At 34.8% G+C, this 57,671-nt stretch carries 30 protein-coding genes (1 of these 30 running past the window's edge); 22 read left to right on the top strand and 8 right to left on the bottom strand.

From position 1 onward, the window contains the following. From ABEG11_RS17280 to porU, 5 genes are all read right to left on the bottom strand, one after another. Positions 1-1,321 carry the 5' portion of a dihydrolipoamide acetyltransferase family protein gene (locus ABEG11_RS17280; protein ID WP_348825435.1) on the bottom strand. The gene continues 302 nt to the left of window position 1, outside the view, so only the first 1,321 of its 1,623 coding nucleotides appear in the window; its start codon is at positions 1,319-1,321; the stop codon falls past the left edge of the window. Positions 1,322-1,327: 6 nt separating this feature from the next. Further along, the gene (pdhA, locus tag ABEG11_RS17275; protein ID WP_348825434.1) at positions 1,328-2,326 is read right to left on the bottom strand and encodes a pyruvate dehydrogenase (acetyl-transferring) E1 component subunit alpha; all 999 of its coding nucleotides are present in this window, start codon (positions 2,324-2,326) and stop codon (positions 1,328-1,330) included. A gap of 162 nt (positions 2,327-2,488) precedes the next feature. Next, on the bottom strand, positions 2,489-2,971 hold the full coding sequence (gene cdd, locus ABEG11_RS17270) for a cytidine deaminase (RefSeq protein ID WP_348825433.1): 483 nt from the start codon (positions 2,969-2,971) through the stop codon (positions 2,489-2,491). Between the two features lie 118 nt (positions 2,972-3,089). Beyond that, positions 3,090-4,283, bottom strand: coding sequence for a type IX secretion system outer membrane channel protein PorV (gene porV / locus ABEG11_RS17265; RefSeq protein ID WP_348825432.1), 1,194 nt, complete (start codon positions 4,281-4,283; stop codon positions 3,090-3,092). A 41-nt stretch (positions 4,284-4,324) separates the two neighbouring features. Continuing rightward, positions 4,325-8,152, bottom strand: a complete 3,828-nt coding sequence (porU, locus tag ABEG11_RS17260) for a type IX secretion system sortase PorU (RefSeq protein ID WP_348825431.1) — start codon at positions 8,150-8,152, stop codon at positions 4,325-4,327. A 215-nt stretch (positions 8,153-8,367) separates the two neighbouring features. Here porU and gldJ point away from each other — a divergent pair, with 215 nt between their 5' ends. Together gldJ and ABEG11_RS17250 are read left to right on the top strand one after the other, a co-directional pair. Continuing rightward, on the top strand, positions 8,368-10,068 hold the full coding sequence (gene gldJ / locus ABEG11_RS17255) for a gliding motility lipoprotein GldJ (protein WP_348825430.1): 1,701 nt from the start codon (positions 8,368-8,370) through the stop codon (positions 10,066-10,068). Between the two features lie 66 nt (positions 10,069-10,134). Then, the gene (locus ABEG11_RS17250) at positions 10,135-11,418 is read left to right on the top strand and encodes a UDP-N-acetylmuramoyl-tripeptide--D-alanyl-D-alanine ligase (RefSeq protein ID WP_348825429.1); all 1,284 of its coding nucleotides are present in this window, start codon (positions 10,135-10,137) and stop codon (positions 11,416-11,418) included. Between the two features lie 40 nt (positions 11,419-11,458). Here the strand turns inward: ABEG11_RS17250 and ABEG11_RS17245 are convergent, their stop codons facing one another. Further along, positions 11,459-14,353, bottom strand: a complete 2,895-nt coding sequence (locus ABEG11_RS17245; RefSeq protein WP_348825428.1) for a helix-turn-helix and ligand-binding sensor domain-containing protein — start codon at positions 14,351-14,353, stop codon at positions 11,459-11,461. Between the two features lie 312 nt (positions 14,354-14,665). On the opposite strand from ABEG11_RS17245, the gene ABEG11_RS17240 reads away from it, so the two are divergent. From ABEG11_RS17240 to ABEG11_RS17205, 8 genes are all read left to right on the top strand, one after another. Next, positions 14,666-17,899 carry a SusC/RagA family TonB-linked outer membrane protein gene (locus ABEG11_RS17240; protein WP_348825427.1) on the top strand — a complete coding sequence of 1,078 codons (3,234 nt, stop codon included), beginning with the start codon at positions 14,666-14,668 and terminating at the stop codon, positions 17,897-17,899. Between the two features lie 18 nt (positions 17,900-17,917). Further along, the gene (locus ABEG11_RS17235; protein ID WP_348825426.1) at positions 17,918-19,624 is read left to right on the top strand and encodes a RagB/SusD family nutrient uptake outer membrane protein; all 1,707 of its coding nucleotides are present in this window, start codon (positions 17,918-17,920) and stop codon (positions 19,622-19,624) included. Positions 19,625-19,692: 68 nt separating this feature from the next. Next, the gene (locus ABEG11_RS17230) at positions 19,693-20,460 is read left to right on the top strand and encodes a hypothetical protein (RefSeq protein WP_348825425.1); all 768 of its coding nucleotides are present in this window, start codon (positions 19,693-19,695) and stop codon (positions 20,458-20,460) included. Between the two features lie 1,961 nt (positions 20,461-22,421). Then, positions 22,422-25,508: a SusC/RagA family TonB-linked outer membrane protein gene (locus ABEG11_RS17225; protein WP_348825424.1), complete on the top strand. Its 3,087-nt coding sequence runs from the start codon at positions 22,422-22,424 to the stop codon at positions 25,506-25,508. A 30-nt stretch (positions 25,509-25,538) separates the two neighbouring features. Next, on the top strand, positions 25,539-27,077 hold the full coding sequence (locus ABEG11_RS17220; RefSeq protein ID WP_348825423.1) for a RagB/SusD family nutrient uptake outer membrane protein: 1,539 nt from the start codon (positions 25,539-25,541) through the stop codon (positions 27,075-27,077). A gap of 297 nt (positions 27,078-27,374) precedes the next feature. Then, the gene (locus tag ABEG11_RS17215; protein WP_348825422.1) at positions 27,375-28,841 is read left to right on the top strand and encodes a glycoside hydrolase family 30 protein; all 1,467 of its coding nucleotides are present in this window, start codon (positions 27,375-27,377) and stop codon (positions 28,839-28,841) included. 45 nt (positions 28,842-28,886) lie between these two features. Further along, positions 28,887-31,154: a glycoside hydrolase family 3 N-terminal domain-containing protein gene (locus ABEG11_RS17210; protein WP_348825421.1), complete on the top strand. Its 2,268-nt coding sequence runs from the start codon at positions 28,887-28,889 to the stop codon at positions 31,152-31,154. A gap of 175 nt (positions 31,155-31,329) precedes the next feature. Continuing rightward, positions 31,330-32,172 (top strand): endonuclease/exonuclease/phosphatase family protein, encoded by an 843-nt coding sequence (locus ABEG11_RS17205; protein ID WP_348825420.1) that lies wholly within the window; start codon positions 31,330-31,332, stop codon positions 32,170-32,172. A 212-nt stretch (positions 32,173-32,384) separates the two neighbouring features. Here the strand turns inward: ABEG11_RS17205 and ABEG11_RS17200 are convergent, their stop codons facing one another. Next, positions 32,385-35,258: a helix-turn-helix and ligand-binding sensor domain-containing protein gene (locus ABEG11_RS17200; protein WP_348825419.1), complete on the bottom strand. Its 2,874-nt coding sequence runs from the start codon at positions 35,256-35,258 to the stop codon at positions 32,385-32,387. Positions 35,259-35,582: 324 nt separating this feature from the next. Here ABEG11_RS17200 and ABEG11_RS17195 point away from each other — a divergent pair, with 324 nt between their 5' ends. From ABEG11_RS17195 to ABEG11_RS17145, 11 genes are all read left to right on the top strand, one after another. Then, a complete protein-coding gene (locus ABEG11_RS17195; RefSeq protein WP_348825418.1) occupies positions 35,583-38,702 on the top strand; it encodes a SusC/RagA family TonB-linked outer membrane protein in 3,120 nt (1,039 codons plus the stop codon). 13 nt (positions 38,703-38,715) lie between these two features. Continuing rightward, positions 38,716-40,224: a RagB/SusD family nutrient uptake outer membrane protein gene (locus ABEG11_RS17190; protein WP_348825417.1), complete on the top strand. Its 1,509-nt coding sequence runs from the start codon at positions 38,716-38,718 to the stop codon at positions 40,222-40,224. A gap of 56 nt (positions 40,225-40,280) precedes the next feature. Further along, positions 40,281-41,147, top strand: coding sequence for a hypothetical protein (locus ABEG11_RS17185; protein WP_348825416.1), 867 nt, complete (start codon positions 40,281-40,283; stop codon positions 41,145-41,147). A gap of 116 nt (positions 41,148-41,263) precedes the next feature. Further along, complete coding sequence (locus ABEG11_RS17180; RefSeq protein WP_348825415.1) at positions 41,264-42,331, top strand: glycoside hydrolase family 16 protein; 1,068 nt, start codon at positions 41,264-41,266, stop codon at positions 42,329-42,331. A 164-nt stretch (positions 42,332-42,495) separates the two neighbouring features. Beyond that, on the top strand, positions 42,496-43,950 hold the full coding sequence (locus ABEG11_RS17175; RefSeq protein ID WP_348825414.1) for a glycoside hydrolase family 30 protein: 1,455 nt from the start codon (positions 42,496-42,498) through the stop codon (positions 43,948-43,950). Between the two features lie 39 nt (positions 43,951-43,989). Further along, positions 43,990-45,447, top strand: coding sequence for a glycoside hydrolase family 30 protein (locus tag ABEG11_RS17170; protein WP_348825413.1), 1,458 nt, complete (start codon positions 43,990-43,992; stop codon positions 45,445-45,447). A gap of 206 nt (positions 45,448-45,653) precedes the next feature. Beyond that, entirely contained in the window at positions 45,654-47,567 is a 1,914-nt protein-coding gene (locus ABEG11_RS17165) for a cellulase family glycosylhydrolase (protein ID WP_348825412.1), read from the top strand. Positions 47,568-47,569: 2 nt separating this feature from the next. Beyond that, the gene (locus tag ABEG11_RS17160) at positions 47,570-49,303 is read left to right on the top strand and encodes a cellulase family glycosylhydrolase (protein ID WP_348825411.1); all 1,734 of its coding nucleotides are present in this window, start codon (positions 47,570-47,572) and stop codon (positions 49,301-49,303) included. 69 nt (positions 49,304-49,372) lie between these two features. Next, a complete protein-coding gene (locus ABEG11_RS17155) occupies positions 49,373-50,737 on the top strand; it encodes an ADP-ribosylglycohydrolase family protein (protein WP_348825410.1) in 1,365 nt (454 codons plus the stop codon). Positions 50,738-50,747: 10 nt separating this feature from the next. Continuing rightward, positions 50,748-52,967 carry a glycoside hydrolase family 3 N-terminal domain-containing protein gene (locus tag ABEG11_RS17150; protein ID WP_348825409.1) on the top strand — a complete coding sequence of 740 codons (2,220 nt, stop codon included), beginning with the start codon at positions 50,748-50,750 and terminating at the stop codon, positions 52,965-52,967. Positions 52,968-52,971: 4 nt separating this feature from the next. Next, on the top strand, positions 52,972-53,889 hold the full coding sequence (locus tag ABEG11_RS17145; RefSeq protein ID WP_348825408.1) for a sialate O-acetylesterase: 918 nt from the start codon (positions 52,972-52,974) through the stop codon (positions 53,887-53,889). 285 nt (positions 53,890-54,174) lie between these two features. Here ABEG11_RS17145 and ABEG11_RS17140 read toward each other — a convergent pair whose 3' ends face one another. Next, positions 54,175-56,505, bottom strand: coding sequence for a glycoside hydrolase family 3 C-terminal domain-containing protein (locus ABEG11_RS17140; protein ID WP_348825407.1), 2,331 nt, complete (start codon positions 56,503-56,505; stop codon positions 54,175-54,177). 268 nt (positions 56,506-56,773) lie between these two features. On the opposite strand from ABEG11_RS17140, the gene ABEG11_RS17135 reads away from it, so the two are divergent. Further along, positions 56,774-57,559 carry an NUDIX hydrolase gene (locus ABEG11_RS17135; RefSeq protein WP_348825406.1) on the top strand — a complete coding sequence of 262 codons (786 nt, stop codon included), beginning with the start codon at positions 56,774-56,776 and terminating at the stop codon, positions 57,557-57,559. Positions 57,560-57,671 lie beyond the last annotated feature (112 nt).

Raw genomic sequence — 57,671 nt, 5'->3', positions numbered from 1 at the left:
CTGCAAGATCTCTAACACTAGCGCCAATCTGAGAAAGGCTCATAGCGTCTGTAAATTTTAACACAGGAACTACTAATCCATCTTCAACAGCAACAGCTACACCAATATTTACATGGTGATTGATAATAATAGCATCTTCTTTCCATTGTGAGTTGATTTTTGGGTGCTTTTTCAATGCTAATGCACAAGCTTTGATTACCATATCATTGAAAGATACTTTGGTGTCTGGAACTGAATTGATGACAGTCCTTGATTGCATAGCATCGTCCATTGTAACTTCTATCACAAGATTGTAATGAGGTGCGGTAAACAAAGATTCAGACAAACGTTTAGCAATAATCTTGCGCATTTGCGAATTTTTGATTTCTTCGGTAAAAACATCTCCTGCTGGTACAAATACTTTTGGAGCTTCTGCTTTAGTAGTTTCCGCAGGTTTTGTTGTGCTTGAATTAGACGTTGCAGCTGCTGGAGTGAAGTTTTCGATATCACTTTTTACAATACGTCCATTTTCACCAGATCCCTTTACTTGTGTTAATTGAATTCCTTTGTCACTTGCTATTTTTTTAGCTAATGGTGATGCTAGAATTCTTTTTCCATCGGTAGCTGTTTCAGCAATCGGTGCTGCAGCTTCAGTAACAGCGGCTTTTGTTTCTTCTTTTGCTGCAGGTGCTGGAGCAGTGCCACCAGTTTTATAATTTTCTGCAATACCGCTGATATCTGTTCCTGCAGGTCCAATAATAGCTAAAAGACTATCTACTGGAGCTGTATTTCCTTCTTGTATACCAATGTATAATAAAGTTCCTTCGTTGAAAGACTCAAATTCCATTGTAGCTTTATCAGTTTCAATTTCAGCAAGTATATCACCTTCCGCAACAGAGTCTCCTACTTTTTTAAGCCAAGAAGCTACTGTTCCTTCAGTCATTGTATCACTCAAACGAGGCATTGTTACTACGATTACCCCTTTTGGCAATACAGCTGCAGGAGCAGATGCCACTTCGGGTGCTTTTGTTTCATCCGCAACTGGTGCAGATTCGGCTGGAGCAGGTGCTGAACCTCCTGCAATTAGAGCAGATACGTCTTCGCCTTCTTTTCCGATAATTGCCAGCAAAGAGTCTACTGGTGCAGTTTCTCCTTCTGGTATTCCGATATATAAAAGAGTTCCTTCGTTGAAGGATTCAAATTCCATTGTTGCTTTGTCGGTTTCAATTTCTGCTAAGATATCTCCTTCGCTTATTTTGTCTCCTACTTTTTTAAGCCAAGCTGCTACCGTTCCTTCAGTCATAGTATCGCTCAAGCGGGGCATTGTTACAATTGTTGCCATAATTGATTATAGTTTATGAGGTGTGAATGGATAGTTTTCTTGGTCGTATACTACATCGTATAACTGTTGAATGTCTGGATAAGGAGACTCTTCAGCAAATTGAACACATTCTTCAACTTTATCTTTTACTCTTTGATCAATTACCTCGACTTCTTCTTCAGTAGCATATTTCTGATCCAAAATCACATCTAAAACCTGAGTGATCGGGTCTATTTTTTTGTACTCTTCAACCTCTTCTTTAGAGCGGTATAATTGAGCATCTGACATTGAGTGTCCTCTATATCGGTATGTTTTCATTTCCAAAAATGTTGGGCCATCACCTCGTCTAGCTCTTTCGATGGCTTCGGTCATTGCTTCGGCAACTTTTACAGGATTCATGCCATCAACTGGTCCACATGGCATTTCGTATCCTAAACCTAATTTCCAGATATCAGTATGATTTGCTGTTCTTTCAACAGAAGTTCCCATTGCATATCCATTGTTTTCAACAATAAATACTACAGGAAGTTTCCATAACATTGCCATATTGAATGCTTCGTGTAATGAACCTTGACGCGCTGCTCCATCACCAAAATATGTCATAGTAACTCCGCCAGTTCCATTATATTTGTCTCCAAAAGCTAAACCAGCTCCCAATGGAATCTGACCGCCTACAATTCCATGTCCACCATAAAAACGGTGTTCTTTAGAAAAAATATGCATTGACCCACCCATTCCTTTGGATGTTCCAGTTGCTTTACCTAAAAGTTCGGCCATAACGCGTTTTGGGTCAACGCCCATACCGATTGGCTGAACGTGATTTCTGTAGGCAGTAATCATTTTGTCTTTAGTCAAGTCCATAGCATGCAAAGCACCTGCTAAAACGGCCTCTTGACCATTATATAAGTGAAGAAAACCTCTAACTTTTTGCTGAATGTATAATGCTGCAAGTTTGTCTTCAAACCTTCTCCAAAAGAGCATGTCTTCATACCACTTTAAATAAACTTCTTTTGTAACTTCTTTCATCTGAAATAATTCTTTTGCTTAAGTGTTGTTGTTTTATCAATCATGACCTAGTAACGCAAAATAGTTTCCTCACCACAAATTTGCGCCCCAAAGGGGTCGGGATGCAAAAATAAGACATTCCTAGTAAGAACTAAAATTTAAAAGCTAATTTTTAGTTCTTTTTTAAAGTAATTTGTTATCAAACATAAATGGGAGCAAATTTTTTAATGAATCTGATTGATGGATTTCGCCCGTTTCGCCCATGTAATAAATTTTTATTGGACTGTTCTGGCGTATTTCATATTCAGATATTGATTGTCTGCAGGCACCGCATGGTGGAACAGGAACTGATGTTGGATTGTTATCTGATGATGCAGTAATTGCTATTTTTAATATGGCTGAGTGAGGGTAAAGTGCTCCAGCTTGAAATATGGCAACTCTTTCTGCGCAAAGTCCAGATGGATATGCTGCGTTTTCCTGATTTGAACCAATAATTATTTCTCCGTTATCTAATAAAACTGCAGCTCCGACCTTGAATTTAGAATAGGGAGCATAAGCACTTTTTCTTACTTCAATAGCTTTTTTAATTAAATTTTGCTCCAATTGAGACAGTTCTTCAATAGATTCAAAAACATTAATTTTTGAGGTAATTTCTATTTCTTTCATTTGAGTACAGTTATTGATTTACCATTTTGCTGAAGTTAACTAATAATGTGTATAAAACCAAAAAAATCCAAATTTCAATATCGAAACTGGATTTTCCTGAGTTTTAATAATTTGATTTCTAATAGTTTTCGTATTTCTCACCAAAATTAAATGATAAAGAGAAACGCAAAGTGTTTTCCAGTGGGTTTTGCACTTTGGATGTTGAGAACAAATATGAAACATCTACTTTGACAGAGCTGTATTTAAAACCTGCCCCCAGTGAGAAAAATTCTCTTGCTCCCTTATCAGGGTTTTCATGAAAATATCCAGCTCGGAACGAGAACGAATCTTGATAAATATATTCCGACCCTAAAGAGTATGTAAATTCTTTTAACTCTTCACTAAATCCTCCTGGAGCATCTGTAAATGATTGAAACATACCTGCAAACCATCCAATGTTTTCATATTCTTCATTAGCTAAACTGTAATCAGTACTGTCAACTATTCCGTCATTGTTCATGTCTTCACCTTCATAAATACCTTTGCTAGTATTATATACCTGTGGAGTAGGGACTAATAATTTACTGAATTCAAGATTTACAGCCACTTTGTTGTATTCGTCTAAAATGAAATCGAAACCGCCTCCAAGCTTCATATTGGCCGGCAGAAAATTCCTGTTTATATCATCGTTGTCATAACTCATTTTAGGTCCCATATTCTGGAAATTAAATCCCGCTCTCCATCTTCCATTAAAATCACTGTATGCAATCTCTTTTGATTGGAAAAAACCTGAAACATCTACAGCAAAGCTGCTGGAAGATGATGAGTCATTATTGGCCGTAGCTACTTTTAGATTAGAATTTATAAAACGGCCAGCTACTGCCATAGAAAATTTTTCGCTCAATTTTAGAGAATATGATAAATCAAAAGCAAATTCATTTGGCGAAACTGTTAGTCCTTCATCATCATAATCCTTTCTTAATATTATGTCACCCAATCCAAAATACCTGAAACTAGCTCCAAAGGCACTTTTGTCGCTATATTTATTGAAGTAGTTTAATTGTGCTAAAGAAATATCATTAACTAATTCGGTTAAATAAGGGGTGTAACTTACAGAAAAACCATGCTGATCTTCAGCAAAAGCATACTTGGAAGGATTCCACTGCTGTGAAAAACCGTCAGGTGAGGTTGCTACTCCATTATCTGCCATACCAGCCGCTCGTGCATCGGCAGCTACAAGAAGAAAAGGTACTGCAGTTGTAATATTATTTTCTTGGGCTAGAATAAAATTAAAGGAATATAATAAGGTAACTAAAAAAAGGATTTTTTTCATTGTTTTATAAAAAATTAATTTGGCATAAATATACTATATTATTAAAGAATGACAAGTTTTTCAATCTTTTCTGCTCTTTTATTAGATAATGTTGCCTTTACGATAAGCTTATAAACATATACTCCTTTACCGATTCTATTTCCAAAATCATCTCTAGTGTCCCATGTTATTTCTCTAGATAAAAAACCAGAGGTAGTAATAGTCTGATTTTTTGTCCAGACTACTTTTCCTGTAATTGTCAATACCTGTACTTGTACTTCTAGCGGTTCATTTGGCTTGTTGTGAGTGAACCAGAATTCTGTATAATTTACGCATGGATTAGGATAATTTAAGACATTTGTCAATGTTACAGTCTCGTTCCCGACCACTAAAAATTGTATCTCAGATGTTGATGGGTTATTATATACATCCCAAACAGTAAATGAAATTGTATGAAGCCCTGTTTTTAAATTTCTAAGAGGAAAATGTAAATTTCCTTTTGAATAACTATCAAGCTCTGTTTGATAATAATCATTTAATACAATTGGGTTACTTACATCTCCATCTAATACTGCAACTATATCATGGCCTATTCCTCCTGCTGTATTTATACCATTTTCATCTTCCATGTAGGCAATAAAAACAGGCGATTCATTAGTTATTCCTCCAGAGACAAAAGTTTCATCATTCATATATAACTTTACTTTTGGACTATTATTGTCTGTCGCAGCATTTTCATTTATTCCTCCTATTTTTATTGTAGTGTCATATCCTGTAAAATCTGTTAATGCTTGGTTTTGTTGGGCATAAAAACTCATTCTGCCATTATCTACCGGAATGCGAATATCTTTAGGAATTATAAAACTGCACTCGAATTGCCCATTGGTTACTGATGCATTTCCTCTAAAAATCGCTTCGCCCAATGTAGTAAAGTTTATGGCTGGACTGTTCCCATCATTATTTAAAGTGCTCTTTGTTATCGATTTATCAAATAAAATGGCGGAAACGACACCGCTGTAATTTGTAATCGGAATGTTATTTTCATCTGTTACTTCTCCAGAAATTTTCATTTTTGCTAATGATTGAAAATCTGGAATTGGCTGACTGATTGGAATATCGTTAACTTTGGTTAACACAACTTTTGGTTTTGGAATAGCGAGAAAAAGAGCGGGATCACCTAAGTAAAGAACCACATTTGTTGCAGCATTTGAGTTCTCATTTTTCGAAACCCTTAAGGCTTCAGCAATAGAAACGTATTGATTAGAACCGTAAGAAAAAAGGTGTTTTGCAAAAACATCGTTAAAGTTTTCTGCACTATATTGCCCAATTTCTCGAATTGTCGAAATTAATGAGATTGCTCCTCCTTTTGCATTCCAATAAATATATTCTCCGGCAGTAGGCCTTGCAGGATTATCAAATCGCGAAAATTCGCAAGTTATAGTTATGAATAATGGATACTTATATTGATTATTCAAACTTTGGCTATCGGCTTTGTCCCAAATTCTTTCACTTGCTAAGCCATCTTCTCCGCCATGCCCTAAATAATTAAAAACTAATGCCCCTTTTGTAAATTCATTGTAGAATTCAGATTTGGCTTTAGGATATCTTTCGCCCCCAGCAGAGGCTTCTTGCGTGTAAGAATCTAAAAATATTTTGGATGTGTTTAAAAAAGGTTTCTGAACCTTGATTTCATCAGCAAGCGTATTCTGTCTAGATTGTAAAGTGGCGTCACTAGATTTGTCAGAGTCATCGGCTATTGTTACATAATTATTTCTCCAGGATCCATAAGCTTTTTTGTCATAATATTCGAAGACCTTATTAGCCATTTCATCTGCTTGATTGTTATTGCTGACCAGCATTCTTCCAACAGCTATATCAATACCTCCGTAATTGTTGGTTATGTTTCCTTCGTTATCATCCATTAATCCATAAAAATCGTCAGATGCAAAAGAAGCTTCTCCTATAGTGTTGCTGATCAGTGCTTCATAAATAGGGACGATGTTATTATTGTTTAAAATTCTATTTTTGTAATCAAAAGAAGCATCTCCGAAAAGATTTATGTATCTCACTTTTTTATCATCAGAAGAAGCATTATCATAAATATATTTAATACAGTTTCTAATTGCAGCAATATCTTGCTTTCCTGAAGAAAATTCCTGATAAATGGATTCTAATGTAAGCACTTTTACATTTAGGCTAGAATTTACTCGATGAAATGAAGCTAGCCTTTCAGCTTGACTTCTCAAAAAATCAGGAGTGATAATTACATAATCAATATCTTGAAATTGCCCTTGTGCATTTTTAAATACTGTACCTTTTATATTATGGTTGGCAATTTTGGATTTGCTTTCTTTTAAAGGTGTGTAGTAGTCATTTACATCAAGAGCAATGTATTTTTGGACTTCTCCTAAATTTGCTTTGAATGAAAATGTGTTTTGATTACTGTTTTCGGCTTTTGTAACATTATAAATATCAGTTATGTTCCAAATTTGCGAAATAGAAGAAGCATTAGTAAAATTATATGAAACTACGCCTAGGCTTGAATTAGCTAAGTCATACTGAAACTGAAACTGTTTTCCGCGTCCTTGCAGTTTGCTCTTTGCTTTTAATTGAATAAAATCTAAAAAACCTTTAGATCCAGGAACTCCATTATTGTTGTAGGTTAATTGGATTTTTATGTTTGATGAACCTGTAAAAGCCGTATTGGATAATCTTTTATTATTGTATTGTATTTCTGAACCTGAAATTAACGATGAGAATGAAACCGTACCTACATCAATTCCGTTAGCAGCGATTTTAAAAGAAGTAGGAGTATATGCAGCAGATGCCAATGCAGCATTTAAATTGACAGGGACAGAAGCATCAATAGCAGGAAAGTCAAATGAGAATTCTTGGTTTTCATTAATTTCAAATGATTCTCCCACCCACTGACGGCCAACTTGTGCAATATTTGTGCGGTCAACTTCGTGAAATTGATAATCATCATATACTGTTAGATCTGTCGTGCTCAGTTCAGCCGGCTGAGCAATATTTAATATTCTTTTTCCATCATTGCCTTGAACATTTATGTAATAATAAGACTTTGTGTCGTATAAATTAATATGGGTTTGACTTTCTTCATTCCAATTTGAAGTTCCTTCACCATAAAACAGAATATAATCTCCTGAGTCGAAAACTCCATCGCTTTCTCCTTGGATTTGAATAGCATTTTCGGTTAAATCGGCTGGATAATATTCACTATTGGCCAAAGGTAGCATTCTGCCTCCATTGCCATAGATTTTTATTTTTTTTGGATCAATCCCATTGAGGTTTATTCCCAGCTGTTGAAGAAAATCTTTTGAAATTTTATAAACTCCCGATTTTTCAACATAAAAACGATACCAGTCACCTGTAGATAAAACCGAATTGATGATGCTTGCACTTTTTTTATTTGAATTAATTTTTTTTGAAAGTCCATTATTGGCCGTGTACGAAAAGGATTTTATTCTTTTGTAGCCTGAGTTATCTTTGATTATGGGAGAAATTCTCAAGAAATTTTGAATAATATTTCTTGATTTTGTGCTATAAAGATTCATTTTTATTGCAGAAGGTATATTTGAAGGGTTTAAATCCCCAATGAAAGATGCTGTTATGGATTCGTAGACTATATTGGTAATCTGAATACTTTTTGCATCTAAATCAGCATTGATCTGGAGATTTAAATTATAATATAACGCTTGGTTATATGAGTCGTAAAAATAAGTATCTCCCTTAAAAACAGGTACTTGATTTTTAGTTTTAACAGAAGCTGATGAGTTGTTCGTTATCCAATCAATAATAGCGTCACCTTTAATTTGGCTGAAAGCCATAATTGGTAAAAGCATGATAAAATAAAGGACTAGATTTTTCATTAAACTAAAGCAATTTTGAATATAAAGAATGGTTAAAAGTAAAGAAAAAATATTAAAAGTCTTTTTTGTTGTTTTGTGTAATAAAAAATATATTTTTGCGTTTTAAAATACATCTAAAAAAACGTTAAAAATTAAATTAAAAAGGGTTTTGCAGTTTAATTTTAATTATTACATTGCACTACCTAAATTTTAATAATTACCTACCAGAAGAAACTATGAGAGTAAATAAGACTATTCCGTTAAAAATAATGCTGTCCTGCGCATTAATATTAGGATTAGCTAGTTGTAGCAAAAAATCTAAATCCGACAGTGCATCAAGAGGTACAGGATGGAATGTAAGCAGTTCTAAAGGAGGTTTTGCTAAAGGAACAGCTGGTAAGCCACAAGAAACAGGCCCAGGTTTAGTTTTTATAGAAGGCGGAACTTTTACAAAAGGATTAGTTCAAGATGATGTAATGCATGATTGGAATAATGTGCCAAGCCAGCAGCATGTTATGTCATTTTATATGGACGAAACTGAGGTTACTAACCTGATGTATCTTGAATACCTTGAATGGTTGAAAAAAGTGTATCCTCCAACAGAAGAAAACTATAAAAACATATATGAAGGTGCTTCACCAGACACACTTGTCTGGAGAAATAGATTGGGATATAATGAAACTATGACCAATAACTATTTAAGACATCCTGCTTATGCTAATTATCCTGTCGTAGGGGTAAATTGGGTTCAGGCTGTTGAATTCAGTAAATGGAGAACAGATCGTGTAAACGAAGCTGTACTTGAAAAAAATGGTTATTTGAAAAAAAATGCTAAAACATTAGATGTTTCAGCAGAAAGCAATTTTAATACTGAAACGTATTTAGCTGCACCAACAATGACTTACGGTGGTAACGAAGAAATTCTTTTAAAAGGCAGAGGAGCTTCTAAAAAAGCACCAAGACCAGATAAAAACGGAAATGTTACCGAAGAGAAAAATGTATATGCTCAAAGATCTTCAGGGATTTTATTGCCAGAATACAGATTGCCAACAGAATCGGAGTGGGAATATGCCGCTGCTGCTGATGTAGGCCAAAGAGAATATAATATTTATAAAGGTCAAAAGAAATATCCTTGGTCTGGAAGCTACACCCGTTCTGGAAAAAGATCTAATAAAGGATTCCAATTGGCTAACTTTAAGCAAGGTAATGGTGATTACGGTGGAATAGCAGGCTGGTCTGATGATGGGGCTGATATTACAAATGAAGTTAAAAAATATCCAGCTAACGATTTTGGATTGTATGATATGGCTGGAAACGTTGCCGAATGGGTTGCTGATGTTTACAGACCTATAGTTGATGTTGAAACGAATGATTTCAATTATTTTAGAGGAAATGTCTATACTAAGAATAAAATTGGTAAAGATGGGAAAATCGAAATCATTACTAATAAAGATATTGTTTATGACACATTAAGCAATGGAAAATTAGTTCCTAAACATTTACCTGGTGAAATCGCTCAAGTGCCTGTTGATGATAATGAAACTTATTTGAGACAGAATTTCAGTACTAGTGATAATATCAATTACAGAGACGGAGATAAACAATCTAGTAAGTTTTACAAATTTGGTGGAGCAACTGCCGAAAATGCAAAGACTTCTGATAAAGAGAATATGTATAATTCGCCTAAACAAAATGTGAAAATTGATAGTTTGGGGAATATGGAAAGAAAATATGATAAGTCTAACAAAAGAACAACTTTGATTAACGATGCAGTTCGTGTATACAAAGGTGGTTCATGGAGAGACAGAGCATATTGGCTAGATCCAGCGCAAAGAAGATTTTTTCCACAAGATATGGCGACTGACTATATCGGTTTCAGATGTGCTATGTCTAGAGTAGGTTCTAAATCAAATACAAAAAAAACACCAAGAAATTAATTTTTTTTAAATAAATACAAACAAAGCCCTTTTATTAGGGCTTTTGTTTTTTAAACTATAATCAATATGGATATTATTGACATTCATAATTTGTTTTTAAAATGCACTTCAGTTTCAATCGATACTCGTAAAATAGGGGTGAATTCTTTTTTTGTTGCTATTAAAGGTGATAATTTTAATGCTAATACTTTTGCAAGAGAAGCTTTAGATAAAGGTGCTTCATATGTGTTGATTGATGATGAGGATTATTTCATTGATGAAAGAACTATTTTAGTTAATAATTCTCTGGCTACATTGCAACAATTAGCCAAATTTCATAGAAATTATTTAAAATTGCCAATAATTGCTCTTACAGGCAGCAATGGCAAAACAACTACCAAAGAATTGATAAACGCTGTTCTTTCTAAAAAATTTAAAACCAAAGCAACAGTAGGGAATTTAAATAATCACATTGGTGTTCCTCTCACGTTATTGTCATTTGATGCGCAAACTGAAATCGGAATTGTTGAAATGGGTGCTAATCATAAAAAAGAGATAGAATTTTTGTGCGAAATCGCGCAGCCGGATTATGGGTATATAACTAATTTTGGGAAAGCTCATCTCGAAGGTTTTGGAGGAGTTGAAGGTGTTATTCAGGGTAAAAGTGAAATGTATCATTATCTTTCAAAATATGATAAGCTTGCTTTTGTGAACTTTGAGGATGATATACAAGTCGAAAAGACAAGCAAAATCAAGGCGTTCTCTTTTGGAATAAATAATAAAATTGCTGATGTAAATATTGACCATGTTGAAGCTGATCCTTTTGTAACGGTATCTTATCTGCAAAACAAAATTACAACGCATTTAATTGGCTTGTATAATGCGAATAATGTCAACGCAGCTATTGCGATAGGAATTTATTTTGGAGTTAAAAATGAAGCTATCAAGCAGGCGCTGGAGGCTTATATTCCAGAAAACAACAGGTCACAATTAATTACTCGCGGTACAAATGAAATTATTCTGGATGCTTACAATGCCAATCCGAGCAGTATGAAAGTAGCAATCGAAAATTTTATTCTTCTAAAAAAAGTGGACAAAATACTTTTTTTAGGTGATATGTTTGAGTTAGGAGAAGAAAGTATTATTGAACATAAGGGAGTGTTGGATTTGTTGATAAATCAAGATACTATTAAGTGTTATTTTATAGGTAAAGATTTTTATAAAAACAGGATATCGAAAACAAATTTTTTCTTCTTCGATAATTTTGAGAATTTTGCTGAAGCAATTAAAGATAAAAAATTCGAAAATAATATAATTCTTATCAAGGGTTCAAGAGGAATGGCTCTTGAGCGGACTTTGGAACTTATTTAAAAAAAATGAGCCAGCGTTTAAATTCGCTGGCTCATTTTTTTTAAATACTCATCAAAAAGCCGATCAGGTTTTCCTTTTTATTCAATCCCAATTTTTTTCTCAATCTATATCGGGCTAATTCTACACCGCCAATTGAGATATTCATTATTTCGGCTATCTCTTTTGTTGACATGTTCATCAGCAAGTAGGTAGATAAGTCCAATTCTCGTGGTGATATTGTTGGATATTTTTCTTTAAGTCGTTTCAAAAAATCAAAATGAACATTTTTAATATGTTTTTCTAAATCTTTCCAGCTTTTATCGTTATTTACTTCTTTTAAAATACTCTTGTTTAATTTAGTGACCTGGAACTTAGTTGGTTCGTCTAAATCTTTGATGTCAATTTCTTTTACTTTTTGCAAAATTCCATTAAGGACTTTATTTTTTTTTACAACCTGTAATGAATTCGTTACAAGTTCTTTGTCTTTAGCAAGAATTTGGATTTGAAGATTGTCATTTTTCAATTTTTCAATTTCTTTTTCTAATTCATGTTGTCCTTGACGTATTTTCGATTCTTTTTCTAGATAAAGCCTACGCTGTTCAATGGTTTCGTAATATTTGTTTTTTCGAATCTTTTGTTTGACTCTATTGTAACCAGCATAAACCATTGCAGCAGCTAGTATTATATATAGTAAATAGGCTAATATGTGTCTGTACCACGGCGGAGAAATTGTAAAGTATAATTTAGCTGGCTCAGATTCTACTCCATAGCTGTTTTTAACTTTCACTTTCATAATGTAATCGCCTTCTCTCAAATTAGTGTATTCTTTCATTGTACTAGGAGACCAAGCGGTCCAATTGTCTTCAAAAGGCTCTAGTTTATAAGAATACGTTGTGCTTTGTGAATTTTCGTAAATGGGGGACGAAAAAGTAAATTTGACATGATTGGAACTGTAGGCCAAATTGTAATTTTCGAAATTATTGACAAGGTTTCCTGTTGTAATGGTGTCTTGTAATGAGCTGAAACTTTCAATAAATACTTTTGGCTGTGTTATGAAACTGTTTGAAATGCTAAAGTCATAATGTGCAAGTCCTTCTGTTAGTCCAATGAAAACATTATTAGGGTTTACTGCATTAATCGAGATGTAATTATTGACTAAATTCCCAGATAAATTTGAAAATGGAATTTGTTTTTTAATATAATTCCCGTTTTTATTTTTTTGTAACACGCCCAATGTTTCATTGTAACAATACCATATATTTTCGTTTTTATCTTCAATTACGGTATTTAGAGTCGGCATGTTCTTGAATAATAAAGATATTTTTTTATCTTCAAAAAAAATTTCCTGCTCATTTGAGTAACGGTAAAAATGGTTGTTTGTTTGAAAATATATTTTGTTTTTTAATTTCTGAATACTTCCAATGCCTCTATGCAGATCACTTATTTTTGAATGAATTTTTATTTCTTTAAATTTTTTTAAATCATCTGATAATTTCATTTGATAGAGGTTTTCATTTTTTTTAAGCCAAAGAAAATTTTCATCAATAAGTGTTTCAAACGTGTTTGTTGTTTCTTCAAAACCTGCTACCGAGTTCTTAAACGATAGCCTATTGCCTTGTTTTTCGAATATTGAAAAACCATTATAGCTTTCGCCTATAATGCTGTTAGGATAACCTGGTACTTCTAAAAAGCCAAAGTATCCCTTATGGTCAAGTATTTTTGTTACTTTATTATTTTCAATAAGCAATGCTCCATTGTTGCTGGCGCAAAGGAGCTGGCCATTAATTAATTGAATGTTCCATGCCTGTGCAATGGTGCCTTCAACTCTTTTAAATGGTTCATCAAGAAATATGTCATTCCAATTATGGTAAAATAACCCTTGGTTAGTAGCTACATATAATGTGTTTTTGTAAACTAATGAGGCGTAAACCGTACTCATATTGTAGCTGTAGTCAAAATAGGTAAAAGGAGAATTCTCGGTTATGAAAGTAATCCCGTTATCCAATCCTAGCCAAAGATTGTTTTTTTGATCCTCAAAAGATTTCAATATAGTATTATTTTGAAGTCCCTTCTGGCGGTTTAAGTGCTGCATTATTTTTCCGTTAAAATCGGTAATTATAATACCGTTTAGAACGGTGTTAAAAACAAGTAATTTGTTCTTAATCATGCATCCGCCTAGTGATGAATTCTTCTTAATGTAATCATTTGCCTCAGTTTGCCATGGTTTTATTGTGTTGTTCTCATAGACAAACAATCCATTTTCTAAAGTTGCTAATATTAATTTATTGCCAGGATTTGGAAAAATAGCCCATATTTCGGAATTGTTAATAGCTGTGGTTCCTTTTAAAGGAGTGAATTTACCTTTTGAGTAATTCAATAGACCCATTTTTTTATCTTGAAAGTATAGCTTGTTGTTGACTAAAAAGGAAAATTGAAATTTATTTTTTGCCTCCATATAACTGAGTTTGTTCTTTTTTAAAAAGAAAACTTTACTGAAGGACTGAAATATTACTTCCCCTTGAAAGCAATGGATTTTCCAAATTATATTAATGTTTTTGGTGATTTTTGTATTTTTATTAAATAATTGAGATAATGAATGATAGATTAAATTCCCTTTTTGATCGCTTAAAAAATACCCGAATTCATTGTTTCCCCCCACATATATTCGACCGGAGTCATCAATTTTCAGACTCCTGATAGCAGAATTATCTGGTAATGAATATTTGTGCCAGCTAGTGCCGTTAAATTTTAAGAGCCCGCTATTATTTGCAAAATATAGATTGCCGTTTTTATCCTGATCAATATCCCAATTTTGTGTACCGCCTTTATATTCATTTCTTTTATAGTTTTTGATGTCTGGTATTCCCTGTCTCTTTACTTGTGCATGCGTTGCTGTTGTTAAGATTGTAGTAATTATAAGTAATAATTTGTAAAATATTGATGTGTTAATATTCATTTGAATTTATGTTTATTTACTGTAATTATTGAGAATGTATAAAATGCTGGTGTTTTTTTTTTTTTATATAATATATGATGTCTTTTGTATTGTAAATGTAGGGTAAAAATTTTAATTAACATATTAATAACAAATTAATTTAATTAATAAAGTTTTGAAAATTAAATGTTTATAATTAATTTGATGTATTTTTGTAGTACCGTATTTTTACTTATTGATGGGTTTTTGTAATGTTTTTTTATTATATATTTCATTTTTTTTAACTTATTATTGTATCAAATTACTAATTAATTAACCAAAATTTTTAGAAAAATGAAATTAACAAAAGTACTTGTTTTTTGTATTTCGTCTTTGCTTTTCACAATGGGGCTACAGGCTCAAGACACAACAATTGGAGGGAAAGTAAATGATGAAAAGGGCATGCCTATTCCAGGGGCGACAATTTTACTGAAGGGGACGACAACTGCTACGTCCTCAGATTTTGATGGCAAATTTGAAATTAAGGCTCCCTCAAATGGAGTCTTGACAATCAGCTTTGTCGGTTACACAACTTCAACTGTACAGATTAGTGGAAGGTCACAAATTACTGTTCAATTAAATCCAGAATCCCAGAGCCTAAACGAAGTTGTAGTTATTGGTTATGGTACTCAAAAGAAAGGGTTGCTTACTGGAGCCAGTTCTAACTTTAAGGGAGAAGATCTTGCATCATTAAATACAGGATCGGCAATGGAAGCCCTTCAAGGTATTGCTGCTGGTGTGAATATTACTAAGAATAGTGGCTCTCCTGGAGCTGGGACTAGAGTAACAATTCGTGGATTAGGTACTATTGGTAATTCAAATCCATTGTATGTTGTTGATGGAGTATCGGTAGGTAACATTGATTATCTAAATCCATCCGATATTGAATCTATCGATGTTTTGAAAGATGCGGCATCAGCTGCAATTTATGGTTCACGAGCTGCAAATGGAGTTGTATTAGTTACGACAGTTAAAGGGCGTAAAGGTAAACCGGCAAAAATAAGTTATGATTATTATTATGGTATTCAAAACACATATAAAAATCTAGATCCATTAAATGCGCAAGAGTATATGTATATAATGGACGAGGGTAGAGTTAATGATGGTTTGGCTCCTCATGACTGGAATGCAATTGTCCACGACAATGCTTGGCTTGAGAGTGCTTATCCTGGAGCGGGAAAGCAATTAGGGGACGACGTATGGAACCAATTGCAAAACGGTTGGGAAGGTACCAATTGGATTAATGAAATGTCAAAAAAAGACGCACCAGTAGTAAGTCACTCACTAAATATTACCGGTGGGAGTGAAGATATCACTTATTCAGCGGGTTTGTCTTATTTTGATCAAGACGGTATCATTGGCGGAAATATCGTTGATGCTGGATTTAAAAGGCTTACAGCAAGGTTAAATACTCAAATGGTATTAAAAAAGAATGATAAGCACAATATAATTACAGTTGGAGAAAATTTCACCTATTCTAACAGGCAAAATAGATCTGTAGCAACAGGTAATATATATTGGAATGATTTGCATAATGCATTAATACAAAATCCTTTGCAGCCTGCATATTGGCAGACTTCTAAGGATAGGTATATCAATGAGTTCGGATATACACCTACTTTAGATGGTTTAAACACTGGACAGACTAATCCATTGGCGGTAATGTTTTACCGACACAATTTCAATTATGGAAAAGGAAATAGTATTAATGGAAATGCCTTTGTTGAAATTGAGCCAGTTTTAAATTTAAAGTTCAAATCGGTTTATGGAATTGATTCTTGGTTTGGAAATGGAAGATCAATGAATCCAACTTATCATTTGGGTGTATTATATAAAGATGATGTTAATGGAGCCTCACAAAATTCATATTTTGGTGCTACCTCTACATGGACGAATACACTTTCTTATGATACAAAATTAAGAGAACATAGAATTAGTGGGGTAATTGGAACAGAGTTAATCCGAAATCAAATTAATAATAACATTAACGCCTCTAGGAATGGATTATTGTTTCCTGGTAATCCTGATTATGCCTATTTAAACAATACGAAAAATCCAGCCTCGATAAATGATATCAGTGCCAGCGGTGCTGATTGGGCTGCAAATGGTGGTGGAACTCAATCTTTTTTTGCTAGAGCGCAGTATGATTATAAAGAAAAATACATGTTTTCTGCAACAATGAGAGCTGATGGATCTTCTATTTTTGCTGAAGAAAACTACTGGGGTTATTTTCCTTCTGTATCGGCGGGCTGGGTAATTACAAAAGAAGATTTTATGGAAAAGACTTCGGGAGTGCTTAATTTTGCAAAATTAAGAGCAAGCTGGGGACAAAATGGAAATCAAGCAGTTGATGCTTTTCAATATCAATCTAATATTACATATTCTTTTCCTGGGTACTTTTTTGGAGACACAAAACCAGTTTCTGGTGAAACAGCGGTACTTGCAAATGTGCCAAATCCTGACATACAATGGGAAACATCAGAGCAGTTAAATTTGGGTATAGATGCTAGACTATTTGATTCAAGATTAGGATTGACTTTCGATTGGTATAAAAAAACAACTAAGGACTGGTTAGTTAAGGCTCCAGGTCTTGGAACTTTAGGGGCTCCACCTCCATTTATAAACGGAGGTGATGTTGAAAATTCAGGAGTTGAATATTCTGTCAACTGGAACGATAAAGTTGCTGGTTTTAAATATGGTATTACTGTAAGTGGTGCTCATAATAAAAATGAAGTTACTAGAATTGCCAACGCAGACGGAATAATACACGGGCCAAGCAATGTATTATCTCAAGGAACTGGTGAAGTTTCCAGAGTGCAAGTTGGGATGCCTATTGGATACTTCTATGGTTATAAGACCGATGGTATTTTACAAAATCAAGATGAAGTAGATGCTTATGTAAGACCAGACGGAACTCCATATTTTAATGATCAGCGTCCAGGAGACGTACGTTTTGTTGATCAAAATAAAGATGGTCTTATTGATGAAAAGGATAAAGTTTATTTAGGAAATCCTAATCCAGATTTCGAATTGGGTATTCAATTGAATTTTGAATATAAAGGGGTTTATTTAAATTCGACAATGGCTGGAAAATTTGGAATGCAGGTAATGCAGTCATATAGATCATTTGCTGATTCTCCTAAGCAAAATTATACTTCTGATATATTTAATCGTTGGCATGGAGAAGGTACCTCTAACAGATTACCTAGAATGTCTGCCGTATCAAACAGAAACACTCAATATGTATCAGATATCTATATGCACGATGCTGACTTTTTAAGAGTGAATAACTTAACGATTGGCTATAATTTTAATGAAGTGCTCTCAAATATTAAATTTATGTCAAACCTAAAAGTGTATGTATCTGTAAATAATCTGTATACATTTACGGATTATGATGGAATGGATCCAGAGGTTCGTTTTTCTGGAGCTGATGATTCTGGTGAAGGCAAATGGGCTTCAGGGATAGATTTGGGGCTGTATCCTCAGGCGAGAACAGTGATGTTTGGATTGAGCGCTGATTTTTAATATAAATACACATTTAAAATGAAAAAAATAATATATATAATAGCAATTTCGGCGATATTTACTGCTACAGGTTGCTCAGACTATTTAGATACTGAAAATAGATTTGGGAAGACTTCCGAGAATTTTTATCAGACGCCTACAGATATTAATGAAGCAATTGCAGGTGTTTATAATGCAATTTATATTCCAAGCCCACTTAGTGAGGAGCAGCTTGCTGCCAATTTATTAGATAATATAATGCTTGGAGGCGGTGGTCCAGATGATAAAGCAGCCAAATGGGTTGATAATTTTGAAGATCCACTTGAGGACACCTATCGCGATTTATGGATCCAATCATATTTCGGAATTACTAGAGCAAATGCGATTATTGAAAAAACACAGAAAGCGGATTTTGGACAATATTTTAAAACCGTGGAGGAAGCAAATAATTTTAAAGCACAAGCTATTGGTGAAGCGATGTTTATGAGAGCCTTTTTTTACTTTAGGTTGGCTAAATTTTTCGGTGGAGTTCCATTAATTGTCGAACTCGCTGGCGACAGATATGTTGGCAGAGCTACTTACAGTGCAACTTTTGCTCAAATTGCAAGTGATTTAAAAGGTGCAATCGCATTAATGCCGGCGACCCCATTTCCGAGCATTCCAACTGCTAATTATGGTCACGCCACTAAATGGGTTGCCGAGGCTTATTTAGCGCGTGTATATTTGTTTTACACAGGATATATGACCAATATTGAGAAACAAGCGACAACAAATTTACCATTGGTTGAAGGAGGAGTAATAACTGCTGATGATGTTACATCTTACTTGAATGACTGTATCAATAATAGTGGTCATGCCCTAGCTTCTGATTTTAGAAACTTATGGCCTTACTCGTATGTTAATATTAGTGCTGGAAAAACAGTACTGCCATGGGCAGCAACTGAGGATTTGTCTTGGGTTGGACAAGATGGTACTACACCTACTTTTGGTACTGGAAATTATGAGACTATGTTTGTACAACGATTCTCTTTTGGAGATTGGAATTGGACAAATGGACCAAGCTATACTAACAGGCTTGCTTTATTTACAGGAATGCGTGATAACTCATTGGTGCCTTTCGGACAAGGTTGGGGAATGGGTACTGTTAATCCAAAATTATGGAACGAATGGTCAGACGCTGATCCTAGAAAAGTTGGTTCGATAATCCAAGTTGGGAAGGCAGAACAAGGTACTGGCGGATATGTTGGTGATAAAGGGGATCATGAAACAGGATTTTTTAATAAAAAATATACTGCGATCCAGCATCCAAATGCTGCAGGAAGTAATGTTGGTATGTTTGTTCAAATGTACAATTGGTCTAATGCAGATATGCAATTAATGCATGCACAAGATTTTATTTACATGCGTTTTGCCGATGTATTGTTAATGCATTCAGAGATTACTAAAACAAATACTGGTATGAATGCTGTAAGAGACAGAGCTGGATTACCAGCAATTGGATACTCATTGGATGCAATAAAACAAGAACGCTTACATGAATTTGCATTTGAAGCCTTGCATTGGTTTGATTTAGTTCGTTGGGGTGATGTTAATACCGCTTTTAATGGTACTTTCCCAGTTAGAAATTCTGGTAAGGATGCTAATTATAGTGTGAAATACAGATCAGAAACAAAAGGACTAATGCCAATTCCAGAGACGGAAATAAGATTGTCAAACGGAGTTTATACACAAAACCCTGGCTGGTAAAATTGAAAACGATAAAATATATACTTATGAAAATTAATAAAATAACATATTTCACTATTGCTTCGTTAATGCTTGTTTTTTCTGCTTGCGAACCAATTGTTGATGAGACGCCATTAGAAAACAGTACTGATGTACAGGGTGTTCAGTTGGTTGCTACGCAAAGTACGCCAGGCGGAAATGAAATAACTATTAACATGACTACACCTGGAATTACGGGGTATTGGGATTATAATTTAGGAAAAGCTTTGACTAATAAGATTAAATTTATTTATCCGATACCTGGGAAAGCAACATTTACTTATGTAGGCAGTTTAGGTGCAGAATTTTTCACAAAAACGATTGAAGTTCAGGTTGATAAACTGGATCATGAATTGGATCAAGATTGGTATGATTTAGTGGGTACAGATACTGAAAAAGGTAAGACTTGGGTCTTTTACAGGGACAATCCTGATGTAAATGGCGATGGACCATTGTGGTGGTATATGTCTCCTGCTGATGACCCTAGTACCGCTGGTACCGCTTGGTGGAATGCGGGGATATGCTGTGGGCCTAGTGATGCTAGTGGAAAAATGCACTTTGACCTCAAAGGAGCTGCTAATTATACTCATTATGAAACACCTTCAGCAACTGGTGCGAAAGGTGGATTTGTTTTGGATGTAACAGGAAAAAGATTGATTATTAATGGTGGGGTTGAATTATTAGGTGGAACCCAGGCAGGTGATGGAACTGGTGTATATAAAATAGTTTCACTTACTAGTGATAAAATGGTTCTTTGGGTAAATAAAGGTAAAATGAATGCAGGTACAGGTTGGACTTTTATTTTTAGACCAGAATAAATTTGAGTTAGTTTTTTTCGAAAAAGGAAGATGTATATGCTTCCTTTTTCGATTTAAAATTTAAAAAAAAAACATTAAACAAGTCTTGCTAATGATTTAGAACAAATATTTTAGCTTCTTCAAGTTACGAATTGATTATTTTTTAGGGTATAATTAATGTTTAGTTAAGTTAGTAGTTTGAGTTGTTCTTCAGTAAAGGTTTTTATTTGGTTAGTTAATAAAAACCTTTTCGAAGAATAAATAAGAAGCAAAAGAAAAATTTAGTTTTTTATTTTGGCATAATGATAGAAAATAAAGGGTTTTATTCCTTTCTTTATTAATCTAAAAATGATTTAAGAGGTTATTTCACAAGTTGGAATAACCTCTTTTTTTATCTCCACGTTTCTAAGTATTGGGCATTTATTTCTTGGTATTTATTGTTATCCCAAGATTTTATTTTATGAGAAATATTTTTTATAGTTTTTGTTTTAAAGCGGTTAATTTAAAATATATGGAAAACTTTTACGATTTTTTTGGGATATTAAAATTTTTCTAGATAATTCATTTTAGTGCTAGTTAATTTGTCCAGTTGCACATATTATTTTAGAAAAAAAATATATCGTTTATTGTTGCTATTCTCTTCTTGCTTTGAGTTTCAATTTTCTTTTGTTTCGATATGTCATTTTTTGCGTTTTATTCATCTTGAATTTTTTACGGCAAATGTTTTTATTTAATGAAATACCTTCATTTCCTAAATCCGATTATAATTGTCATTAAAAATTTTGCGCCTGTGTAACTATGAAAAACTCATTTAATTGCTGATTTCTATAAATATTTTGCCAAGCTGTGGCTTATACCTATTTATTTTTAACTATTCTCAAACTTCATAGGGGGCTAAAGTTTATAGAAAAACAAATTATTCTGTTTATCTAAGCTTCATAAGAGCGAAATATATTATTAATTGAGTTCGGTTTCATGATAATTGTATTACTCTTTCCAAATAATACTCTTTCTGTTGAATTTGACGATATTTTTCTTAAGGCATGCATTGCTGATTTTTTCAGATGCAAAATGTAATCTATTGTAATGCCTTTAATATCGTTATTAGGTCTTTAAATCTATAAATAATTTCTAGTAGTGATACATAGCCTCCTTTATTTTATGCTTATTGATTTATAGTTGTTTTTAAAGATGTTAAATGCTGTATGGAAACCAAATAAGCTTTAATAAAGAAATATTTGGAATGAAATTATATTGTTTCGTAGATTTTTGTGCAGATAAGCTGCTATATAAACCATAATGAATAATTGCTGTTAAGGAGTTTTGGTTGAAGATAAAAGTTTTTCTTTTAAAATCTTTAAAGCTTAGTATTGAAAAAAATATTCGGATGGCTAAATGAAATAGAAGAACCATCTTAAAGATGTGGTAAACAAATTGGTTTCTATATCAGAAATCAAGACGTATTTAATATCATTTATCTTAAAGATTAGTAATGTGAAATAGAATACCGCTTTTTGAGGTCTTTTTTGATTGATATAAATATTTAATTGTGACTTATAATATTTCATAATTGCTTCATTATAGATTTTATATATGCAATAATGATAAGTAATATTATTTTGACGTATGTTATTGAATTTAATGATTTATTGTCATTTGGCAGTAATAAATGAATAAAATGCAATATGAGTATTGGTTTTAACTTAATTAACTGTAATTTTTCATATTATTTATCTTATAAATAATGTTGTGTGGTTTTTTTTGAATTTGTAGGGGTGTTCTATAAAATAACACTTTAATAATAAGTTTAATTTTTATGTAATTATTTGTTTTTTAATATTTTATAATTTTTTTGATGTGTTTTACAATGTGTTTTTTCTTATTTTGATGTGTTTTTGTAAAGTTTTTTGATTGATAAAGTGATTTTTTTTGTCTTATTATTGCTTCAAATTATTAATTATTTAACCAAAATTTTAAGAAAAATGAAATTAACAAAATTGTTTATTTTTTGTGTTTCTTCATTGCTTTTTACAGTTATCATGCAAGCGCAAGACATAACTATAAATGGAAAAGTGAATGATGAAAAAGGAATGCCAATTCCTGGAGCTTCTATTTTAATTAAGGGGACAACGACAGCTACTTCCTCGGATTTTGATGGCAAGTTTGAAATTAAAGCGCCGTCAGATGGCATTTTAACTATTAGTTTTGTTGGATATGGAACGTCAAATGTGCAGATTGATGGCAGAACTCAAATTACAGCTCAACTAAAATCAGAATCACAGAACTTGAATGAGGTAGTAGTTGTGGGATATGGGACTCAGAAAAAGAGTGTTGTAACAGGAGCTATTTCTTCAATTAAGGCAGATCAGATGGCTCATTTATCTGTTGGTAATACAGCACAAGCATTGCAGGGTCAAACTGCAGGAGTTACAGTTTTGCCTCAATCGGGGGCACCAGGAGCAGGTACTAAAATTCGTATTCGTGGTGCGGGGTCAAACGGTAACTCTGATCCAATCTATGTTGTAGACGGAATGCGTGCCAGTAATATAGATTACTTAGATCCAAACGACATTGAAAAAATTGAGATTTTAAAAGATGCGGCTTCAGCAGCTATTTATGGTGCTGATGGAGGTAATGGGGTTGTAATGGTTACTACTAAAAAAGGTAAAGCTGGCTCTATTAATGTGTCATTTAGTACACAATTTGGTTTTCAATCGCTGAGAACTAAATTAGATATGATGGATGCTAATGAATATGTTCATTGGATTAACGAAACTAACCCATCTGGAGCCCACCCGAGTGTTAAAGAATGGTCTGGTAAAAAAGGGACTAATTGGGTAGATGAAGCTGCTGAAGATGCAGCGCCTATGTCGCATACTTCTCTTCAGATTTCTGGCGGGAATGAGGTATCGACTTTTATGCTTTCTGGTAACTTTTTTACACAAGATGGGCTTTTTGGAGGGGATAAAACAAACTTCAATCGTACTACTGTGAGATTTAACTCTAATCACAAAATTAGTAAGTATCTTGAAGCAGGTGAAAATTTCTCTTACTCTGTAAACAAACGTAAGGCTTTCACAGAAGATGACAGTTTTAATGGAATTATGAATCATGCTATGCTGTTGGATCCTACGACTCCTGTTTATTATCCAAATGGAAGTACGTTGCCTGCACATGTACAGAATTATATAGGAGAAAATCGTCCTCTAATAAAGAATGGAAATGGTGAATATTATGGTCTTTCTCAGTATGTTCAGGGCGAAATAGCTAATCCAGTTGGTCAGATTGCTATTGATAATGGTCAAACTGTTGAGACTAAAATTATTGGGAATGTTTATGCCAATATCAAACCTTTTGCCGGTTTTGTTTTTACAACTCGTTATGGTATAGAGCAGCGTTTTACAAATTTTGAGGATTGGAATCCAAAATACTGGTGGAATTCACAAAAACAAACCGATACAAACACGAAGACATTTAACCATTCTGAGTTTAAAACCTGGCTTTGGGAAAATTTTGCAACTTACAGCAAAACAATTGATAAACATGAATTTTCAGGAATGTTGGGGTTATCTGCTCAAGAAAGTGAATCTTCTTATTTGAATACGACTACTACTGGTATGATTAAAGAAGGTGATGATTGGGCACAAGTTGGTGAAACTCCTGTAAAAGGAACTGTTGCTGGAAACAAATATCCAACTGCAATGAATTCTTATTTTGGACGTGTCACTTATTCTTATGATAATAGATATTTGTTTCAGGCTTCTTTGAGAAATGATAATTCTTCACTTTTTGCTCCAGATAAGCGTGCAGGTTATTTTCCAGCGGTATCTGCAGGATGGGTGATTTCAAATGAATCCTTTTGGAAGATTGAAGCTGTAAATCAGTTAAAGTTTAGAGCTTCTTGGGGACAAAATGGTTCAACATCTAATATTAGTGCTGGTCAATGGAACGCACTTGTTACAAAAGATGGTTTAAAATATCCTGATGCACTTGGGAACTATCTTACTGTTGGAGAGTTAAAAGTTTTGCCTAATGAAAATATTACATGGGAAACAACTGAGCAGACGGATTTTGGGTTTGATTTAAGAGCTTTAGATAATAGACTAACATTTGGTTTTGATTATTATAACAAAGTGACTAAAGATTTATTAACACCTTCATCGCCTCCTCCATCTATAGGTTACTTACCTCCATATGCAAATGCTGGAGATGTAACAAATAAAGGAATTGAAATAGAATTAGGATGGAGAGAACAAAAGAAAGATTTCGGTTATGGTATAAACTTTAATTTGACTACTATGAAAAATGAAGTTACCTATTTGAACCCTTTACTTGATAGAGTTAATGGAGCAGATCTTCCAACATTAGGAACTGTTACTGTTTTCGAGTTAGGTCAGCCAGTTTGGTATTTTAGAGGATATAAAACTAATGGTATTTACCAAAATCAAGCACAAGTTGATGCTTATAAAGCAAGTTTAGGACATGTTACAACTTACAGCCCTGCACCTGGAGATCCAATTGTAGTTGATGCAAATGGTGATGGAGATATCAATTCCAGTGACAAAACATACATTGGATCGCCTCATCCAGATTTTATGATTGCCTCTACAATTGATTTAGACTATAAAGGTTTTGATTTTAAATTGTTTTTGCAAGGTGCATTTGGAGGTGAAAACTTTATGGCTTTATCTAGAACTGACCTTTCATACACCAATCGACCATCATTCTTTTACAATGACAGATGGACTGGAGAAGGAAGCACTAATAGTTTTCCTAAAGCTTCTACATCAAATCCGTATACTTATGCAAGTGATTTAATGGTTCAAGATGCTTCGTATGTAAAAATTAAACAAATTCAATTAGGATATAATTTTAAAAGTGATTTGATCAAACAGTTAGGAATGACAAGTTTAAGATTTTATTTATCGTTAGACGATTGGTTTACATTTACTAAGTACAAGGGAATTGACCCAGAGGTTGGAAGTTTCAATAACAACTCTCAAGGGATCGACAGAGGATTGTATCCTACAGCTAGCCGTTTTATGACAGGCCTATCAGCAACATTTTAATTTTACGACAATTACTATAATTACATAACAATGAAAAGAATAATTTATAAATTATCAGTTATTGCAGGCTTAGCTTTGATGTTAACGGCTTGTGACAAAGATTTCTTAGACAAACCAGCTTATGGTCTCATAGATGCAGATGATTATTTTAAAACGGATCAAGATTTAGAGGAAGGTGTTTTTGCCTGTTATGATGCTTTGCAATGGGCTTATGGTACAGACTGGAATTCAATGTTTGTTGTAAGAGCATTTCCTTCTGATGAAACACATGCAGGAGGTGGGGACCAAGCCGATCAGCCTCCATATCAGGAATTGGATAATTTCTCTTATACAGCAGAAAACAAACCAATTGAACATTCATTTCAAGGGATGTATTTTGGCATAATGAGGGCTAATGCGATTATTAATGTTGCAGTGGGCGATACTCCGGTAAGAAAGCATTTGATAGCAGAAGCTAAGGCTTTGAGAGCCTACTGTTATTTTGAATTGGTTTCAATGTGGGGCGGTGTGCCAATAAGATTGAAGCAAACTACAGGAAGTGATTTTGCAATGGCAAAATCAACTCCAGAGGAAGTTTATGCACAAATACATAAGGATTTAGATGAGGCAATTCCAAACCTGCCTAAAAAGAGTGAGTACTCTGCTGCAATGCGCTTTAGAATGTCACAAGGTACGGCTTGGGCACTGAAAGGAAAAGCGTTTTTATATCAAAAAAAGTATGCAGAATCTGCTAAGGCTTTTGATGAAGTAATTAAATCAGCAGAATACGCACTAGTACCAGATTACTCAAAGATATTCTTAAAAGGACAGGAATTTGGTGTAGAATCCTTATTTGAAATTGGTTATAGTGAAACTGGCGGGTATGATTGGGGTAATTTCCAATGGGGTGGAAGCCGTGCTATGGAAAATCAAATTAACTGGCAATTGATGGGACCAAGAGATACTAAATTTGATGGCGGGGAAACTGGACTAGCAGATGGCTGGGGATTTAATTATCCAACTGCTAAATTAGCACAGGCCTTTATTGATGAAGGTGATGTTGTTAGAAGAAAGGCTTCAATATTGTCAGTGGCTGAATTAGAGGCTGGAGGCGGAGAATGGACAGCGGCACCTGGAGAACAATGGGGAATGGATGGCTATTTCAGACTTAAATATGGTACATTAACGGCTGAAACTTCTAAGCCTGGAGCTGGTACACCAGAATTGAATTATGGTACTAACATTAGAGCAATTAGATATGCAGACGTTTTATTAATGGCTGCTGAGGCAAACTTTTTGGCTGGCAATACAGGGGTGGCACAAGGTTATTTAAATTTAGTGCGTGATAGGGTAGACTTGCCGTTTAAAGCTATCAACATGGATGCAATTAAAACTGAGAGAAAATTGGAATTAGCATTTGAGGGTTTCAGATTTCTTGATTTAGTTCGTTGGGGAGATGCTGCAACTGTATTGAAAGACCAAGGGTTTACTAAAAATGGAAACTTTTTCGAAGGTAAACATAACTTGTTTCCAATACCAGATTCAGAAGTTAAGAATAACAAATTAATGGTGCAAAACCCAGGCTGGTAGTTTTTATAATGAGGCTAAAAGCAGTTTTTTTACAATACTGCTTTTAGCTTAATATTATATTGAAGAGTTATTGATGCAAGAAATTCTCAACAATATGATAAAAAACTTAAATGTTATCTATTTATTTTTTTTAAAAAGTATTTTGTTTAGAGTAAATCATATAACATAAAGTTTAATTTGAGTTTTGAGTTAAGTTAGTTAGGTTGTAAATAGCTCATTTTCATTTTGATTATGAGCTATTTTTTAATTAATTTGACAATTTCAAAAGATTTAAATTTTAAAGAACAACGAGGTAAAATGAAAAAAAATGACTTAATTATTCCTTTTGTGTTTTTTTGTTTTTCTTTATCTGCATTTTCACAGCAGAAAAGCCAAAAAGGAAATATTAAATATAGCACATCAAACAAAGAAGTTTTAGTGTATACAACAGCCGAGAATACGCAAAATCGTTTATCCTCTACTGCAAATTTAAAGTTTGAGCCTTCTAAACAGCCTTTAGAAAATGAAATTGCTGTATTTGTTGAGCCTGATATCACCTTTCAGGATTTTATTGGAATCGGAGGGGCGATAACAGACGCAAGTGCCGAAATTTTTGCTCAATTATCTAAAGAAAAACAGCAGGAACTTTTAAATGCTTATTACACTTCAGATAAAGGAATTGGCTATTCAATATTGAGAACAACCATACATAGCTCTGATTTTGCGAGCGGAAGCTATACTTATATAAAAGAAGGTGATAAGGACTTGAAAACATTTTCAATCGATCCAGATCAAAAATACCGTCTTCCAATGATTAAAAAAGCTATAGCCACTGCTGGAGGAAAATTATTGACCTATGCAACACCTTGGTCACCACCTGCATTTATGAAAAACACTAATAATATGCTTAAAGGAGGTTTTTTGCTTCCTGAGTTTTATCAGGAGTGGGCCAGCTATTATGTTAAATTTATTAAAGCTTATGAAAAAGAGGGAGTTCCAATTTGGGGAACTTCAACCCAAAATGAACCTTTAGCAACTCAAACTTGGGAATCGTGTTTATATACTGCTGAAGGTGAAAGGGATTTTATTAAAAATTATTTGGGACCTACACTAAAAAAAGAAGGATTGGGAGATAAAAAAATTGTTATCTGGGATCATAATCGTGATTTGATGTACCATAGGGCTAATGTAATTTATTCCGATCCTGATGCTTCAAGATATGTTTGGGGCTTAGGTTTTCATTGGTATGAAACTTGGACTGGTGCCTCACAAAATTTTGATAATGTAAAGAAAGTTAAAGAAGCATATCCAGATAAAAATTTAATGTTTACCGAAGGCTGCTTAGAAAGATTTGACGCCGCAAAGTATCAATTTTGGGCAAATGCTGAACGGTATGGAATTGCTATGATTACTGATTTTAATAATGGAACTGCAGCCTGGACAGACTGGAATATTTTATTGGACCAGCATGGAGGTCCAAATCATGTTGGCAACTTTTGTTTTGCGCCAATTCATGCCGATACTGCTACTGGAGAATTAATATACACTCCTTCATACTATTATATTGGGCATTTTTCTAAATTCATAAAGCAGAATGCAAAAAGAGTCAGTTCAGCAGTCAGCAGAACGACTTTATCAAGCACTTCTTTCATCAATACTGATGGCAAAGTAGTGACAGTTATTATGAATGCAACAGATAATCCTGTGGACTATAATTTATTTGTGCATGATTCGAAAGCAAAATTGCAGATCCCAGCACATGGTATCCAAACATTAATATATTAAAATAATAAAAATTGAAGGTTTTAGATCTTCTGAAAAGTATTAAAAATGAAAAAGAAAATTTTATTTATTTGCGCTTTGTCTTTTTACAGCGTATCGTGGTCTCAATCATCAAATGCTAAATCAGCTGAAATTAATGCCAAAGTTTCTGAATTAATTTCAAAGATGACCTTGGAGGAGAAAGTAGGGCAAATGACTCAAATTACGGTTACTATATTTGAAAAGCAAGGCTCAAAAGGTGTTTTCGATCTTGAAAAATTAAAAAATGGAATCCAGACACATCATATTGGTTCTATATTGAATGTGCCAAATCCAGGTGCACCAACACTGCAGAAATGGCAGGAAACAATGAGCACAATATCAAGCGAAGCAAATAAAACAAGACTCAAAATTCCTATTCTATATGGTATAGACGCTATACACGGGGCTAGTTATACGACTGGGGCAACATTGTTTCCTCAGCAAATTGGCTTAGCAGCTACATTTAATACTGATCTGGTAAAGCGTGGGGCACAAATTTCAGCTTATGAAACCAGGGCTTCTTCCATTCCTTGGGTATTTTCGCCCGACCTGGATTTTCCTAGAAATCCGGCTTGGTCAAGAATGTGGGAATCTTTTGGGGAGGATGCTTATTTATCATCTCAAATGGCAGTTGCTTTAGTTGATGGTTTTGAAGGCGATAACAATGTAGGTTCAAAATATAGTGTAGCTTCCTGCATGAAACACTACATAGGCTATGGCAGTACGGCAACTGGTAAAGACAGGACTCCCAGCATCATTCCAGAGCGCCTTTTGAGACAATATGATTTAACCATTTATCAGGCGGCTATTAAGGCGGGGGCAAAAAGCGTTATGGTAAGTTCGGGGGAAATTAATGGAACTCCAGTACACGCGAGCAAACATCTCCTGACCGATATTCTTAAAAATGAACTTGGTTTTTCAGGTGTAGTTGTGACCGATTGGAAAGATATTATTTATCTGCATACTCGCCACAAAGTTGCCGAGACTCATAGAGAGGCAGTGCGTATGGCGGTTATGGCCGGAATTGATATGAGCATGGTTCCAGAGGATTATTCATTTTATACTCTTTTGCTGGATTTAGCCCAGAAAGGAGAAGTGCCAATGTCTCGTATAGATGATGCCGTTTCCCGTATTTTAAAAATGAAATTTGAATTGAATTTATTCCAGAATGCTGTTGCTGATTTAAAAGATTATCCCAAATTTGGTTCTGCCGAACATATAGAAGAAGCATATAAAACCGCAGCAGAGTCAATCACTTTGCTTAAGAATGACAAGAATGTTTTGCCGTTAAATAAAAATGAAAAAGTTTTAGTTACAGGCGCAACTGCCAACAGTATGAAATATTTAAACGGAGGCTGGTCTTATACTTGGCAAGGTGAAAATTCAGATACGTATGCAGCAGATAAATTTACCATTTTAGAAGCTTTTCAGAATAAATTAGGCAAAGAAAATGTATTGTATACAAAAGGAGCCGACTTAGAAGCTGAAGATGATGCTGAAATTCAGAAAGCAGTTGATTTAGCAAAGAATGCTTCTAAAATAGTATTATGTCTTGGCGAAAAAAACTACACTGAAACTCCTGGTGATATCAGTGATTTGTATATGAGCAAATCTCAAATTAAGCTGGCATTGGCTTTGGCCAAATTGAACAAACCTATCATTTTGGTTTTAAATGAAGGAAGACCAAGGCTGATTAGCGATTTTGCAGATCTCATGAGCGCAGTTGTACAATGTTATCTTCCAGGAAATGAAGGGGCTAGGGCTTTGGTTGATATTCTTTATGGTGATGTAAATCCAAGCGGAAGATTGCCTTACAATTATCCTAAATATCCAAATTCATTAGAAAAATACAATAGAAAATATACTGAAAGTATTTCTGAAGGGGAACAAAATGACGATGCTAAGTATGAAAAAAGCTATTCACCGCAATTTGAATTTGGTACAGGATTGTCTTATACTACTTTCAAATATTCAAACTTGAAAATTGATAAAACTGAAATTTCAAATTCAGATGATGTGAATGTTTCCGTAACGGTAACTAATACTGGAAACAAAGCTGGCAAAGAAACTGTTTTGTTGTACTTGTCTGATAATTATGCAACGATAACACCTGAATTTAAATCGCTTAAAAGATTTCAAAAAATTAGCTTGGCTCCAAATGAATCAAAAACGGTAACCTTTACTTTGAATCAAAAAGATTTACAGTTTGTAAACAATGATTTAAAATGGGTTTCAGAAAAAGGGACATTCACTATTCGGGTTGCCGATCTAAGCCAAGATTTTTTATTGAAATAAATAAAAACCTGAAATCCTGCAAAGAGAGTATTAATTATCGCTTGATGTTTAGTTAAGCGATAATTATCAGCAGAAAAGGGGATGTTTTCTTTAAGACTTTTTTCAATTTTAGGAGTTCATATCTATAAAATGCATACATTTATTTAGATAAAATAAAATCTCAATAATTGAAAACATGAATAATAAAAATATCGTTTTGGCAATTTGTTTTGGTTTGATAAGTTTTTTTGGAAAAGCCCAAACCTTAAAAATAATGACTTACAATATCCGGCTGGATGTTGAATCTGATGGTGAAAATGCCTGGACACATCGGAAAGATTTTTTTAATGCACAGCTTCAGTTTTATGCTCCGGATATTTTTGGGGTTCAAGAAGCAAAACCAAATCAGGTAACTGACATTGCAACAGCGCTTCCGCAATATGCATATGTCGGTATAGGAAGAGAAGGGGCAGGGAAAGGAGAGTCATCGAATATTTTTTATGCTAAAGAAAAATTTAAGATTATAGAATCTGGCACTTTCTGGCTGTCCGAAACACCTGAGAGTATTTCAATAGGCTGGGATGCGGCTTGTAACAGGGTTTGTACCTACGCTCTTTTAAAAAATAAGCAGACTAATAAACTGATCTGGGTTTTTAATACTCATTTGGATCATGTAGGAGAGCAAGCCAGAACAAAAGGCCTGGAGTTGATTGCATCAAAGATTGAAAAATTAAACAGTAATAAATATCCCGTTATTTTAATGGGTGATTTTAATTCAGAACCCGAAACAGACCGGATAATTGCTTTAAAGAATAAAATGAATGATGCCAGAATGATTTCAAAAGAAAAACCTTTTGGACCGTATGGTACGTTTAATAACTTTAAATACAATGAAGCCACAACACTTTTGATTGATTACATATTTTTATCCAAAGGAGATGCTGTTGCAGTGAATAAGTACGCTGTTTTATCAGATGCTAAAGATTTAAAATATCCATCAGATCACTTTCCTGTTTTAGTAGAAATTAATTTGAAGTAAAAAGTGTGAATGCAACATAGTATGTTTTAACTTGCAAGCTGCTCCTGGAGGATTACAGAAAGATGCTGCAATATCTGACTAGATGATTTGAAAAATCATAACTCTGGGAGAAGTACTGCAAATTACGAATGTTGTTTCTTTACTATAGAACTAAGAATGAATACTTTTAATTTAAGAGGCTGTTTCTGAACTTGAAACAGCCTCTTTTTTGTTTATTTTATGCTCATAAAATAGCCAATCAGATTTTCCTTTTGGTTTAATTCCAGTTTTTTTCTTAATCGGTACCGTGCCAAATCTACTCCTCCTGTTGATATATTCATGAATTCAGCAATTTCTTTGGTAGACATATTCATTAATAAATAAGTAGCCAAATCCATTTCTCTTGGAGTAATAGAGGGGTGTCTTTCCTTTAATTTTTTAAGAAAATCAAAGTGTACATTTTTCAGGTGTTTTTCAAGATCCTTCCAGCTTTTGTCTGTATTGACTTCCTTGACAATGCTTCTGTTGAGTTTGGTAAATTGATTTTTTGTGGCCTCGTCAAATGAGCTTGTGTTTATATCTTTTAGTTTATGAATAATGCCATTTAAAATTTTATTTTTCTTGACAACCTGCAATGTGTTGTTAACCAGTTCTTTGTCTTTGGATAGTAATTTTATTTGCAGTTTTTCGTTTTCCAGTTTTTCAATTTCTTTTTCCAGTTCGTATTGTTCCTGTTTAATTTTAGTTTCTTTTTCTAAATATAATCTCCGCTGTTCTAAGGTTTCGACATATTTGTTTTTCCTGATTTTCATTTTAATATTGAATCTGATATAGTATACAAGCCCAGCAAACAGGGCCATATAAAATAAATAGGCCAACGGATGTCTGTACCAAGGGGGAAGTATTCTGAATTCTGTGGAAGTTACGTCTGATTGGATTTTAAAGCTGTTTCTAGCCCTTACCTTCATTATGTAATTGCCTTCTTTTAAATTGGTATATTCTTTAACAGTACTGCTTGACCATGCGCTCCAATTTTCATCAAAACCTTCCAGCTGATAGGAAAACTCAATATTTTCAAGGTTTTCATAAGAAGGTGAAGAGAATGTAAATTTTACCTGATTCGAGGCATAAGGAAGTTTGTAGGCCTCTTTTCTGTTTTGTTTATTTCCTAAAAGTATAGTGTCCCCAGGAAAAGCAAAGCTTCTGATATTAGCAATAGGCTTAAGTATAGATTTATTTTCGATAGTAGCATCATAGTGTGCCAGTCCGTCAGTTAAGCCTATAAATGTGTTTTTGGAATCAATAGTGTTTATAGACATATAATTGGCAACTAATTTTCCTGTCAAGTTCGAAAATGGGACGATAACATCTTTGTATTTATTATTTCCTGTTTTTATTAATGCTCCCATTGATTCCTTGAAGGTGTACCATATATTTCCATTAGTATCTTCTGTCAGTCTTGTAATTTTTGGAATTGATTTGAATAAATTGGTAATTGCGGCATCCTTTATAAACTTGTCTTGCTTTGCAGAATATGTATAAAAAATATTATTTGATTGAAAAAAAACTTTGTTATTCATCCGCTGAAGACTTCCTGTGCCTGGATTTTCTTTAGAATATTGAGTAAATATTTTAACAGTTTCAGTTTTGCGTAAATCATCGTCTAAATCAATTTGATAGGTATATTGATCTTTTTTCAGCCATAAATAGTCATTGTCAATTTCAAAAGAGTTTGAGGATTTATCGATGCCTTCAATTTTATTCCTGAATTTTATTCCTGAGCTGGTTTTTTCAAAAACAGAAAAACCATTATAATTGACACCTATAAAAAAATTGGGGTGATTGGGTATTGATTTAAAACCATAATATCCTTTTGAATCCAGATTTTTGATGATTTTGCCATTCTCTATGAGCAAAGCTCCCTTGTTGCTGGCGCATATCAATTCTCCATTTATTATTTGAACATTCCATGCCTGGGTAGTAGTTCCTTCAATGAGCTTAAAGGAACCTTCTTTAAAATCGGTATTCCAAGGGTGATAAAAAACACCTTGATTGGTTGCCACATAGAGATTGTTTTTATGAACAACAGATGAGTAAACTGTCCCTAAATTATAGCTAAATCCAAAATAGGTAAGAAAGGAGTTTTCGTTAATATACGCAATCCCATTATCCAGTCCTAGCCATAGATTATTACTATTATCAATAAAAGAAGTAAGGACAGTATTGTTTTGAAGCCCTTTACTGCGGTCAATGTGCTGTAAAATATTTCCTTTTAAGTCGCATACTATTATGCCATCAAGGACTGAGTTAATGACTACATATTTATTTTTATAAAGGATACAGCCTAGTGAGCCATTCTTTTTTATAAATGTGTTGGCTTCAGTGTTCCAAGGAACTGTTTGATTGTTTGCTATTATAAAAAGTCCCCGGTCTAAAGTAGCAGTTAAGATCTTATCCTTTTCTAGTTCAATCATTCCCCAGATTTCCGAATTATTCAATGTATTTAATCCTTTCAGGTAATTGAGTTTGCCATTTTTATATTCTAAAATGCCAGATGAAATATCTTGAATATATAGTTTAGAATTGAAAAAGAAAGAAAATTGAAACCTTTTTGGAGCATTTATAGTTTTTATTTTATTGTTCTTATATATATAGATATGATCGAATGATTGAAAAATAACTTCATCTTTATAAAGATGTATCTTCCATATAAAATCAATTATGCTCAGCGTTTTTTTATCCAATAAGCTGGAAATGGAAAAGTATTCCAGTTTCCCTTTCGAATTGGCTTTGAAATAGCCAAACTCATTGTAACAGCCTACATATATTTTTCCAGATTGATCTACTTTTAAGCACTTAATGGCATCCGAATTCTTGGCTTTATATTTGCTCCATGTGGCGCCATCAAACTGCAGCAGTCCATCATTATTCCCAAAATACAGATTTCCATTTTTATCCTGATCAATATTCCAATTTTGAGTTCCTGCTTTATAATCGGTTCTGCTATAATTCTTGATTTGCGGAAGACCAATTTTTTTTACTTGTCCTAAAAATATTTGAGGCAAGCAAAGTAAAACAATCAGCAGAATATGTCTAGTTAGTTTCATGTTTTTTTTGATTTGATAAAAGTTGTGAATTTCTTAAAAGGTGCTATTACAGTCTTTTAAATAGTTCTTTTTTGTTGAATTTCAGCTAAAGTATTTAAATATTGCCAATTGTAATGATTTTTTTTAATTAATATTTTTTTAAGTAATGTTTTTATTGTTTTAAAATATTGATAATCATTGTTTTGATTTTATTTTGATAATATTTTGTAATACTACTACAACGTTTTTGATGTGATTTTGTAGTGATTCTTAATTCTTGAATTAGAAATTTTAGATATACTATTGCATCAAATAACTAATTAATTAACCAAAATAATCAGAAAAATGAAATTATTAAAAGCATTTGTTTTTTGTATTTTATCGATCTTATTTTCAGCTTATGCGCATGCACAGGATGTATCCATAAGCGGAAAAGTGACAGACGAGACGGGGTTGCCAATTCCAGGGGCAACTATATTATTAAAAGGAACTTCAACATCGGTCGGCAGTGATTTTGATGGTAAGTTTCAAATTAATGCACCAAAAAATGGTAATTTAATCATCAGTTTTGTTGGCTATAAAACTGTGGATACTGCCATTAATGGACAAAATTCAGTAAATGTGAAATTGTATCCTGCCACACAGGACTTAAATGAGGTTGTGGTAGTTGGATATGGAACACAAAAGAAAAGTGTTGTTACAGGGGCGATCTCTAGTGTACGAGCTAAAGAACTGGAAAAAATTCCGAATGGACGTATTGAGCAAGCATTACAAGGTAGAGCAGCAGGTGTTACAATTGCTGCAAGTTCTGGTCAGCCAGGTTCTGCATCTACTGTACGTATTAGAGGTATAACTACTTTTGGTGAAGGAGGAAATGATCCACTTTGGGTTGTTGATGGCGTAGTTGTAAATTCTGGTGGTATTGGGTATCTTAATCAATCGGATATTGAGTCTATGGAGGTTCTTAAAGATGCGGCCTCAGCTGCCATTTATGGTACCCGTGCTGCAACAGGTGTAATCTTAGTAACAACTAAAAAAGGTAAATCTGGTAAAATTACAGTTAATTATAATGGATTTGCCGGTTCTTCGGCACCTGCAAAAACTTTAAATTTACTTAATGCAACTCAATATGCAACTTTATTAAATGAAAAGTCAGTTGCAGGCGGTGGTGCATTAATCTTTTCAGACCCGGCAGCATTAGGCAGCGGAACTGATTGGCAAGATGCAATTTTTAATAAAAATGCCCTTCGTTATTCTCACGAATTGAGTATTAGTGGAGGAAGTGATGTTTCCAATTTTTATGCCTCTTTTGGCGTTCAAAATCAAGATGGGATAGTGTTGTCAGAAATCTCGAATTATGATAAAAAGAGTTTCCGTTTAAATTCGACTCATAAAATCTCAAAAATATTCACTTTCGGACAGACTTTTGGTTTTACAAGGCAAAAGAATGTTGGTATTGGTAATACTAATAGCGAATTTGGAGGTCCATTAAGTTCTGCAATTAATTTAGACCCTACAACTCCGATTATTGAAACAGATCCTGTTTTGGCTAATTCAGCACCATACAGCACGAATCCTGTAGTTAGAGATGCAAACGGGAATCCTTACGGAATTTCTACTTTAGTGGGTCAAGAGATGACCAATCCATTGGCTTATACTCAAACTAGACTGGGCGGTTACGGCTGGTCTGATGATTTAGTTGGAAATGCTTATTTCGAAGCTGCTATAACAAAACATTTCAAATTCAGAACAATATTTGGAGGTAAATTGGCTTATTGGGGAAGTCAGGGATTTACCCCTGTTTTCTATCTAAGTGCCACTTCAAGTAACCTTAAAAACAATTATAGCCAAAGTGAAAACAGCAGTTTCGATTGGAATGTTGAAAATATAGCTACTTATACTAATTCTTTTGGTGATCACAATTTAACAGTGTTATTAGGTCAAGGTGCTTATGTAAGTAACATTGGAGGTGGTTCAGGTTCTGTAATATATGATTTGCCTATTACTAGTTATCAGGACGCTTCTTTTAATTTTGATATATCACAGGAAAATAGAGATAGTTGGACTTATGATTCTACTGAACATAAATTAACTTCTTTGTTTTCACGTGTTAATTATGATTTTAAAGAAAAATATTTAGTAACTGGAATTATTCGCCGTGATGGATCATCCCGTTTCGGTGCAAATCATAAATATGGTGTTTTTCCTTCTTTTAATTTAGGATGGGTAGTTTCAAAAGAAGAATTTTGGAAAGAAAATGATGTAATTAATACTTTAAAAATTAGAGGAGGATATGGAGTAGTTGGTAACGATGCTTTTCCTGGAAATCCTGATTTTAAATATCTTTCGTTAGTAAACGGTGGTTACAATTATTCTTTTGGGAATACGGGTTCAATAAAAACAGGATATGCTAACCTCACTTTAGATAACCCAGATTTGAGCTGGGAAGAAACCTCTCAAGCAAATATAGGGTTTGAATCAACATTATTCAATACTTTGAGCCTTACTGTAGATGTGTACAATAAAAAAACTACTGGTATTTTACGCCCTATAACTATACCTGGTTATGTTGGAGTTACCGAAAATCCGGCTGGAAACGTTGCGGATATGGAAAATAGAGGATTAGAGGTTGAACTAGGGTATAAGAAACAATTTGGAGATTTTAATTTTTCTGCTAATGCCAACTTTGCCTATCTTGAGAATGAAGTTACTTATGTAGCTAGTGATTCAAATTATCTACAAGGAGACGCTTCTTTCCAGTCGATGGGGGCTGTAACAAGAACACAAGTTGGTCAGTCATATAATTCATTTTATGGACTAAAAACAGCAGGAATTTTTCAAAATGAGGCTGAAATAGCAGCTTATAAAAATGCTGCAGGTGGTTTAATCCAACCAAATGCCCGACCTGGAGATTTCCGTTGGGTAGATACTGATGGTAATGGTTCAATTAATGACGATGACAAACAGTTTTTAGGAAGTAATATCCCAAAATATACATTTGGATTTACATTGAACTTAGATTATAAAAACTTTGATTTGATGGCATTTGCTCAAGGTGCAGCAGGGAATAAAATTTTCCAGGGATTACGCAGATTAGATGTTAATAATGCTAATTACCAAACTGAGGCTTTGGGCCGTTGGACGGGAGAAGGAACCTCAGATAATTATCCAAGGCTTACTTCTAATGACACAAACGGAAACTTTGGCAAAATGTCTGATTTCTACTTGGAAAATGGGGATTATTTACGTTTGAAAGTTGTTCAGTTTGGTTATTCATTACCAACAAATGTAATATCACAAATTGGAGCCAGCAAAGTTCGCTTTTACGTAACAGGAGAGAACTTGTTTACTATCACAAAATACACTGGATATGATCCAGAAATTGGCGGAGGTGTATTTGGAATAGACAAAGGAGTTTATCCACAAGCAAGAACATTTATGTTTGGAGCGAATCTACAATTTTAAAAATTAAAGAATTATGAAAACGATAAAATATAAATACTTTCTTATAGCAATAACAATTATTTCTTTAGGATCCTGTTCTGAAGAGTTTGTAGATTTAACACCAAAAGGAGTATTCCTTTCAGAGAATTATTACTCAAATGAAACTCAGGCAACAGCTGCACTTGTGGGGGTTTATGATCCTATTAGAAAAAATTCTGGAGGTTTTGAAAATATGATTGCAATGATGAATGCAGGTTCTGATGATTTTTATGCTGGTGGCGGAGGATCTACAGACGGACAAGGAATTCAAGACTTCTCTACCCATTCACTCACATCAATAAGTATTCCAGGGAGTTTTTGGAATGACCATTATCAGGGGATCTTTAGAGCTAATACGTTACTAGTAAAATTACCAGATGTTGATATGTCTGATGCTTTAAAATCTAGATTTGCTGCTGAATCAAAAACTTTGCGTGCGATTTACTATTTCAATTTGGTGCGTATGTTTAAAAACATTCCATTATTGCTAGAGCCTTTGACTGCAACTACTATGTATGATGTTGAACAAACAACGCCTGAAGCAGTCTATGCTCAAATTGAAAAAGATTTAATAGAAGCAATTCCTGCTTTGCCAGCATCAGTTCCAGCAGCTACAGAATCTGGACGCCTTACAAAAGTGGCCGCTCAAGCTATGCTTGGGAAAGTATATTTATTTGAAGGTAAAAAAACGGAAGCAGCAGCTGTTTTGGCCCAAGTAAATGGTACACCAGGAGAAACAAATCAATACGGAAACAAATTATTGACAAACTTTAATGATTTATGGGTAGTTGCAAATAAGTTCAACCCAGAATCACTTATCGAAGTATCTCACACAAGTGCAGGAAATTCTGATTGGGGATTTTGGGGTTCAGGAAGAGACGAAGGAAATACGCTGAATGTAATGGTAGGACCTAGAAGTTACTCCAAATCTGCTAATTCATCGGCCCCTGACCTGCCATCTGGATGGAGTTTCAATGTTGCAACACAAAATTTATATGATGCAATTAAATCCGACCCAAGATTTGGAGCTACAATTTTAGATATTAAGGCATTGAAAGCTGCCGGTGAAGCGGACTATATTGGAGGATACCAAGATACAGGTTATTTCTTGAATAAATTTCTTCCTCGCAAAACAGATGTTCGTACAGGCGGAGGTGCAGCTGAATTAAATTATAAGCAAAATACTTATATTATTAGACTAGCTGATACTTACTTGATGGAAGCAGAAGCATTAGGTTCAGGAGCAAGAGCGCAAGCATTGTTAGATGCCGTTAGAGAAAGAGTTGGTCTGCCTTCAGTTCCGGTTACGCTTCAGGCTATCAAAAATGAAAGAAGAATGGAATTTGCGGGTGAAGGACTTAGATTCTTCGACTTAGTAAGATGGGGAGATGCCGCTACTGTGTTAGCTAATAGAGGCTTCAATGCAGGTGTTGATGAAATTTTCCCTATTCCAACTCGAGAATTGCAAGGAACTAAATTGAAACAAAACCCAGGCTATAATTAATTTTAGAGCTATATCAGGTTAAAATCCAAATTATTAATACTAAAAAAACATATATTATGAATATAAAAATAGTATTGAATAGATACATTTATCTAATGCTGTCTATTATAACATTAAGTTCGTTAGGAAGCTGTCAATCTGATGAGGTCGATAACGGATTATCAGATTCAAGTGTCGATCCTTCTTTTACTGTGACTGCAGTTGAAGGTTCAGCGAACAGATTTATACTAACAGCTCAAACAAAGAATGTATTAGGATCCAAATGGGATCTGGGAGATGGGGCAGGAATGTATTTCGGCAAGATGACTGAAACCATTTTTCTTCCAGATGCTGGAACTTATACTATTACACATGCATCTATTGGCAGAGGAGGAATTATAAATACTGCATCTCAAGAGATCGTTGTAAATACACCTGATCCAGTGGCTGGAAATATTCTTAAAGGAGGAAAATTAGTTGATGCCAATGATTGGTCTAAATGGACAATTACACATCCAGCCTCAAGTGCCAGCATTGCTTTTGCAAGTGGTTCAGCTACTTTGACTGCTAGCGGTTGGGCTGGTAATGGAATTTACCAGGCAGTTAATGTAGTAGCAGGAAAAAAATATGTAATCGATATGGTTACCTCATCAACTACAGGATGCAGTAATACATGGTTCGAAGTGTATTGCGGTTATACTGAACCAGTGCTCGGTTCTGATTATTCTGAGGGCGGAAAATTAAGAGCCTTAAGTACTTGGGATGGTTGTGCTACAGCAAAATTTTCTGGAAAGATTTCTGTAGTGGGATGTAAGCCAGAAAACAATTTAGGAATATTCACCGCGACCAAGACTGGAACGGCTTATCTAGTAATAAGAGGAGGCGGTGAAGATATGAAGGCTGGAATCAAGATTCAAAATATTGAAATGAGACCGTCTTTGTAAATGTTTTTTATGAATAAATAATAAAGTTAGTTTAAGTTTGAGTTGGTAGAATGGCCCATTCTCTATTGATTATGGGCCATTTTTTAAATAAAATGTTTTTAGCAAACAATAAAAAAATGAAAAAATATCTTTCTAGAATTACTTTGATAATGGCACTGAACTGCCTTCTTTTAATTTCCTGCAGTAGTTCGAACTCTGACGAATCAGTGGTTGAAAGCCAGGCACCAAAAGATCTAAAAGTTACAGCAGCTATTGTTGGAGCTAATGTCCAAAATCCAAATGGCGACGGAAGCGGTGTAGTTAATTTTAAATTATCTGCAGCAAATGCTACATCATATAAAATTACTCTCGGAAATGGAGAAACAAAGGAAGTAACAAATGGAAGCTTTTCTTATACATATACTGCATCGGGTACTAATACTTATGTGCTATATGTGTCTGCTTACAATGCCGGTAAATTTGTTAGTACGTCACTCTCTATTACCGTTTTGGTAGAGTCCAAGTTAATTTGGGCAGATGAGTTTAATACAGATGGTGCACCTGATCCAACAAAATGGACTTTCCAGATTTGGGATCCTGGACATGTAAATAATGAACTGCAATCCTATACCAATCGCCCCGAAAATACAATTGTGCAAGGCGGTGTTCTGAAAATAAAAGCCATTAGGGAACAATATGGAAAAGGTGACTTTACTTCTGGAAGATTAGAGTCCAATGGAAAATTTGATTTTACTTATGGCAAAGTTGTAATTAGAGCAAAACTGCCTACCGGTGTAGGAACATGGCCTGCAGTATGGATGCTGGGCAGTAATATAGGAACTGCTGGCTGGCCAGCATGTGGCGAAATTGATATTCTAGAGTCTGTTGGTAAAGAGATGAATGTCAATCATTCATCACTGCATTCTCCTGGACGTTCAGGAGCTACTCCAGATACAGGAACTATAAATGTGCCTAATGACAATACCGAATTTCATATTTACACAGCAGATTGGAGAGCCGGTTATATCAAGTTTTATGTAGATGATAAATTATATTACACTTTTATAAATTCAGATAAATTCCCTTTCAACAAAAACTTTTACCTGATTGTGAATCTTGCAATGGGAGGAGTTTGGGGAGGCCCTGTAGATCCAAATTTTACATCTTCAACTCTTGAAGTGGATTACATAAGGGTGTACAATTAAAAAAAGCTTTGGTTAAGTTAAGTTTGGTAGTTATTTCCTTCATTGGCAGCTTCTGTTTTTTTTATTGAGACAGAAGCTCTAGTGAAGATTTACCTTGGCATGCTCTGGCTAAATACCAATTAAACCGTTTCAATATTTTCTGTAACAATCAATTTTAAATAATAATGAAAAAAATACATCAATTAGGCAAACTGTTTTTTCTTATAGCATTTTCTGCCATACACGTCAGCTGTTCATCATCTAATGAAGGCGGAGATTCTTCAACACCAACACCAACACCTGTTGTAAAAAACGAGGTTGATTTTTGGCTTACTACAGGAAACCAGTCTGCACTTTTGAAAAAGCAGACAAACGTTTTGGCTTTTGGAAATAAAGTAAATATCTATTCAAACATTGAAATTAACGATACCCAAAAATATCAATCTGTTGATGGTTTTGGATTTACACTAACTGGAGGCAGTGCACATGTTATCAATCAATTGGTTGCTCAAAAAAAGAAAGACTTATTAAAGGAATTATTTGGTTCTGGTGAAAATTCAATAGGGTTGAGCTACTTAAGGATCAGCATTGGTGCTTCCGATTTGAATGCCGCTCCCTTTACATACGATGACATGCCAGCTGGCCAGACAGATCTTAATTTGGCTAACTTCAGCCTGGCTCCTGATATGACAGACTTGATTCCTCTATTAAAAGAAATTCTGGCAATTAATCCTGCTATTAAAATAATGGCAACTCCTTGGTCTGCTCCTGTTTGGATGAAGGATAATGACAGTTTTAAGGGAGGAAGCTTACAACCCAAATATTATGAGGTATATGCACAATATTTTGTAAAATTCATTCAGAAAATGAAAGCAGAAGGCATTGCAATCGATGCCATTACTCCACAAAACGAGCCTTTACACGGGGGTAACAATCCTAGTATGCTTATGACTGCTTTGCAGCAGGCCGATTTTATAAAGAATAATTTAGGCCCTGCATTTAAAGCAGCTGATATTGCTACTAAGATTATCTCTTATGATCATAATTGCGATAACCCCCAATATCCAATTACGATTTTAAAAGATGCAGCAGCTTACCCTTTTGTAACAGGTTCAGCTTTCCATTTGTATGGAGGCGACATCAGCGCACTTTCAACCGTTCACGAGGCATTCCCGAATAAAGACGTTTATTTTACAGAGCAATATACTTCATCCACAGGTGCTTTTGATGGCGATTTAAAGTGGCAGGTCAAAAATGTAATCATTGGATCAATGCGCAACTGGAGTAAAACTGCTCTGCAGTGGAATCTTGCCAATGATGGTTCTTTTGGGCCTCATACAGATGGTGGATGTAACACTTGCAAAGGAGCAATAACAATAAACAGCACCGAATCAATCAGCCGCAATGTTGGATATTATATTGCAGCTCATGCTTCCAAATTTGTGCCAGCAGGCTCTGTGAGGATTTCGAGTGCGATTGTTGGTAATCTGCAAAATGTAGCTTTCAAGACTCCAGCAGGAAAAAAAGTGCTGTTGGTTGTTAATGATGGCAGTACTACAGAGCTTTTTAATATTAAATATAATGGAAAATGGATTACTACTTCACTAGAAGGGGGAGCGGTAGGAACCTATATTTGGTAATAGCATATCAAAAATAAAACAATTATCATCTTATTGATTATGAAAAAAATAACTACAGCGGTATTTGTACTGGTGTCTTTTTTTGTGCTTGCACAGCCGAAAAATAAAGCAGCTGCAAATTCTTTTTCTGCAAAAGAAAAAACAGTTACAGTATATACCACAGCCGAAAGCACTAATTTGAGATTGTCAAAAACTGATAATCTTAAATTTTCAGAACTGAAACAGCCTGTAGAAACACAGATTTGTGTTTTTGTAAACCCAGATAAAACCTATCAGTCCCTGCTGGGAATTGGCGGAGCAGTAACTGATGCAAGTGCTGAGGTCTTTGCAAAATTATCTAAAGAAAAACAGCAGGAATTCCTAAACGCATATTATAATGCCGAAAATGGAATTGGTTATTCGTTATTGCGGACCACAATCCATAGTTCGGATTTTGCTTCTGGTAGTTATACTTATATAAAAGAAGGCGATACTGAGTTAAAAAGTTTTTCTATCGAGCATGACAGAGAATTTAAAATACCACTGATTAAGAAAGCAACAGAAACAGCAGGTGGAAAAATAATCCTTTATGCAAGTCCCTGGAGTCCTCCTCCTTTTATGAAAAGTAATAATAGTATGCTAAAAGGAGGCACATTGCTGCCTGAGTTTTTTCAGCCATGGGCGATGTATTACACAAAATTTGTAAAAGCTTATGAGAAAGAAGGTATGCCTATATGGGGAATTAGTGTGCAGAATGAGCCTATGGCGGTGCAAACTTGGGAATCTTGTGTGTTTACAGCCGAAGCTGAAAGAGATTTTCTGAAAAATTATCTTGGCCCAACTATGAAAAAAGAAGGACTTGGAAACAAAAAAATAATTGTCTGGGATCATAATCGTGATTTGATGCTGCAGCGGGCCAATATCATTTTTAATGATCCCGAAGCTTCAAAGTATGCTTGGGGAATGGGATTCCATTGGTATGAAACATGGGCAGGCGGTAAGCAGATGTTTGAAAATGTAGCAAAAGTTCATGAAGCGTTTCCTGATAAAAACTTAATGTTTACCGAAGGATGTATCGAGAAATTTGATGCTGATAAATACCAGTTCTGGGACAATGGTGAACGTTATGGATCATCGATGATACATGATTTTAATAACGGAACTGTGGGCTGGACAGACTGGAATATACTTTTGGACGAAAAAGGAGGCCCTAATCATGTAGGAAACTTTTGTTTTGCACCCATCCATGCCGATACTAAAACAGGAGAATTAATTTATACACCATCTTATTATTATATAGGACATTTTTCTAAATTTATCCGTCCTGAAGCCAAAAGAGTAAGTTCTGCAGTAAGCAGAAGCAGTCTGCTGAGCACTTCATTTTTGAATAAAGATGGAAAAATGATAACCGTTGTAATGAATCAAAGCGATACAGCAGTCACTTATAATTTATGTATTGGGAATCAGGTTGCTGAAACTACAATACTGCCTAATGCAATACAAACATTGGTGTATTAAATCTAAGTAATAGTAATATAAGTTGTAGCAACTGCTGTATAATATGCGATTGTATTTACTTAAAAAACAGCTGTTATTATTATTGTAATAGGACATGCTTATGAAGTTACTTTACGTAATGGATAAGTGTATCTGATCTTTTATAGTATTCAATTTTTTGCATAATAACTTTATTAACCTGTTATTAACAACCTAAACCAAAAAACATGAAAAACCACAAACCAACATGTAAGCAAATCATTTATTATATGATCCTGTTATTCGTCTCAGCACAGTTACATGCTCAAAGACTTACAGTTTCAAACACCGGGGCAAAAATATTAAAAGATGGAAACCCAATTACACTGAGAGGGGTAAATTTTGGAAACTGGCTTGTTTGGGAAGGATATATGATGAATATTGAACCAGGTAAAGATATTCGCCGTGAAAAATCTCCAACACAGATAAGAGGAATCTTTAAAGAGTTATTAGGAAATGACGAAGCAAAACTAGTGAACTTTGAAAATAATTGGAGAAATTCATATATTACAAATGCAGATTTTGCTCAAGCAAAAGCACTAGGGTATAATGTTATTAGAATACCCTTTCCTTACAATATTTTTTGGAATTCAGCTACTGGAACGGTCAAAAATGATGGATTTTTTTGGCTTGACAAGGCAGTTACATGGGCGAAAAATAATAATATCCACGTGGTACTCTGCTTACATACTGCTCCAGGTTACCAAAGTACAGGTTACACTTGTGACAATCCAGATGGCAGAATACCTAATTTTTGGAATGATTGGAATAATGTAGAGATCGCATCAACTATTTGGAGAGCTATAGCTGAACATTATCAAAATTATTCAGGTAACGAGTGGATTGCGGGCTATGATCTGCTCAATGAACCAGAGTTAGATGAACAAGCAAAGAAACCTCTTTTGATGGCTTCTTATAAACGAATGACTCAAAGAATCAGAGAAAAAGATTCGAATCACCTTATTTTTGCACAGGGTAATTATTATTCATGGGATTTTTATGATATGCTGGAACGATGGGATCCTAATCTGGTTTTTGAAAACCATTACTACGGTCCTCAAGGTCAAGCAGACCCAAACCCTGATTTGAATTTAATAAAAGGACAGGGTGCAACATATAATATTCCTATATGGACTGGTGAGTTTGGAGAAAATACTTTGGATTGGATCCGTGATGCCAGAATAGACTATGACGCTGCCAACGTTGGCTGGGCATTTTGGGCTTGGAAAAGAGAATACACAAATCGATCTATTTATACCTACCCAGGTACTCCAAAATGGGATGCTATTACTAATTATATTAAATGGGGAGGTGCTAAGCCGAGCGTAGCTGATGCGGTAACGGCTACTAATGAAATTTGCAGCAAAGTATTATTAAGCAGTTGTAATTTGGTTACTGAATTACAAGATAGGCTTAGGCCCTTGGCTCCTGTAGGTAAAATCATTTCGCTTCAGAACACTAAATACGTTTCTTCAAATAACAGTGTAGGAGTGGTAACAGCAAATAGAGATTCTGCACAAGGCTGGGAGAAATTTACTGTAGTTAATGCAGGTGATAACAAAATTGCACTAAAAGACAATAATGGTAAATATTTTAATTCGCAAAATGGTATTTCGCCTATTACATCTAGCAGCACTGCTGTAAATGGATGGGAAGCTTTTGAGTGGGTCAATATAGGAGGGCAAATTGCTCTAAAAGGCTTTAATGGAAAATTTGTTAGTTCAGAAGGAGGTTCATCTTCAGGTATGACTTGTAATAGAGAAACTGTATCAGGGTGGGAATCATTTAGTTGTATGGAATTAACGGCAAAATCTTCAGCTGTTACAAAAGCAGCTATTGCAGATACTCAATTAATTGTTAGGGACTTTACGGTTTATCCGAATCCTGTTTCTGATAAATTGAGTTTTAGTGTTCCAGAAGGGTTTACCAAATACACAGCACAAATCTTTGATCTTGCAGGAAAACAATATTCAATCACAACAATAGATTCAAATGATACAACAAATTCAGTTGATGCAAATAATTTGCCTGATGGAGTTTATATTTTGCGTTTAAACAATAGCATTGAAGTTAAATCGGGAATGATTATTAAGAAAAATTAAATATGAAAAAAAAACTTTTATTACTCATTATTCTCCTTATTTCAGTTTTCAGCTCTTTCTCACAAGGCTTTCTGCACAGAGACGGTCAGAATATTGTAGACGGTAACAATAAAAATATTGTTTTGCGCGGTTTAGGACTTGGAGGCTGGATGGTACAGGAAGGCTACATGATCCAGACAGGTGCTTTTGCAGGTCCTCAATACAAAATCAAGCAGAAAATTACCGATTTAATTGGCGCAAAAGATACTGAAGAATTTTACAAAGCATATAAAGCCAACGGAATTACAAAGAGAGACATTGACTCATTGGCTGCCTGGGGGTTTAATTCCATCCGTTTGCCAATGCATTACAATCTATACACGCCAGCTATTGAACTGGAAAAAGATGGTAAAATAACTTGGCTGGAAGAAGGTTTCAAGATGACAGATGATTTATTGAATTGGTGTGCTGCCAACAAAATATATTTAATTCTAGACTTGCATGCAACTCCTGGAGGACAAGGGAAAGATGCTGCAATATCCGACTATGATGATTCAAAACCATCACTTTGGGAGAGTGCTGCAAATCAGGATAAAATGGTAGCACTTTGGGAAAAACTAGCCCAGCGCTATAAAGACAATCCTTGGATAGGAGGCTACGATATTATCAATGAGCCAAACTGGAATTTCACGGGAACCAATCAAAACGGCTGTGATGAAACTTCTAACGCCCCTTTGAGATCGCTGCAAGTCAGAATAACAGACGCAATAAGAGCTGTTGACAAAAATCATTTAATTATTATTGAAGGAAATTGCTGGGGCAATAATTACAATGGGATATTTCCGCTTTGGGATGAGAATATGGCGCTGAGCTTTCACAAATACTGGAATACAAATGATACAGCTTCTATACAGACGATGTTAAATTATAGAACGCAATATAATGTACCAATCTGGTTAGGCGAAAGCGGAGAAAATTCGAATGTATGGTTTGAAGAAGCTATTTCATTAATGGAGGCTAATAACATTGGCTGGGCTTTTTGGCCAATGAAGAAAATTGAAAATTTAGCAGGAGTTACTTCGGTTACTAAGCCTGCAGGTTATGACCAGCTATTGGAGTATTGGAAAAACGGAGGTACAAAACCAAGTGCAGCTTTTTCTAAAAAAGTATTGCTCCAAGCTGCCGAGAATTATAAAATGGAGCATTTGACTCTTAGGCGTGATGTGGTTGATGCTATGTTCAGACAAGTGCAGACAAATGATACCAAAAAATATAAAAATCACTCTCTGCCAGGAACTGTATTCGCAACCGAATTTGATTTAGGCCAAAATGGATATGCTTATTCGGATAATGACGTTGCTAATTATGATGGGACAAAATTTACCCAATGGAACAAAGGCGGCAAGATGCGAAACGATGGTGTAGATATTGAAGCCTGTACAGATAAAAAAACTAATGGCTTCAGTGTTTCTTTTATTGAAGATAAAGAATGGCTGCAATTTACTGTTGCAGTAAAAAAAGAAGGCAGTTTTGATGTTGATGTTCGATATTCTAACGAAAAAGCGGGCGGTAAACTCTATCTGGAGCAGGACAATGTAAAAATATCTGAAACAATTGAACTGCCAGTTTCTGGAGGATTTACAGCTTGGAAAACAGTTACTTTAAAAAATATTAATCTTAAGCAGGGCATAAATAAAATTCGTGTTCATTTTGAAGGTGGAAACTTTAACCTTAACTTTTTAGAATTTAAAAAATAATTATTTGCCCGCATTTTTTTAATCTATTCCGTTAAATTTTTTTAATTTTAACGGAATAGTAATGGCTATATGAAAAATCTGAAACCAAATTGTTTTATTGTTTTGAAGCTGTTTTTCTTTTGCTATATCGCATTAAGCCAAAACGATTCTAATTTAAAATTAACAGATAAGGATAGTAATCTCGCATATAAGCCTAAAGCTGCGGACAAAATAATTTCTAGAAGCAAGTATAAGGAAAAACTTTATGGTTTTTGGCTAGGTGAATGTATTGCAAATTGGACTGGCCTTGTGACCGAAATGGACAAAATCGGCTCCATAGGAGAACTAAAAACCGGAGCATTTTATACACGTGACGATTGGGGAAAACCAGATCAGCCAAGTATTTGGGGACAAGGAGTTCCTAGTAATTTATCTGCTTCTATTGATTTTGTTTTTGCAGAACCGGGTACTGCCTGGGGCTCAGATGATGACACAGACATAGAATACATCTATCAGGAACTGCTGTACACAAATAAGCAATCTATATTAACAGGTGAGCAGATTCGTTCAGGCTGGCTTAAACATATCAAAAAAGAAGAAGAAAATTTTTTGTGGGTTTCTAATCAGAGAGCTTTCGATTTGATGAATGATGGAAGGATTCCCCCAGCAACAGGAGATCCAAAAAACAATCCGGAATTTGAAATGATAGACGCGCAATTGACAACAGAGATTTTTGGTCTTTTTGCCCCTGCAAGACCAGACATTGCGTTAAAAATGGCCAAACTTCCCATTCAGACTACTGCTAGATTTAATTCTCAATGGATTTCGGAATTTTATGTTTCTATGTATGCATTAGCTTCGGCTGTTGATGAAAGCAAGACGAATAAAGAAAAGATACTCTGGATGGCAGATGTTTCCCGAAAACAGCTTCCTGATGATTCTTATTCAGCCAAAATGTATGACTTCGTAAAAAGCAGCTATCTGTCAAATATACCTTGGGAAAAAACCAGAGATGAGGTATATCAAAGATATCAGGTAGATCAAGCCGACGGTTATAATATGACTTCACAAAATAAATACTGCAATGGCTGTTTTGCGGCGGGTATTAATTTTGCTTCGAGCCTGATCAGCTTGTTTTATGGAGAAGGCAATATAGTCGAAACTATTAAAATAGGAACACTTTCTGGCTGGGATTCCGATAATCCTACAGCAACCTGGGGAGGTCTGCTGGGGTTTATGATAGGAAAAGAAGGAGTCGAAAAAGCCTTTAACCGTAAATTCTCTAACCAATTTAATATTCATAGAACAAGAATCGGGTTTCCTAATAATGGTATTGACACTTTTGAGAATATGGCCGAAAAAGGAATATTTGTTGTAGATAGAGTTGTCCAGGAACAAATGAAGGGCGGTATTGATTTAAAAAACGAAATATGGTTTATACCTGCATTTAAATAAAAATAGTAAAATGAAAAAATTATTAGCATTCGCGTTCGTATTCGCCTCGGTTTTTGCCTTTTCACAGGAAACGGTAGACCAAAAAGTCGAAACCTTATTAAAGAAAATGACTCTTGAAGAAAAAATAGGACAGCTCAACCAGTACACTGGCGACAATACTGCGACTGGACCTATTACCATTAATGCCAATAAACAAAATGAGATAAAAAAAGGTTTGATTGGTTCGATGCTGAATATTATGGGAACCAAGTATACAAGGCAATATCAGGATCTGGCTATGCAGTCACGATTAAAAATTCCTCTGCTTTTTGGTTTGGATGTAATTCACGGTTACAAAACTACTTTTCCTATTCCGTTGGCAGAAGCGGCCAGCTGGGATCTAGATGCAATGGAACTATCGGCTAGGATTGCCGCAGTAGAGGCTGCAGCCTCTGGAATTCATTGGACATTTGCACCCATGGCTGATATTTCCCGTGATCCTCGCTGGGGGAGAGTGATGGAAGGAGCAGGTGAAGATACTTATTTGGGATCTAAAATTGCATATGCGAGAGTGAAAGGATTTCAGGGTAATTTAGGCGATGTGAATTCTGTTATGGCCTGTGTAAAACATTTTGCAGCTTATGGAGCAGCAGTTGGCGGACGTGACTATAATTCGGTTGACATGAGCAACCGAATGCTTTGGGAAACCTATCTGCCTCCTTATAAATCAGCACTTGATGCGGGAGCGGCTACTTTCATGAATTCATTTAACGACCTTAACGGAATACCTGCTACAGGAAATAGCTATTTATTGAGAGATATCTTGAAAGGAAAATGGAATTTTCAAGGTTTTGTAGTTTCCGATTGGGGTTCGATAGGAGAAATGGTAGCTCACGGATACGCAAAAGACAATAAGGAAGCAGCGCTCTCTGCAATAACAGCAGGAAGCGATATGGATATGGAAAGCAATGCCTATCGCTATAATCTGGAACAATTGGTTAAAGAAAATAAAGTTCCAGTTGCGTTAATCGATGATGCTGTTAAGCGGATTTTGCGCAAGAAGTTTGAATTGGGATTGTTTGATGATCCTTATAAATTCTGCAATCCGGAAAGAGAACAGGCTGCATTAAATAATCCAGAACATACTAAAGCAGCGAGAACAATAGCAGCTAAAAGTATAGTGCTGTTAAAAAATGAAAGAGATGTTCTGCCTCTTTCTAAAGGACTGAAAACAATTGCTTTTATTGGACCAATGGTAAAATCAAAAAGAGATAATCATGGATTCTGGGCAGTAGATGTAAAAGATGTTGACTCTACTTATATTGTATCTCAATGGGAAGGTCTTGTAAATAAAGTTGGCAAGAGAACTAAAATTTTATATGCCAAAGGCTGTGGTGTTGAAGACAAAAGCAAGGAAGGTTTTGCAGATGCCTTGAATGTTGCCAGTCAAGCTGAGGTAATTATTTTGAGTATAGGAGAAAATTTCAATAAAAGCGGTGAAGCCAAAAGCAAGAGCAATCTGCAATTGCCAGGAGTTCAAGTAGAGCTGATCAAAGAACTTCAAAAAACAGGAAAGCCGATTGTTATTTTGATAAATGCAGGAAGACCGCTTATTTTTGATTGGGTTGCCGATAATATGCCAACTATCGTTTACACTTGGTGGCTGGGATCAGAAGCTGGAAATGCTATTGCGGATGTACTTTTTGGAGATTATAATCCATCTGGAAAATTACCAATGACGTTCCCAAGAACCGAAGGACAGATTCCAATTTATTACAATCATTTCAATACAGGAAGACCTGCTGCAAATGAAACTTCTACCAATTATGTATCGGCCTATATTGATTTAAAAAACAGTCCTAAGTTTCCATTCGGTTACGGGCTGAGTTACACTGCTTTTGAGTATTCGGATTTGAAATTGTCCAAAAAAACAATGAAAAGCAATGAATCCATCACCGTTTCGGTAAACATAAAAAACACGGGCAGTGTTCTAGGTGAGGAAGTGGTTCAGCTGTATCTGCGGGATAAAGTTGGCTCTGTAGTGCGTCCAATCAGTGAACTGAAAGACTTTCAGAAAATAACATTGAATCGTGGCGAGACCAAAACAATCCAGTTTGTAATTGACAGCCAAAAACTATCGTTTTACAACAATGCATTGGAATTTGTTGCTGAACCTGGGGATTTTGATTTGATGATTGGCTCATCTTCAGCTGATATAAGGCTTAGGGACAGTTTTGAATTGGTAAAGTAAAAAGATGAAATATATTTTAGTATTTATTTTAACACCCTTTTTACTTTTTGCACAAGCAAAAAAAGATACCATTCGGGTATTTTATTTGGGAGGCCAGTCCAATATGCAAGGATATGGATATGTAAAAGAGCTTCCAGATTCTTTAAACAAAAAGAATAAAAGTGTTTTTATATACCAAGGAAATCCTGTTGGTGATAACGACAAAACAGGTGGCTTAGGCAAATGGGATGTGCTGCAGCCGGGTCACGGAACCGGATTTGCCTCGGATGGAAACAGCAATACACTTTCAGACCGATTTGGAGTTGAGCTTTCGTTTGCCAAAAAGCTGCAGGAATTATATCCAAATCAAAAACTGGCTCTTATAAAATATGCCAGAAATGGATCTTCAATTGATAGTAGCGGTACGGCCTATTTTGGTGCTTGGGAGCCAGATTTTAAAGGAAAAAATCAATACGATTTTTTTTTGAAAACGGTTAGTGTCGCAATGGCTGCAAAGGATATAAATGACGATGGAGTGGAGGATGTCTTGATTCCCAGTGGTATTATCTGGATGCAGGGAGAAAGTGATTCAGACAAAACAGAACAAGTTGCCAATCAGTATTATTTTAATTTAAAAAGATTGATGGAACTTATGCGGGCTGCTTTTAGAAATAATGAATTGCCAATTGTAATAGGAAAAATCTCCGACTCTGGTGATGATAGCGATGGAAAGGTTTGGCGATTTGGTGAATTAGTGCAATACGGTCAAGAAAAATTTGCTGCAACCGAACCCAATGCTGCCATTGTGCGAACTACAAGCAGTTATAAATACTCCGACAGATATCATTATAAAAGCGATGGATATATTGATTTGGGAAAAGAATTTGCAAAAGCAGTTTTTCTTCTGAATACTAAGAAAACTAATAGTAAATTATCTAATTAGAAGGTTTTTACAGTTGCTAACGATTATTGTAAGGCTAAAAAAGCGATACTATTCGAAAGAATTGTATCGCTTTTTTATATAAGTTACCATTGGTTTTTTGCAAAAAGCCTTTTATTTTTTCTTTATAAGAAATAGGGGAGATATGTGGTATTATAAAAGACTTTTTTAGCCAATGGTATATTTGTTTAAAACAGACAATATTTTTTTAAAAAAGAGGCTGCTTAGAATAAAACAGCCTCAGCATTACAACTATAAAATTACTAATTAATTATAGGAGCATATATTTTAGTTGGCATTTGCCTTATTTAAAATAGCCTGCAGATTTTCTTCAGTAAACTTTCCACCTGAAAGCAATATGAATTTACTAATTGGCATATCTGCTAACATTGCCTGCAAAAAGGCTTCTGCTTTTTTCTCTTCATCAGTTACAGCTTTTTTATTTCCGGCAGTGAAACTTTGTGAAAGCTCTTCGTATATATCAGAGCTGTTAGTAGTGTTTTTAAATTCTTTGAACAAAGAATTGCGGGTAAAGACAATTTTTGGTGTTTTGGTAGATTGAATATTGATGGTTTGCTGCAAAGGCAGATCTCTTGATGAAGACCCTGCACGGATATCAAATTTCCCCGATTTTACAGCCCAATCATGAGAAATTGTACTGTAATAAGCAAAATCCCTGGAAGTTAAGTGAAAGGTTACTGTTTTTTCTTCTCCTGCATTTAGAGTTATTTTTTCAAAATGCTTCAGCTCGTTTTCTGGGCGGGATATTTGTGTATCCTGTTCATGAACATATAATTGTACAACCTCTTTGCCAGCTATTTTGCCTGTGTTTTTAACTTTTAATGAAATAATAATATCATCAGTATCTTTTGCGGAAGCGGTATTGGAACTAATGTCCGAGTAACTGAAAGCTGTATAACTCAAGCCATAACCGAAAGGAAAATTTGGCTCGATTTTTCTTTTGTCATAATAGCGGTATCCAATAAATATTCCTTCCCCATAATTTGCATTTCCATCTTTCGAAGGGAAATCTGTTGCAGCAGGAGTATCTTCCAAACGCATCGGAAATGTTTCAGATAATTTCCCTGAAGGATTTACTTTGCCAGTCAGGACATCAGCTATGGCACCGCCACCAGCTTGACCACCCAGATAGGCTTCAACAATTGCAGAAACTTCTTTTTTCCAAGGCATACTGACAGCAGAACCATTCATTAAAACAACGATTGCATTTTTATTGGCTTTAGCAACAGCTTCGATCAATTTATTGTGACCATCTGGCATATCCATATTTTGCCTGTCATAACCTTCGGACTCATAAATATCCGGCAAACCAGCAAAAATTATAACCGTTTCAGCATTTTTTGCATTTTGTATTGCCTCGCTGATCATGGCTTCATTGGTTGAGCCATCTGAGGCGTATCCTGGGGCAAAAGTTAATGAAACCCCTTTTGAAAGTTTTTGTAATTCGTCAAAGGCATTTTCGATCTGAGTAGGATGGACTTGGGAACTTCCGGCGCCTTGATAACGCGGTGTTTTTCCAAATGCGCCGATAACTGCAATTTTTTTGATTGAAGCTGAAAGAGGCAGAATATTATTGTCATTTTTTAGTAAAACAATACATTCGCCACTAACTTCTCTTGCTAATGCATTGTGTTTTGGTTTATCTACTGAAACATTTTTCTTGTGGCTGTCTTTAGCTTTGAGTGTTACAGCAAGTGTTTCGATTACAATTTCGTCTAATCTCGCTTCGGATAAAGTTCCTTTTTTTACAGCTTCGACGATTTTTTTGTTGTTAAAACCGCCACTGGCAGGCATCTCAAGATTTAAACCAGCATCAATACCAAGTGGTCTTTCGTTAACGGCGCCCCAGTCGGAAACAACAAATCCCTTGAATCCCCATTTTTCTTTTAAGACATCATTCAAAAGATATTTATTTTCCGAAGCGTATATACCATTCAGCTTGTTATAGGAACACATTACTGTCCAAGGCTGTGCTTCTTTAACAGCTATTTCAAAAGCAGGAAAGTAAATTTCATTTAAAGTGCGCTCATCTACATTGGAACTATTAGACATTCTCTCAGTTTCTTGATTGTTGGCTGCAAAATGTTTCATTGATGTTCCAACGCCTTGACTTTGTACACCATTTATAAATGCAGCCGCAATTTTGCCAGCTAATATTGGATCTTCAGAAAAATATTCAAAATTACGTCCTCCCAATGGGGATCGTTTCATATTAACACCTGGACCTAATAATATTTGAACGTCATTAGCCTGTGATTCGATAGCCAATGCTTCGCCCATTTTTTTGGCCAAAGCTGGATTCCACGATGATGCCAAAGCAGAGGCCGTAGGAAAACAAGTTGCCGGAACACTATTTGTAAAATCAAAACCAATGGCTTTGCGTAAGCCATGTGGACCATCAGTCATGAAAATTGATGGAATACCAAGTCTTTCTATAGCTTGTGTTGACCATGCAGTTTCTCCTGAACATAAGGAGGCTTTTTCTTCCAGTGTCATCTGCGAAACTAATTGCTTAGCTTTTTCTCTATAATTTATTGTTTGGGCAGCTGCTGATGCTGAAATAAATAACCCAATGCTAAACAGAAATATCTTTTTCATGATTATAAGTGATTGGTTTTTAATGAAATGCTTTGTGTTAATATGACGCAATGTACATTTTATTTTTATATAAAAAGTATTTTTATGAAAAAAAAATGATTTCAGGTCATATTTATGGTAATTTGTCAATATTTTCGGTCGTTTTGTTTGATATGAATTGAAAGATTTTCAAAAAAAATAGCCAGCATTTACTGTTTTGATGCAATCCAGCTGTATAGATGATTTAGTTTATTTTCTAAAACAAAATGTGTTAAATTGCACTCCAATAATGCATATCGCTGCAAACACTTACGGAGCCATGTTAAAAAAACATCTGAAAAACACTGAAGAATATCAGCCTGGATTATCTATTGATTGTGTGATTTTTGGTTTTGATGACAATCAGCTTAAGGTATTGTTAATCAAAACGGGCTATAATGAAAGCTGGTCTTTACCAGGAGGTTTTGTTTCTATCGATGAGGATATTGATGCGGCTGCGGTTAGCATTCTGCAGGGAAGGACTGGGCTAAAAGGTATTTTTTTAAGACAATTTGCAGCATTCGGATCAGTAAATAGAAATCAAGGTCATTTCAGTAATGAGGCTTTAGCTCATTTTGGAATCTCTCCAGCCGAAGAAAAATGGTATACGAGCCGGTTTGTAACTATAGGATATTATGCCTTGGTCAATTTTTCAAAAGCAATTCCGCAGGTTGATAATCCAAGCGAAACGGTAGAGTGGGTGGATCATCATGAAGTTCCCGAATTGATTCTTGATCACCGGGCTATTCTGGATAAAGCATTAGAAACTTTAAGAACCGAACTGAATTTGATGCCTGTAGGCTATAATCTGCTTCCGGAGAAGTTCACTATACCCGAACTTCAAAAATTATACGAAACTATTCTAGGCAGAAGACTTGACCGCCGAAATTTTCTTCGAAAAATTACAGCCATAGGTATATTGACCAAACTCGAAGAAAAAAAGAGCAATGTAGCCCATAAGGCACCAAATTTATACCGTTTTGACAAAGACAAATACGAAGAAGTATTGAAAAATGGTCTTACTCAAGGATGGTAATTGAATTTCAATTTTTAGAACAATTTTAAAAAATTAAGGATCAAGAACAAAACCTGGGGAGGAATGTCAAAATAAAATCAGAAATTTGTAGTCTAAGAATTATATATGACTC

This window comes from Flavobacterium aestuarii (assembly GCF_040049115.1).
Lineage (GTDB): Bacteria > Bacteroidota > Bacteroidia > Flavobacteriales > Flavobacteriaceae > Flavobacterium > Flavobacterium aestuarii.
Note: the sequence above shows the minus strand (reverse complement) of the source record. Positions and strands in the feature narration are given on the sequence as shown.

Bases quoted from the DNA above. Each gene is read 5' to 3' on its own strand.
- ABEG11_RS17220 (WP_348825423.1), top strand. From the start codon at position 25,539: ATGAAAAGAATAATTTATAAATTATCAGTTATTGCAGGCTTAGCTTTG.
- cdd (WP_348825433.1), bottom strand. From the start codon at position 2,971: ATGAAAGAAATAGAAATTACCTCAAAAATTAATGTTTTTGAATCTATT.
- ABEG11_RS17210 (WP_348825421.1), top strand. From the start codon at position 28,887: ATGAAAAAGAAAATTTTATTTATTTGCGCTTTGTCTTTTTACAGCGTA.
- ABEG11_RS17195 (WP_348825418.1), top strand. From the start codon at position 35,583: ATGAAATTATTAAAAGCATTTGTTTTTTGTATTTTATCGATCTTATTT.
- ABEG11_RS17155 (WP_348825410.1), top strand. From the start codon at position 49,373: ATGAAAAATCTGAAACCAAATTGTTTTATTGTTTTGAAGCTGTTTTTC.
- porU (WP_348825431.1), bottom strand. From the start codon at position 8,152: ATGAAAAATCTAGTCCTTTATTTTATCATGCTTTTACCAATTATGGCT.
- ABEG11_RS17135 (WP_348825406.1), top strand. From the start codon at position 56,774: ATGCATATCGCTGCAAACACTTACGGAGCCATGTTAAAAAAACATCTG.
- ABEG11_RS17240 (WP_348825427.1), top strand. From the start codon at position 14,666: ATGAAATTAACAAAAGTACTTGTTTTTTGTATTTCGTCTTTGCTTTTC.
- ABEG11_RS17150 (WP_348825409.1), top strand. From the start codon at position 50,748: ATGAAAAAATTATTAGCATTCGCGTTCGTATTCGCCTCGGTTTTTGCC.
- ABEG11_RS17250 (WP_348825429.1), top strand. From the start codon at position 10,135: ATGGATATTATTGACATTCATAATTTGTTTTTAAAATGCACTTCAGTT.
- ABEG11_RS17200 (WP_348825419.1), bottom strand. From the start codon at position 35,258: ATGAAACTAACTAGACATATTCTGCTGATTGTTTTACTTTGCTTGCCT.
- porV (WP_348825432.1), bottom strand. From the start codon at position 4,283: ATGAAAAAAATCCTTTTTTTAGTTACCTTATTATATTCCTTTAATTTT.
- ABEG11_RS17175 (WP_348825414.1), top strand. From the start codon at position 42,496: ATGAAAAAAATACATCAATTAGGCAAACTGTTTTTTCTTATAGCATTT.
- ABEG11_RS17160 (WP_348825411.1), top strand. From the start codon at position 47,570: ATGAAAAAAAAACTTTTATTACTCATTATTCTCCTTATTTCAGTTTTC.
- ABEG11_RS17170 (WP_348825413.1), top strand. From the start codon at position 43,990: ATGAAAAAAATAACTACAGCGGTATTTGTACTGGTGTCTTTTTTTGTG.
- ABEG11_RS17245 (WP_348825428.1), bottom strand. From the start codon at position 14,353: ATGAATATTAACACATCAATATTTTACAAATTATTACTTATAATTACT.
- gldJ (WP_348825430.1), top strand. From the start codon at position 8,368: ATGAGAGTAAATAAGACTATTCCGTTAAAAATAATGCTGTCCTGCGCA.
- ABEG11_RS17190 (WP_348825417.1), top strand. From the start codon at position 38,716: ATGAAAACGATAAAATATAAATACTTTCTTATAGCAATAACAATTATT.
- pdhA (WP_348825434.1), bottom strand. From the start codon at position 2,326: ATGAAAGAAGTTACAAAAGAAGTTTATTTAAAGTGGTATGAAGACATG.
- ABEG11_RS17165 (WP_348825412.1), top strand. From the start codon at position 45,654: ATGAAAAACCACAAACCAACATGTAAGCAAATCATTTATTATATGATC.
- ABEG11_RS17145 (WP_348825408.1), top strand. From the start codon at position 52,972: ATGAAATATATTTTAGTATTTATTTTAACACCCTTTTTACTTTTTGCA.
- ABEG11_RS17215 (WP_348825422.1), top strand. From the start codon at position 27,375: ATGAAAAAAAATGACTTAATTATTCCTTTTGTGTTTTTTTGTTTTTCT.
- ABEG11_RS17235 (WP_348825426.1), top strand. From the start codon at position 17,918: ATGAAAAAAATAATATATATAATAGCAATTTCGGCGATATTTACTGCT.
- ABEG11_RS17140 (WP_348825407.1), bottom strand. From the start codon at position 56,505: ATGAAAAAGATATTTCTGTTTAGCATTGGGTTATTTATTTCAGCATCA.
- ABEG11_RS17205 (WP_348825420.1), top strand. From the start codon at position 31,330: ATGAATAATAAAAATATCGTTTTGGCAATTTGTTTTGGTTTGATAAGT.
- ABEG11_RS17230 (WP_348825425.1), top strand. From the start codon at position 19,693: ATGCTTGTTTTTTCTGCTTGCGAACCAATTGTTGATGAGACGCCATTA.
- ABEG11_RS17180 (WP_348825415.1), top strand. From the start codon at position 41,264: ATGAAAAAATATCTTTCTAGAATTACTTTGATAATGGCACTGAACTGC.
- ABEG11_RS17225 (WP_348825424.1), top strand. From the start codon at position 22,422: ATGAAATTAACAAAATTGTTTATTTTTTGTGTTTCTTCATTGCTTTTT.
- ABEG11_RS17185 (WP_348825416.1), top strand. From the start codon at position 40,281: ATGAATATAAAAATAGTATTGAATAGATACATTTATCTAATGCTGTCT.